Below are 57,671 nucleotides of genomic sequence, written 5' to 3'. Positions count from 1 at the left end.
CGATATTCCATTAAACTATTCAACATAGATACTTCTTCTAATAATTCTTCTCCAACATTTGTTTCTAACACTTTTTTTCTTTCTAGCTCTTTATCTACCAATCTTTTAATTGATAATACATCTGTACCATTTTTTATAACTTCTTCTTTTGAATTAAAGTGTTGGTGTGCGACAAGTTGCATCCCGTAGGAATTATACAATAACGTGTATCCAGCAATACCTGTTTTTGATTGATATGCCTTAGAAAAGCCTCCATCAATCACAATTAGTTTTCCATTTGCCTTAATCGGATTTTCGCCGTCAATTTCTTTTACCGGCGTATGGCCATTTATAATATGACCTTGGTCTGGATTAAGACCAAAATCTTCAAGGATTTTGCGGCAAGTTTCTTCATTTTCACGTAAATGGTAGTACAGGTTCTTTCTTTCTACATGCGCTTCTTTTTCCTTTATGAAATACCTTTCAAAAGTAGTCATTTCTCTTTTGCCAAAAAGGGAGGAATATTCTCCTGACCATAAGTACCAGACCATATCCGTCGAAAGATCATCTGTACGTTCTGGATGGACAAAGGCATCACGTAAATGATGTTCAAAAAAGTCAAGTAGATTACGACCTGAATAGGTTTTATCTTCAATTATCATTTCTTCCATATAACCATTTTCATCAAGAGGAATACAACCATGAATTAGCAAGTTGCCGTTATATTTCAAATAAAGACTACCCTTTTTCATAAGAAACTTCATATGTCTCGCTAACTTTTCTGATTTCTGAACAGAAAAGAGCAATTTATCCATCACTTGCTCTTCCTCTTCTAATAATTGATCAGGATTTTCTGGATTAACCGTTGCAAAGCAACTATTTTCTAAGTCATATGTTTTCCCATAAATAGTGATTTGTTTTTTATCATAATCAATTTTCTCTAGCAAAAGCCTTTCTGACATATTAAAATATGGACGTCTCTTTATGATTGGCCCTTCTAATTTGAACTGTATCATAGCAATGGCTTGATGAATTTTCGTAATCTGCAATTCTTCTTCGTCAGATAGCGTATCATCCGGATCTTTCTTTGGTCTAAAGGCTGGATTATCCTCATAGTATTTTTCAGCAAGATTAAGAAGTGGTCTAAGATTTATCCCGTACACATCTTCAATTATATCCAAGTTATTGTACCTGGCACTGATACGAATTATATTAGCAAGACAAACCTTAGAACCAGAAAAAGCACCTATCCATAAAACATCGTGATTTCCCCACTGAATATCAACAGAATGATAGTTGATTAGTGTATCCATTATTTTATCCGGTTCGGGTCCACGATCATAAATATCCCCAACTACATGAAGATGATCAACCACCAATTTTTGCGTCGTATAAGCAAGACCAATAATAAGTTTATCCGCTTGACCGAGGGAAATAATTTGCTGGATTATTTTTGTATAATATTGTTTCTTATTTGTTAATTCATCTGTTTTATATAATAACTCTTCTATAATATACACAAATTGATTAGGTAAAGTTTTCCTTAATTTTGAGCGTGTGTATTTAGATGATGCATATGAAACAAGCATAATCATATGCTCAATGATTTCTATATAACATTTATGTAATTCTTCCTCATTGCCAATATTATTTTTCATTAACCTTAATTTTTCTTCTGGATAATAAACTAGTGTGGCAAATTCATTAATTTCGTTTTCTGACAATTTTTCTTTAAAAAGGTCTCTTATTTTCTCTTTCACCCTGCCTGAACCATTTCTTAACACATGTTGAAAAGCTTGATACTCTCCGTGTAAATCACTTACGAAATGCTCTGTACCTTTTGGCAGGTTAAGAATGGCTTTAAGGTTTATAATTTCGGTAACCACTTTTTCTTCACTATCATATCTTTCAGCAAGTAAATCTAGGAATTTTGTGTTCAAAATTGCGTCCCCTTTCAAGTCTCCTCATTGTTTTATATCTAATATATTGCCATAAGGTTAAATATCTAGCATTCTACCTTTTTCTAGTGTATACCACATTTTATCATAGAGTAAGAAGTTAGTTGTACTCAAGTGTTCGGAAAATTCAAATTTATTTAATGAGATTATGGCCAATTACAAGTACAACCTGACATAGCTTTTAACAATGAAAGACCAAGAGTGTATGAATAATTGATAGACTGTTTACCACTACATAACTTTTGGATGATAAATATAATACTTGACTTAAGATTATTTAACGAAGTTTCGTCTTCCATAAATAGCTTTTTTTGAACAAACCTTAGTAAGAGAGTTAGATTTATATTTTATAAATTTTGAAACTTATTTTTGGTAAGAGCGTAAGCATTAATGACTAAACTACAAATCAGTAAATAAATTAAGTATTTCCAAAGGAGTGGATATTTTGGCAAAAGAATTTTTTTTATTAATGATTGTAATTATTACTTTCATTATAGGTAAAAGAAAGAAGAACTAATCGGCTAATTACAGTTGTGCTTTTCTAGACTAGCAACTGAAATTTAATCTTCATCCTCTTCTAGACCACGTCACAATTGCGGAAAACCATAACCCTATCTCCCGGTTGGAAATAAGTGGAATTTAGCTTTTTTATCTCTCCTAACACTGAATTTCATCAATCTGAACTTTCCTGATTTCACCCATTGTGGTATACATTAACAATATGCGATAAATCTAATGGCAATTGCTGCTTTTACAAAACATAACCTATTATAAAACCCTAATTAATTGAAATTATCACATAATGGTACTCATAAAACTGTTAAAATAGCACATACTACAACTTGTACAAAATATTGTTAGCTGAAAAGGGAGTTTTATAAAATGGATATGAATCAGCTTCAAGAGTGTATTACAGAATGTGAAAGTGCATTGGGTCACTTAAATAATGCGATGGGTAAAGCTCATGACACCGCAAAACAAAAAATGCAACATGCTGCTAAAGATTTGGAAGAATGTCTTGCCGAATGCCGTAGCATGCTGTAAGTTCCCTATCTACTAAGAAAAGCCTAAACCGCTAAGCGATTTAGGCTTTTCTTTGTTGTCAGGAATATATAAATTTGCTAGATAGGTAACATACAGAATCAGCCACATCTTGCTCTAGAGCCTTAGTTCTGCTTTTTTGTTTGTTATAATCTTATCCCCAAACCTCTTCTGTTACTTCTTTAATTAGACGAAGTTTATTCCATTGCTGCTCTTCCGTTAAAATATTCCCTTCTTCCGTTGATGCAAAACCACATTGAGGGCTGATACAAAGTCGGTTGATATCGATGTATTTGGCCGCTTCGTTAATACGAGCTTTGATCTCCTCTTTATCTTCTAATTCACCCGTTTTTGATGAGAACAGTCCTAGGACAACGAGTTTATCTTCACTCACATGTTGTAATGGTGAAAAATCTCCCGCGCGGTCCGTGTCATATTCTAAATAAAAGGCAGAAACATTTTCTTTCGCAAATAAAATATCCGCTATTGGATCATATCCACCTGAAGAAGCCCAAGTAGAATTATAGTTTCCACGACAAACATGTGTTGTCACTATTAAATCCTCAGGAAGATCTTGAAGTGCCAAATTATTTGTTAATAAAAATGACTCCCCGACATCCTTGATATTGGCACCCATTTGACGTGCAATAGAAGAATGGGTATCACAGCATATTCCCCATGTACAATCATCTATTTGAACACTTCTACAACCAGCATTATATAAATCAAGAATAACCGTTCGATATGCTTTGGCAATATCAGCAAGAAGTTCTTCTTGATCCGGATAAATGTTGTTAGTACTTTCGATATTTTCAGGACGTTGTAATTCTGCAAAAAATTGAGCAGGTGCCGGTAATGTGGCTCTTGCTATTACTCCGTCTGTTGCATAAGCTTGAATAAATTTAAAGTCATCTATAAATGGGTGGTTCTCCCCACTGATTTCCCCTGTTAAACGAGCTGTTTCTGCACGTGTTTCTTCTCCGTGAAAAACATACCCTTTTTCAGTATCTTCTTTTGTTACTCCGTTCAATCCCCACATGAAATCTAAATGCCACCAAGAACGGCGAAATTCTCCATCGGTAATTGCTTGAAGACCTACATCCTTTTGCTTTTGGATTACATCAATAATGGATTCATCTTCAACCTTCTTAAGTTCACTTTCAGAAATATTTCCTGCAGCAAAAGAAGCACGTGCTTCTTTTAATTTTTCAGGACGTAAAAAGCTCCCAACATTATCAAATCTAAATGGTGTTACTAATCTTTTTCCTGCTTTACTTTCTACTGTCATCTAATTCTCTCCCCTTTGTATATTTATCTTAAGGTAAGTGTAGCATGAGAAAATTAATATAACATAAGACCTATAACCTATCCCTTGCTATAGTTTTAAACTATAGCAAGACTTGTTCTTCTGCGATGGTTTCTTTTAAATACTGAATATAAATATTCGCTAGAGGGCTATTTGTTACGTTTTTATGGGTAATGTAGCCAACAGTAATTCGTTCGTCCACCTTCAAAGGTACCGCAACGATATCATCATCGTTTAATTCATAACTAATTACACCCGTTGAAATCGTATAGCCATTAAGGCCAATAAGTAAGTTGAATAAAGTGGCTCGATCACTAACCCTTATATTTTTTGGTCGAGAAATCGTACTAAGGATTTCCTCAGAAAAATAAAAGGAGTTATAATCACCTTGTTCAAAAGATAAATATGGATAGGGATGTAAATCCGATAAAGTCACATATTCCTGTTTTACAAGAGGATTTTTTGAACTAATAAAAACATGTGGTCTTGCTTCAAACAGCTCATGAAACATTAGATTCCCTTCCCGAAGAAACTTATGAATAACCTTATTATTAAACTCATTCACATATAAAATCCCAATCTCACTCCGCAAGTTTTTCACATCATCTATAATTTCATATGTTTTCGTTTCCCTTAAAGCAAATTCATATTCCTCACGATTATAGTCCTTTAGTAGACGCACAAACGCACTTACTGCAAAAGCATAATGTTGGGCCGATACAGAAAAATGATGTTGCGGTGATTGTGTACTGGAATAACGATTTTCAAGCAACTCTGTCTGTTCAGCGACTTGCCTTGCATACCCTAAAAACTCAGAGCCCTCAGGAGTGATCATTATTCCCTTATTAGTTCGCATAAAAATAGTGATTCCCATTTCCTGCTCTAACTCTTTTAATGCGTTTGAAAGGCTTGGCTGACTAATAAATAAATTTTGCGCAGCTTTGCTAATCGAACGACTTCTCGCAACCTCAATCACATATTTTAATTGTTGTAATGTCATCCTAAGTCCCTACTTTTTCTGTCATTTACTAGTTTAAATTATAATACTACTAAGAACGCTTCTAAAATACGCAGTATTTTTACCAGATTATTGTAAATAAAGCGCCCCTATATTTGTTACTTCCAATTCTATCACTGTCTTTCAAACTTTTCTATTTGTTAAAAATAAAAATAGAAGCAGAAAACATATCTCTTGCTTCTTTAATCAGGTGAAGGTGCCCACTTAAATGTTGCGGCACTGTTAGACGGCATCGAATAGCTAAAGGACTTTTTATCCCAGTTCACTTGGAAAGATTTTTCAGTTTGACTTGTATTTGCTCCGATTAATACAATGGAATCATCGGGATTTTTGAAAGCAACTGTTTCCATATTGCCTTTATCATTTGACGAAGCAATACGCACTGCTCCGGAATCTACAAATTTACTAGCATGGCCAAGTACATAATACTCTACATTTTTTGTAACCGAACCGTTCTCTGTATTGATGGTTACCACACCTCTGCAGTTTATACATCCGCCGTTCGTTGGTCCGCCATCTTCGTCAAGCGCCATATTCCATAATAATACAGTTTTTGCCCAATTTCGTGATGCACCTATTATTAAGTTTGACATAAACCAACTCAAATTTTGACCAAAATTGGTGCTCCACTCTCCTCCGCTACATTCTGTAAAATAAATGTTTTTGTTAGGAAAAGCCTCGTGAACTTCAGACATCGTTGCAGGACTTCCCTCATAACAATGATAGGCTGTTCCATCAGTATAAGCATTTGCTTTACTATCTCCAAGCACTGTTCTAGCATAATCCATTCCTTTATTCCAGTTATGATCATAAGAAATTATTTTAGTAGATATATCGTTATTAGCAAAAGCTGGTCCTAAATAATCCCTAATAAACATTGCTTGCTCATTAGCATTCATACTCATGCTTGGATATGATTGCGAAGTATGTTCAGGTTCATTTTGTATCGTCATTCCATATATTGGAATACCTAATCGCTTATATTCCTCAATATATTTAACAAAGTAATCTGCATAAGCTTCATATACCCGTTGATCTTTATAGTTTAAATACCAACCATTTAATTGTTGTTGGCCAAATTTCATCCAACCTGGAGCTGTCCATGGCGTTCCAAGGACTTTAAGCGTGTCATTCAAGGTATATATATGTTTGATAAGTTGAATAACTCCCGCATCTTTTCCCACTGAAAATTGACTTAGTTCAAAGTCGGTTCCACTTTCAATGTCATTGTAGGTATAGCTTGCAGCATCCCCATTTTCATCAACTGAAAAATCAGAGGAACCAATGGTATGACGAATAAACTTCAAATGAATACCTTCACTTGTAAATAGATCATCCAATAGAACTTCACGCTGTTGTGCTTTTATTTTGTTATTAATTAGGTATGCGGAAGACCCTGTAATCGCTGCTCCGAAACCATCCATGGTTTGAAATTCAACATTTGGATCTACTTGTATGGTTGGTAATGTTGCACCATCACTTCCGTCAAACACTAAAGAATGCTGCTGGGTTAATAAATTCTTTTGATCTGATGTAGTCAACCATACATCAACTTTTTCTCCTCCGTTAGAATCCTTGCAGGAGGTTAATAAGATGACGCTCAGTATCATTACTATTGCCAGTAAACTTATCTTAAAGTGAATAATATAAATCCCTCCTTTTTCTCTGAATTATAAAAAAGAAGGGGTATTTATAACCCCAACTTTTTGTCTATCAACTTATTTATACTTCTAGTTCTTTTTCTTCGCTTCTTTATCTGCCTTTTGTTCCTCTTTGTCGGCTGCTATATTTACACTTGTTGTTAACTGAATATTATCTGAAGAACTTCCAACATAAATTGGTACTTCACCAGAAGGCATTATCCACTCATCAATTCCCTCATCCCAGTAAGAAAATGCTGTCGAATCAAGTTCGATTTTTACATGTTCTTGCTTACCAGGATCAAGGTCAACCTTGGCAAAACCTGCAAGTTGTTTAGAAGGTGTATCAATGTTTGTTGGTAATTCTCCAACATAGACCTGAACCACTTCTGAACCAGCTACATCACCAGTATTACGTAAATTTAATGCAACACTGATTTCTGTGTCCTTATCCTTACCTTTAGTTTTTGCTTTAGCTTTTACATTTTTATAATCAAACGTCGTATAAGATAGTCCATGACCAAAGGCATAAGCTGGCTTGATTCCTGCTGCCTCATAACCTTTGTATCCTACGAATACACCTTCTGTATATTTAGACACTCCATCCACTCCTGGAAACTGGATATCCTCAGATACAGGTGTACTGTCTTCGTCAACTGGGAATGTAATTGGCAGTTTACCTGATGGATTAACATCTCCAAATAAAACATTCGCAATCGCATTTCCTTGTTCTTGTCCAGCAAACCAAGCTTGTACGATTGCTGGTACATTATCTTGCCATTCGTTCATTTGAACTGCTCTTCCGCTCATTTGTACTACAATGGTATTCGGGTTTGCTGCAGTAACTTCCTTAATCAGTTGCGCTTGGTTGTTTGGCAGATCAAGATTTGAACTATCTACATAACCTTCACTATCGTACGTATGCGTTACGACTACCGCAACATCTGAGTCTTTTGCAAGATTAATAGCTTCTTGCATTTTTGAATCAACAGCATCTGTTGGTGGCTCCTAGCCGAAACGTATCATAGCACCAAAGTCTTGAGCATCTCCTGATTCACCTGTGCTGTACTCGATTCGCACTTCGTGTTTCTCACCTTCAACTAATGATATTTCTTTCTTATTAGTGACTAAATCCTTACTATTATTATCAATTAAAAGCTCGTCATCAAGGTATAATTTACCTGTACCAAGACTAGATAATGAAAGAACATATTCTCCTGTCTTTGGTGCATTAATCGACCCTGTCCAGCGTGCTGACATCTCTCTATTAAAGTCAGTAGGCATTTTTTCAAGCTTAGGTGATTGTCCATTAAGACCCTCATAATTATAGAATCCAAGATTCATATTCACCTGATTTTCCGTACGTACTAATGTTGGGTCACCTTCCCAGTTGATATTGGTCCAATATTCACCAGTCAAACCAGTTTCGTTATCTTTTGCATCTACAGGACTTAATAACGATGATGGAATGGCAGATGGTCCTGGTAAAATATCTCCAGTACTTATCGGATCTGTACCTGCTGAATAGTTTACTTCAACATCGTCACCTACTTGATTTTTTATACCTTCCAAAGGACTTACCGTATAAGTTGGGATAACTAATGAACTTCCCCCACCCGCAGCAGAAGCATTATCCGCATCTGGGCCGATTACAGCAATAGAATCTAATTCATCTTGATTTAAAGGCAATGCTTTATTTTCATTTTTCATAAGAACCATACTCTGTTCAGCGATCTCACGAGCAACCTCTCCATGTTTCGCTGCAGGGATTTGGTTATTTTGAACGGGTTGGTCGAATAGCCCTTTACTAAACATTTCTGTTAACATACGGCTTACCATGTCATCTATTCTATCTTCTGATACTTTTCCATCTTTTACTGCTTCTAGTAATTTATCTTCCCAATGTCCCATTGGTGTTCCTGGAGTCTCCAAATCTAGACCAGCATTTGCAGACTCAACTGTACTAAGGTTAGCACCATAGTCACTCATAACAAATCCATCAAAGTCTAATTGATCTTTAAGTAGCGTAGTAAGTATTGTTTCGTTTTCACATGCACTTACCCCGTTCACTTGGTTAAAAGAACACATTACGGAACTTATATCAGCGTTTTCGATTACTTCGCTAAAGGGACGTGCATAAACCTCTTGAATTGCTCGCTCACTTGCTTGCGAGTCAATCGTAAAACGGTCTGTTTCTTGATTGTTCAATAGATAGTGTTTCGCTGTTGCCATGACTGGGTAAGTTTGAATTCCGTTAACATATGGAATTGCTAACTCAGACTGTAAGAATGGATCCTCACCTAATGATTCAAAGTTACGTTCCCCCCAAGGGAAACGTGCTATATCAAGCCCTGGTCCTAAAACCACGTTATGTGTTGTATTATAAGCCTCGTTCCCTAAAAGCTCCCCGTAAGTTTTTGCCGCCTGGGTATCCCATGTTGCAGCTAAAGCGATTGGTGCAGGAAGTGCGGTTGACTTCTTATCTTGAACTTCTGGATTGGCAATACGAATACCAGCTGGTCCATCAGCCATTGTTAAGGCTGGGATTCCTAAGTCTTCCATACCTGCATTATAGAAACCATAATAGTTATTTAAATTTCCTGTAACAAAAGTAACCTTTTCTTCTAACGTCATCTTCTCCAATAATAATTCTGTACGGTCTTCAGCAGAAAGAGAGCTCTCCATCCACGGCTGATTTGTTTGAGCCGCTACAGAATTAAAAGGTGTAATCAATAGAGAAATAACTAATGTTAAAATAGCTAGTTGAAATTTCATCGATGTGTTTGTTTTCATATTTTCTTCTCCCTTTATCTCATTTGTGATGCACTAAAAGTTGGTCTGAATCCTAACTTCATGTAAATATTGTCAAAAAACTATATCTCGGAAAATGAAGATTACTATCCACTAAAAACATACTAGTTTAAATACTACTCTTTTTCCTATATTCATCTCTCAATTATGTAAATAGGATTTTACAAATGAATTACTATATAGTCTTAAACCTAAAATGCCTACCCCCCTTTCAAGTGAATTGATAAATGAACCTTTTTCAATCTAACGTTAGACTTAAAGCGCGTCAATGGTTGCTATTTAAGTATCCAATGCGGGGGAAATATGCCCAATCCCCCTGCTATGAAAACTTTAGAATACGTTTACTTAAATTTGTAAACGATATATTATCTTTTTAAAATACATTCGAAATTACTATACTTTGAATAATTATTACAACCATACAGTCAGATAAGACTACTATTTGTCACAAATGCATCTGAATTGAAACTTTTGTTACAAATAGGATATTTAATATAATTAAATATCCCTAAATGATAATCTATATGTATAATAAAAGTGAAAATTTGGAAGCGCAGGAACGGTTCCATGCTTTCAAAACCTTACAGAAGAGAATTAAAAAGGGCCTAATTCTCCGTATGGATAGTTTATCCATACGGAAAATCAGGCCCTTAAAATTAATATATATTCGTTCAAGTGCACTTTAATTATTTGTTACTGAAAATAAGCTCTTCTAACCCAAGCCAGAATATGACGTCAATACAAACTATGCTTAGATTTCATACAACAAACTTAGTTTTTCACCCAATATTCCGTACAGTCTTTACTACGATTCATAAAACCATACTCAATGAGATATCTTCTGATTGTCGCAAAGTCACTATATATTGGTTTTAATATCTCGTTTATTTCTTTTTCACCATACTTTTTATTACGATCAAAACGTTTTACGATACTTTGTAATACAATCAGCTTTCTTTTTTCCTTACTTGGAAAGGTATCTAATTTACCATCTGTACCTTGTTTAAAATAGGTTGATAGAACCTTTTGCTTTTCTTCTTCTGTGATTGCATAGCGTTCATCCACCATCTTCGCCCCCTTATGAAAACTAACAAAATTATCTTCTGTTTTCTTATCTGCTTTTTTATTCAAAAGGTTCATTAAAGCAAGAAAAACCTTCGCTTGCTTTTCTTTCTCTTTAAGCTTAAATCGATGGTTTCTGATCGTAGATGGACTACCCCCATTTAGCTCCTTGACGATTTCTTTATCACTTAACCCCTTGCTAAAATAATGAAGTAATTCGTTTTGATGGTCTGACAATCCAGTATATTTTTTGTCCAAGTCAAGAAAAAAATGAAGCACGGATGTATGAATTTCCTCTATGTGTCTGGCAATTGCTTTTTTGGCTTCGTATAAGGTTCCATCCATCGGATATATAATTCCATCTTCAAACCGTTCACTACAAAGAAGACATACATATTCATCCCCTGATTGGATATATCCATCGGAAAGTTCATCAATAGTTGCATTCCAAAATGGTTCTTGATTCCCCATATGCAAACACACCCCCTTTTCGTTTATCAATATATAAACATTTTACATTTTAGTTTACAATAATTCAACAAACAAATAAAAAAAGCTTATTCTTCTCCGCAAATTCGAATAAATTATTTTCTATTCCATCATTGCAAAGGCACTATCAGGAGCTATATTTACAGTTTTTTCTATATTATTGTTTTTAAATAGTTCTTTACACGCTTCAAAATGTTTACTTAATTACTGGAAAATCATTACATTAAATTTGTGATACTGGCTGGGAAACAATTATGGGAGGGGAGAGGAGTATAATCATTCTTTTAGTGCACATTAACATGATTGGTTCTTGTACAAGCCATCTTATGGTTAACTCAATAGTGCTATCTTCTTTATAAACCGCAGGATACTCCATATCTTTTGGCATATGTACTGTGGGACCAGATACATCTCAAAATTATTTCTTCTACTATTTTGTCTTCTTGGAACAGTTGGAAATATTCTATCTAATATAAACATACCGTATGTTACTTTAATTTTTTCATCTACTACTTCACTTGTATATCCTTTATAAGTTAACGTCAGTGTATCGATTTGATTCACTTCAATTTCGTTTTGGCCTTCTAGCTCAGGATGAACTGATAAGCTAACGTAACAATATCTTTTGCAGGGACTTGTTGATTCCAACTATATCCTTCTGCAACATCTAGTTTTACTAGCTCTATTGACGTGGCAATCCATATAAAAACAGAAACTATAGCTACTATGGCAATAAACTCTGCAGACATATTGTTGTATAAATTTCACACTTTATTTCGTCAACGATTGTTGATTCTGCAGCGATAAATAAATTAGACATAAGAAAATACAAGAATAATAATAAACAAAATTAAATACGGAGATCCGAATGCTGCAACAATTAATCCTACATTTCTATCTTCTCGTTCTTCACTCGGGTTTGTATGAACATTAAACTCTTTTCCTCCAATTAAAGTTTTCAAAAATAAGGCTGAAATTATCACAGTACCAATTGCTATAAAAGCTGTTACTTTTACAAATAACTCAACACTATATATTGAAATTAATGCTAATAAACCTAATATAACTATTCCCGACAAAAATGATTTTTTCAAGCTTTCACCCCTTCCTTTTGGTAACTTCATAGATATCTATTAGGAACCTTTCTAAGAAGGTTTCTTCAATTATATTGTCATTTGTTTTTTATGTTCTTTATTTCCATTTTTAAACTTTCAACCCTATTCTTTAAATCCTAAGTCACTGCCTCTATATCTCTCTTTTTAGACTTGCTTTTCAAAATAATTACAACTATTCCTACTACTAGAGTAACAACAATTATCAAGAAAACAAATAAAACTATGATTATAGGCATAAGTTCTGCAAGTAACATACTTTCACCCTTACTAAAATTCAACGTACACGAAGGAGACAGTTTACCTGAATAGCCTTTCTAATTCAAAATACTCCACTAATGGTTTCCTTCTTCCTTCGTTATGCCAATGATGGTATTCTTTAAAAATTTGTTTAACGTTATGATTAGCTCTGTCTTCAATCAAGTATTTGACAGCAAGAAAACTTCGCCAATAATCGAACATAATACTCGTTAGACTTCCTTGGTAACTAGCATTGCCAAAATCATCTAAAGAATGGTTGCCATATTTACTCTTGAACATTTCAAGCAATTCTGACTCTACCTTTGTAATTTCACTAAATTCTTTTTCATTTAAAATAAATTTCCTTGATAGATAGTCACACATACCTTCTTCAAACCAAATACCTCCTTCCCTTTCATCATCAAATTCATCAACAAATAGATCTGAGTGATGTGTTAATTCATGTCCTACTATGGTTAATAATTGGTTTTCAGACATATTTTCATAAAAGTCTTCTATTTTTTGGTTTCTTTGGCCTTCTAATTGTTTTATAAATAACCTTTTCCATTTCGATAATTCAGGTGAAATATAAATATTATCTTTATTTGTAAATGCTGGTATTGGCAGCTCAGAAAAAACAGTTGTTGCTAATTCTTCTGATGTCCAAATTATCGATTTTGGCAAATCCTTTAAAGCATAGTTTTTCTCCAATTCAGCCTGATAATCTTTTAGTTTTTTATTGAATCTATCAATCAAGTCTTGGTATTTTTCATAGTCTTCTTTGGCTTCAAAAGCAAATATTTGTTTCACTACTAAGTCTCCTTCATCCCTTTTTCCAATAATCGCAACTGATTCATTAAGTCTTTTTTTCTAGAATCTATATTTCATTCAAACTATCGTCTTTTTGAGACAATCATATTAAATACAATTTCTACAAGAGACGCTATTTAAGTTTTTAAAAGATATTTATTAAGAAGTACTTCATTAAATATCCTATAAATTTCTGAAATAATGTTATTTCTGGAACCCAATCAATCACACCAATGGCTTGGTCTTTCTAGATAACTTGGTATTTTAGTAAAAACATCTCCAACTGCCGAATTGATTTGTGACTGTGTTAGAAAGAGAACATCAGTCAAATTAGCACCACTTAAATTTGCGTCTCTAAAGTCAGCACCAATGAAATCAGCTCTGCTCAAATCACTATGGCTTAAATTAGCTGCTATCATTAGTTTCCCACGAAAATCTTCGCCTTGTAGATTTAATCCCTTTAAATTAGCTCCTAAATAGTCTGATTTTTTCTTTAATCCGTTCTTTCTACCTTTTTTATTATTGTAGTTTCTATAGATTTTACTTGACTCTATCAATAAAGCGCTGACCTTGCTTCTATGTGCCACTATATCTATCTTTAAAATCTCTTTTGGCTTTTTTAAGGTGAGTTCAAACGTATCTTCGTAAATCTTTTGCAGACTATTCTTTAACGATTCTGTTTCCTTTAAAGTAAGAGTTTGTTGGAGATACAAGAGCATTTCGTGCAGTTGTTGAACAATAGGGAATACAGTAAACATTTCCTCGACTTGTTCTTTATCTTCACGCCAATCTTTTCCATTGTAGATAGATTGTGAAACATGCTGACCAGCACCAAAACACTCATAAGAAACACAACCACGAAACCCTTTCTCCCTTAATTGATCGTGTATAGCACACAAGTTATTTGAACATAAATTCCTGCAAGGATCCCCTCCATCTTTGTTAAAAGGAAAATCAGCTGATTTTCCATAAGGTAACGCGACACAACATAGTCCAAAGCAATTTGTGCAATCCGATTTTAAATCAATAAACATTCTTAACACTTCCTATACTCTAAATAGTGAACAGTTTAAAGTTTGATGAAAATTTAATTAATTTGTTGGCTTCAGAAAAATTTAGATAACTTAATCCTTATCATCATCAAACACAATTTCTAGAACGACAAATAGCAATGCAATAACAATCTCTGTTTTAATTGAAAGTGTAATACCTTTAATAAACTCATCTACTACAAAAAGAACTAGCCAGTTTGATAATGCTTCAACAATGAATCGGATCGAGATAACATTTAATCTTCCGTTTACATTCTGGACGGACAACTTAAAAATGGCTTTAGAAAACAACTCGACACTTATTCCTAGAATGAAGTAACTGACAACAAAAAGAACCAAAGACCAGATTGAGTTATATTGAACGCCAAGCAGTCTAAAGATGCCCGCGAGTCCAAAGAAATAAAGCCCCAATACAAAGCTCGCCACCAATACAATGAGAAGTGCTATACTGACAACCGTGGCCATCTTTTCTTTTGTATTCCTATCACGAAATGAATTACTTTTATTTTCTGACATAGATCTAGTTCCCCTTATGTAAGCATCCCGCTTCACTAAAGTAGTTCCACGGTTCACCTAAGCAGTATTCAATTTTCTTACTTCAATCTATTGCCTTTTTATTTCAGTTTCATAATGGTAGAAAGAAAACATAACAGCCATAGTTCCGTTACTGTAGAGAATAAGGATAGATTTTAAAAATCATCTATCATCTTTCTAAATACAAACTCCATTACGAAGATAGTTAGTTATATTGGCTTAATTCATCTAAAATCAAAGGTATTTGCTCCAAATCCTCCACGACGAACTCCGCTTGAACATCGTCCCATTGATAATCTCTTTTCCATACACCTATCATGCCAACATGTTGAGCAGCCTTTATATCATTTTCTGGATGGTCACCAACAAATATACTTTCAGAAGGTAGAACGTTAAGTTTGTTTAAAGCGGTCTGAAAAATTTGAGATTCAGGTTTTTTTATACCTTCCCATTCAGATATGAGTATTGTATTAAAGTATTTTTCAATACCCAAAGCCTTTATATTATCCATTTGGAACTGCCCTTTTCCATTAGTTATCATTCCTAGCAATATATTATTATTCTTTAATTTTTCTAACGTATGAATGAGGTTAGAGAATGGAACACAACTGTGTTTAAATTGACTGATATAGTCTTCAAGTAAATCTTCCCTCGTCAAACCTGTAATATCGAATCCATCTACTAGTTGTTGGTAGACTTTATCCTTCCAAACATAACCCCTATTATCAAGTTCAATAAACCTTGTTATGTATTTATCCTTTGGTATATGATTCAAGCATTTATTTAGTCGTTGGTATTGATTTTCAATAAAAAGCTTTACTGACGCATCTCGGTTTAACAACGTACCATCTAAGTCAAATACAACAGCTTTTATCATAATTATTCATTCCCCCAAATATTAAGATGGTAAAAACTAACTCTTGCAATGCAATTACATTTTATTTTAACATAAAATTCCAATTATACTTTTAAACAAACAAAAAAAGATCGTCGCAATTAACAATCTTCTTCTTAAAACCTCGCATCCTCTAACTAAGAGATTTGCTTTATTCATATCGATTCCCTATTTGGATTAATTTTAAAAATTTTTTATTTTCATTATATTTTGAGTAATAATACTTAAAATATCAGATATAGGTAATAATCCATCCACTATTAAATCAGCATTTGGTTTAGTCGTTCTTAACATAGCAAGATAACCCCTTCTCCCTTTATCCATGTAATTTTCCAAATCTAATAAAATAGCTTCTGCAGAACCCTTTTTAAAATCTCTTATTATTCTCCGAGCCATTGCAATATCCAATGGCGTATTAATAAATATTGTAAAATCTATAAATTCACTTGCTTTACTATGTGAATAGCCAAATGGGAAATCCAACATTATGTAATCTATAGGTTCACTAAGCAACTTTTTTATATCTTCAATAAGTCGCGATAGATTCCATTCATTGGGATTACCCCCATTATCAATCCATTCAAGAATGTCATCTGGACCATCAAAATCGTAGTCATCAAAAAATAGCGCTTTACTATTTTGCAACTTTTTTATTAAGTTAGATGTTATCGTTGTTTTTCCCCCACCTGAAACCGCAGCAATCGCAAATACAACCGGCAACTTGCTTTTCATAAACTCCTCCTATTATTCAACTGTTCATTTCACTGAATTTTCAGTTACTTGATAAGATTGTAATTCCTTTTTGAAGGAAACATCACATATTATATTGAATATTCATATAGGATATTCAATTAAGCAACAATCTCGAAATTCTCCTTCGTGCATCTCACGTTTTGGAAGAAGTTTAACTTTCCTAAAACCACATTTTTCATAACATCTTAAAGTCCTCTTATTGATGATTTGAGGGTTCATAACTACTCGGTCGTAGAAATTCAACTATAGATGTAATAAGTAATAATCCAATACCTTTATTCCAATACTCTACCTCACCAATGAATTGATTCATAGCCTAATTTTCATCAGAATATCCATAGAATTTGATAGTTCTTTAACGTCAAATTCTATCATACATTTCACTGTATCATCCATGGAATCATAAAAAACTTCACTTACTTTCTCTAAGTCGAAAGGATTTATCTCTACCTTCATAAAATTCAATAATTGACGGATCTGAAAGCCATTTAGATAATACATACCTATCTTTTTTTCTAGTGTATAAACCATCATTATAAAAACATACTATTCCCACTCTCAATTCGATTTAATACACTATTCGTTATTTACACAATAATGGTTAAATCCTTAATCAAGGTAAGCGATTTATTTTCTTTTAATGTACCTTAACGTAGACTGATCCGTGTAATCTATCGTCAACAAAAGCGTCCAACTTCCACATACCACTCTTAGGTAAGGACATCAAAGAAGGCGTAGATGCATCTGCACCGTTAAGTTCCATAACAATTAATGGTAAATCCTCTAGAACGTTAATTTCAATTTCTGATTCATTATGGGTGCCAACAACTTTCAGGTCGCCTTCCAAATCTTCTTCACTACCCCAAAAATGCCACATATACTTGTTTACTTTATTTGGATAAAATTTAGTTATTTCCCCACCGTCATAAATAAAACCTAATTGACCTTCTTCCCCAAGCATCTTAAAGGAGCCAGATACAAAAATATCACTTTCAGTCCACTCATCCTCAGAACACCCCGACAATAATACAGTTAAAATAGTCAGTAGAATAAACAATTGAATAGAAAATTTACTCACAAAAACCCTCCTTAAAATTTTATTAATTCTAGGAATATTTTATAGATACCCCTTCAACCTCTAAGACCAACTGCTTCCATTCCAACTTTACGAAAACACTTAATGGGAGCAGTATTTGATGGTGAAGCTCTTAAGTGATATTTGCTATTGCTGACTTACTTTATCTACATATGTCTAATTAATTTTAACATAAAATTCCAATTTGTTTTAAAAAACAAAAAAGATTGCCACGATTGACAATCCTTTATCTTCAACTTTTAGACAGTTTAATTAAATAATTCACTCTCGAAAATGTACACACCACCCATAAATAAGATAAAAACTAAAATAGGTATTCCTAAAGACTTGAAAGCATTTTTCCATTTACCGATATTTTTATGACTTAATATATAATCAGTCGTAAAAAACAAAAAAGACGCTAATAAACTGTACCAAAGTAAAATCAATCCAAAAAGCAAATGTAAAACTATCGAAATATAAATTTCTAATTTCTTGCTTGTATAGTTTGAAATCAAACGACCTATATACTCACTTATCATTGAAGTTAAAATGCCATATACAAAAATAACAGGAATACTATACAGAAGATATATAGGAGTTGATAATATAAACCCATGAAAGTATTCCCAAATAGAGTTAATTTCCTCGCCAAAAGGATTAGGTACAATCAGACCCAACAACACTGCAAATAAGGTTCCTGATATTGCAGCAGACATTACTTTCCTTGACAATTTATCGTTAATCTCATCTTTAAAACTCAAAGCACATTCCCCCCTTAAACTCCTCTTTACTTAAATGAATATCTCCAATAGTCCCAAGTCTGTTTAACAAATACGATTCTCTTTAGAGTCGCTCAAGATTATTGAAAATGATGGATACTCACCTTGCTAGCTTACAAATAAAAGAGTAAGCATAATGAATCCACCATAGTAAAAGCATTGCCAGTACAAGATAAACAGATGTATAAATCCAAAAAGGTATCTCAATGATCAATACACCTAATGCATACAATGGTAAATCAACGCCATAAACCAAAACAGGAGCAAGAATCCGCCAATAAAGTTTTTTAAAGAAAATAATTGCCACAGCAAAGATGAAACCTTTAAAAATGCCCATACACCCTGAAATAAAAATATCATCACGGTAAACATTTTCAAAAAAACCATATTCATAATGACGAATTCCAATAACAGACATTATGTACATTACAGTAACTGCACCACTCCACCCTTGCATCCACAACGATAGAAATCGTGACCAACTAGTCCCTAACTGAAGAGTGCGCACCCAGAATTTAGTGAACGGAAAGAATATGATTAGGGCAAAAAACGTAAATTCCTTCCTCCACCAATATGTATGATAAATCGCTATCGACTCAAATACCCATTCGACCCCTACCAAAATAACTGCGAAAAGTACTATCCAGCGAAATCTAAGTTGATACACTGAAGTTACTACACATAAGGTAGGGATAACGAATAAATTTGACACAAATGCACCGAGCATATGATCGTAGTATCCTATAGTGAGCACTTCAGGTAAATAATAGTAGCAGTTTCCAATGATCATTACAAAAAGTTCTGCAACATATACCATCCCGGCAAAACAGAAAAAAAGTACAGTAATGCCAAATTGTCTTTTATGAACAATTGTTACCGTCAATATTGTAATACTAATAATTGTAAGGAGTAAATAAGGGATATAATTAGGCATTTAGTTAGACTCCCTTTTTCCCTTTATCATATCCAACAGAGCCTACATGCTATTCGTAAAGAACATAGCAAATTCTTTGAACATGGTTTGCACAATAAAGAAGCTGAAAACAGTGTTTTTGCATCTGTTAAATGATTGATTTAGCAAATTCTCGCTTTTATAATAATTCATCTGTTACCTCAGCTAACAGGATGTTTATCATTATTGAATCAAAATCACATTATTTGTAGCCCTTGTAATGGCTGTATAAAGCCACTTGGCATCGTTTTTATAATTGAGTACTTCGTTATAGATTAAAACATTTTCGTATTGACTACCTTGGCTTTTATGCGTGGTGATCGCATACCCAAAATCAAATTTGTCATACAAGTTCACTTCTTCTCTATACAGAATCTCTCTTTTATTTTCGAAATCTGAATGAAGCAAAAGTATATTTTCAAAGGCTTTATCTAGAAAATCCGGTTTGAATTTCATACGCAAACAAACTTTTTGTATCATTTTATCCTTTTTTACATGATAATCAATATTCTGCGCGAGACCAGTCATTCCATTTACCAACGATGTTCCATCGATTGATTGGTTCCAATTGTTTCGTAAACAGATTAACTTTTCTCCATCTACTGGAAGATGATCTTCTATTCCTAAATTCCTTCTGATCGATTGATTTAAAAAATTTCTAGTGTCATTTTTTCCACAAAGAACCTGGCTAGCTCTAGCAGCTAGGTTAATAAATATTTCACTTTTCAAATCAATTTGTTTTTTGTCGAATACCACTGCATTTTCACCATATTTGCCTGGCTTGATCTTTTCACCCGCCCTAATTCGTCCACTTAAATAAATGATTGGATTATCTTTAGCCTGCCTGTGAATTTCGGTTAATTCCACATCTGGATTTTCTAAAATATCATTCCTATCACCGACAGGATCTAATTGACCACGGTCTCCAAGAAAAAGAACTTTCACATCAAAACTAAGCAAATCATGTAATACTTCTTTACTAATCATAGAAGCTTCATCACAAATGATTAGATCATAGGATGCTAATTCTGCTTTTTCTTTTAAAATAAAACCAACATATTCGTCCACTTTATAGATTAATTTGTGTATGGTAGTTCCTTGATATTTCCCTCCTGAATTTTCAGTTAAAACGAGGCTAGCTTTGCCTGTAGGTGAAACAAATGCTACTCTTTGATAGTTTATATTTAAATAATCTAATAGATAATGTACACATGTTGTTTTCCCTGTACCAGCATATCCCGCAAAGACAAATACTTGATTAGCAGGCGTTTTATACCATTTTTCCACTTTATGTACAGCTTGTTTTTGCGAATCTGTTAGGCTAATAGAACTGCTACTCATATACTTCTCCTTTTATAGAAAACTTCTATAACTTCATTCTACACATTTACCAGTAAACCTTTTTTTATCAAACATTTCTTCCTATATAAGTTTTTAGGATTAGTTAAAAATACTTTTAAAAATAACATGAATATAATTTTAAAGCATGCTACATTCGATATGTATCATCCAAATCGAAACGAAGAAAGGGAGTAAGAAGTGATGAAATGTAACATCGAAACAATTCCAAACGACCGTATCGCTTATGTGCGACGAGTGGGTCCTTATGGTCCTGCTAATATCGAAGTAATGGAACGGTTAAAAAGATGGGCAAAGGAAAAAAATCTTCTTCATTCTGCAACGTTATTTGCAATTCCACAAGATAACCCTGAAACAACACTTCCAGAGAAATGTAGATTTGATGCTTGTATCGTAATTTCCAACGACGAACAAGTGGATGATTCCATTCATACAACTTACCTTGTCGGTGGTAAATACCTTGTTTTTAAAGTTAGACATACAGCCGAAGCTATTCAACAAGCATATGCTGAAATTTTCCCGTCACTTGAAAGCAATGGCTATCAAATGGATCACAAACCCATTATGGAAAGATACACTAGTGACATGACTAAAAGGTTTAACACTCCTATATGGAATGTTAAACCTAGTTCATTTAAGGTTGTGAATAGTTCTTTTCACAGCTAAGAAAATTCTCCATTTCTTGTTTGTTGACAGGTGGACTAAACAAATAACCTTGGAGTTCGACAGGTCCAATTTCTTCTAAAGTAGCTTTTTCACGTTCCGTTTCGACGCCTTCTGCAACCACGTTGAGATTAAGTCCATCTGCAATATTAAAAATTGAATTTACCAATAATGCTTTTTTTTGATTGCCGTCAATACCTTCAATGAACATCCGATCAATTTTCACTTCATCAATTGGGAGCTCTAACAAATGATTTAGCGATGAATAACCTTTACCAAAGTCATCAATCGAAATATGAACACCTAAGCTTTTTAGTTTTTGAATCACTGATGAAACGTGTTGTGGATTTCTTATGAAAACACTCTCTGTGATTTCAAGTTTTAGATACTTTGGATCCATTCCGGATTCATTTAACACATTGTCAATTAATGTTACTAATAAATCCTGTTGAAAGTGTTTAGCAGAAATGTTCACCGCAACTGGTACTTTTAATAAACCCTGATCTTGCCACTTTTTATTTTGTTTACATGCTTGCCTTAGTGACCATTCATCTATTTGTAGGATTAATCCATTTTCTTCCGCAATGGGAATGAACGTTGCCGGTGAAACGGTTCCCAATTCTGGGTGATACCAACGAATTAGTGCTTCCATACTACTAACATTCGAAAATTTCGTCTTTGGTTGATAAAAAAGCTCAAAACCACAACCATTGTCAACAACTTGGCGTAGTGCATTTTCAATAATCAGTTGCTTCTGAAATCTATTTTTCATCGACTCGTTAAAAAATTGAGCTACATTACCACCCTTATCCTTTGAAATATACATAGCTGTATCTGCACATTTTACAAGTGTATCTAGATCCTCTCCGTCTTGCGGATACATACTAACACCTACACTTGGTACAATAAAAAGTGTTTGTTCTTCCAATACGAACGGATCGACAAACTCTTGAAAAATAGTATCTAAGGAACAACTCACTTCCCTCTGATTTCGTACGGTATCGACAATAACAAATTCATCACCACCAAGTCGAAATACTTCGCGTTGTTGATCTATATGTAATTCACTCAATTTATTGGCAATTAGTTGTAATAGTTTATCTCCAGCATCGTGACCAAACGTGTCATTGATTTGTTTGAATCGATTTAAATCAATAAAAATAACAGCAAAACATGGACTTGAATCTAGCTTAATCAGATTTTTAACATAGTCTTGGAAATGAAGTCTGTTTGGAAGTTGTGTTAACACATCATAATAAGCCAATTCATGTAGGGTATCTTCTGATTTCTTTAGTTTTTTTGTCTGATTAGTTAACTTTATATTCATTCTTTTACTCTCATGAAACAAATCTTTAATCTTATCAGCCATCATCATCAAATTCTGTGTTAAAATACGTAGCTCTGATATATAAATTTGCGGCCATTGAACTTTTTCAAGATTATGAAGTTTTTGTGGAAGACCTGTAGTTGCAATGGTTAACTGACGCAAATTATTCATAAAAATACGACTGACAACTGTTACTAGTATGACCAAACACAAGACAAAAACAAGCGAGTATTTTAATTGATTGAGAAAGTTACTATAGATTAGCGTTTGAAATTGAGCAATAGGAAATTGAAATACTAGTTTGATAGGTAGAGAATCTATTGATTGTTCATAAATATATTGTCCATTGTTCCATCTTTGTATTGGAGGTAAACCATCTTTTGCGTCAGGTAAAGCAGCTATAACTTCAGATGTAAGTTCATTGATTCGATACTCCTGATGGCTATTTTTCATCTGTGATAATGTGAAAACTTCCTCGCTTGAAACCAATAAGTCATGTTCACCATCCGTAATATAAACGTCAAACTCATTTGTTTGATGTCGTTTAATAAGCTCTTGCATTTGTTCCAGTTGTTGACCTTTATAAGCTAGGGCTTTTGTTATATCAGTTGAATCCCAAAGGGAAAGCTCATTTTCCATCTGATTCACGCTAGTTTCAGCTACATTTACAAGATACGTAGAAATAAATTTATTTAACTGTATCGTATTCATTGTAACGCTTAAGAGAAATGGTACCAGAATGGAAATCAAAGTTATATGCGTTAAAAATTGATGAATGGAGACATTATTCTTATTCAGCCTATTTTTAATCATTTTATAAAAAGGAAAATATGCCAACAACATATCAGCAATTAATACATTAAATAAGCCGTTAATGATATCAATGCAAATTTGAAAATATAATGAATTACCTGATAAGTAAGTCTTATGTAGAAATAATATTGTTATAAAACCAACCGTTCCCCAAAATAATGCATCAACAAAAAACATCTTTGCTGCTTTGCCTTTGGTGAAAAAAAGTCCAACAAAGATTATTTCTGTTATTAAAATGATATGGATAGCAATAGGAACTATATCTTGAGGAACAAAGATGAGTCCAAGAATACCCGCTAAAATTGCCCATCGAAGGCCGAATAATCTTAAGACAAGAAATAAAAAAATACTTGCAAGATTAATAGTTAATCCATACATAAAGTTAATATGAAATCGTACAGATAAAAAAAGAAGCGTCATTAGGGTAATAAAAAGAAACAGCTCCCTATAACGTGGAACTAACTTATTGAACACGTTCATATGTACCATCCTAATCAAATACACCTAGGGTTCACAGCGTATGTGTAGTATTAAATTTTTTAAAAGCTAAGTATATTTAACTTCATTTCAATATATTGTCAATATTTTTAATATTATCATAAGCTTTAAACTTTATATATATTTTTATATTAAAAGTTTAATATGTGTGCACTGTGAATGGTATAAATGTTATCTTGAAAGATTTTCTGCAAACATAGCTTTATTTATACTGCTCTTTTCAATAGGTTCAATGAAAGTTCAATATTGATACTATCTCCTTATTAATCTAGGTCTTCCGTTAGTTTAAAACAGCTTACAATGTTGAACCACACCAAGGACAATAAACAATCTCTATACTTGAAGTACCACCATCATGAATTATTACCCCGTAGTCATTGTCCTTTTCGTCAAAAATAATTATTTTATCAGGACATTCAAAGGGGTTGTTATGGATGTCACATTTATAATTCGCATGATAATTCATATCCTCACAACAATGTTTTTTCATTAACCATTTCTCCTTATTTCGTAATCGTCAACCCTTTAGTTGAAAAGTTTAACCTGAACAATCGGGAAATTTATTAAGTTGGAGAACCCATCTGGGACATTAATAAGCCAAAAACGAAAAATGCCCCACTTCCAAATGAGATGATTATTGCTAAAGTTGCAATGGAGTTTTTTTCCGTATCTTTAGAAATAGCTATAAAGCCAAAAATCAAAGAGAGAATGATGGACAACGAAACAAGAAAAAAACCGAAATAAGGATGGATTCTTATTAGTCCATATATCAGTGCAAAGAAAAATGGCATAGAAAATACACCTAAAAGAAATGACCCATAGCTTAACCAAGAAAATTTTTTCAATTTAATCACCCCTCAGATATTGAACTATTCTGTTAGTTTATTTTAATAAGAAACCGTGTTTATATCGTGAATCTAGATAGCCTAAGTGTATCATACGTTTCCATATTTTGTATTAAATTCCCTTTAATAATTAAGTCATTCAAACAGGATTTCTTTTATGTTGAATGGATTTTATTACTTGGAACCAAGCAAGGTGATTGTTGAGATATTTAGTTGCAACTCCATTAAATCGTTATATCGCCCCTTTTAGCCTTGGGTGATTATTGTTGACTTTTTGGATGTGATAAAATTATTTTGTGCGAATCTTTTCGTTAGACTTGAATTTGAATGAATATTCATACACTTTTCAGTAGCATATGTTCAACGATACCTCCTGAAATTGATATTTGTTTCAATGATGATAAGAGTTTGTGTCTCCAGTAGAATAAGGTGACGTGATGCATTATCGACTAATTTAGCAGATTTTCGACTGATCCTTTCAATAAGAAAATGAGAGGATTATGTATATAAAAATAAAACTAAGGGGATACACATTCCCCTTAGTTTCTTTCACCTGTTAACGCTTAATGCATCCCTTTTTGAGGAGCTTTTGTATAAGACTGGAGCATAATATTCATATCTTGTTCTTTTAATTGTGGAACTTGATAATAACCTTTTTTATTTTGATATAGGAATAACTCATAACTCATTTCAATCATGTTTGGTACACTGTCTGCGATGACACGACGCAATACTGGATTATTCATCTCAGCTGCTGCCATTGCAAATGTGGAGCAAGCCGCTTTTGTTTGACCAAGCATAAAGGAAGAATAACAATCATCTGTAAACTCACTAACAGACTGTTTTGGTTTTTTTGGTTGCCCTGCCTTCACTCCATAAGTGACTTCATTGCTTTGCTCCATCTTATACTGTTGTGTAGGCACTGTTGGATCTTGACCTGTACTGAAACTTTCTACAATCGTATTATACAATTGCGTCATGAATGAAGATTGACGTTGTAAGATCCCCTTAAGATCTTGATCTTGAATATTTTGATCGTACAGCTGATATTGTTCCATCACACCGATTAAACAACCGATTAATTCATGTGAGTCAAGAATCTCATGAGCACCATGATTATACTTCATTGCTTGGTTTCCCATATTGTTAGTCATTTGCGTTCCACTTTGCATTTGGTTTTGGTTTTGCAAAATAAAGACCTCCTTGTTTTTTTGATTCAACTTTATAATCTCCTCTGAGAGAGCAATTATGCTTCAGCCAAAATGAAATAATCATGTTTATAAGGAAACCTTACCTCTGTCTTTTAGACCACTAACTCTAGGTGGATTTCACCAATCACTAATTTTTTCCATACAAAAAAGCACCCTACAGAACAGATGCATTATACAAAGCCTACTCTACAGGGTACTATTCGCTAGCCAATTATTATTTAATATACAATACCTTTAAATTGGATTTCTATCTGAGATGATGTTTCTCTCATTGTTTTTGATAATAGTTCTTTTGCTTGATTGAATGCATCTAACATTCCTGTTGCTTCAATCATAACTTCTTTTGGACCAACTGGTTCTCTTAAAAGAAAGATGTATTGATTCATGATGTGTTTGCTCCTTTAATTGATTTATTATTTTATTATAATACATAAAGTAACCGCTTTCAACAAAAATAAAAAATTGTTGAAAGCTATTCAGCCTTTATAGAGAAAGTTCAAAAAAAGAACTAACTCACGTTATTTTGTTGTTCATAACGGAAGTCAGTCCCTTTAAACTCAAAAGTTAAGAAAGCCAATTTAAATGGAAAAGGATAAAATTAAAATCAAGATAATTGGTACTATCATAACAAAATACCCTATTGGATTTGCAAAGTTAAGTGTCCAACCAATACCAAATCGTTTCTCTACAAATATAGACGGATCTTTTCGGTTAAAATAAAACAATCCACCTTTCCAATAGTTATCATCATCTACTCCTTCTACTTTACTTGGCTCATCCGTTATTAACTTTCCTTCTAAGTCTGAATCCACTCGACCTACTTTAATTGCTAAAGCTAGTGCACCAACTAATGTGAAAACTAAAAATCCAAATGGTAAGAAAATAAGTAACGACTCACTAAATAAGTTTTCATATAATAAGTTGAGTTGTAAAATAGAAAATAGCATCGTCATCGCTATATTTGTAATAAATAAAAACCAACTCGAATATTTTCGCAATCTTAATTGGCGCATTTTAGATGACGTAACGTTACCTGGATTAATTTTAATACCTGATTTCTTTGTGAATAGGTTCGTTCCAAAAAACATCGATTGTAAAATAATTAAAACAATTGGCAGATTAAGCACGGAAAGCCAACTTTTTTCACTAAAAGCATCCGCCACACCATCTGGTCCCCAATGTACTGGAATTTGGCCAGGTAATTGGTCATATAAATTTACAGATAAAACAATGATCGTGACTGTAATTATTGATGGGATAAAATGCACATAGGAAGCAAGCATTTCATCCTGTGATCGCACTGCCAAATCTGCATAACGCACTTGTTTAATCTTTTCGAACCATCTTTTAGACTTTTTCAGCTTCGTCATTTTATAATGGAAATAAAAATATAGAGTTAGTCCGGTTAATAAAATGACAAATGGGATAAGGGTTCCTGTTAGGACAAGCATTGTTTCATCCATCGGAGTAACTTGGTTCCATATGATAAAACCTATGGAACTTGCTAAAGCAATAACAGTAGTTAAAATCGCATATAACTTTTTATAATGAATAACCTTTACATGCTTTGCTTGTTCATATGGAATAGTAACCCCAAATACCACTGTACGCTTAACTAAAAATGGTATGGCGATTTGAATGCAACTCACAAATAGGATTGTTATAAATAAAGTAATAAATTCCATGTTTTATTCCTCCCTTACTTCACTAATTACCCCGGTGATTAACTCATGTATTTCTTCTTTATTCATCCCGTTAATTAGCCCTTCAACCACTAGTGGTCTTAACTCTTTACTTAAAGCGTCTAGACGCTTTTTTGAGATTTTTTTATCTTTATTCGCAGTAATAACCGCTCCTTTTTTAGGAACAATTTCAATGATTCCTTTCGACTCAAGTTCATGATAGCTTTTGTTTACCGTATGCATGTTGATTCCTAAATCTCCGGCTAGTCCCCTTACAGATGGCAAGGTGTCGCCAGTAGATAGATCGCCTCGGACAATACTTTCCATGATTTGAGTTCTAAGTTGTACATATATAGGAATATCCGATTCGGCATCTATAATAATCAACTATATCTCCTCCAATTCGGCTTCTTGTTCTATATACACTATAACAAATCTGTTCTACTTTGTATATAACAAATTCGAGTGTGTTTTTTTGTTTTCTCAACTTTATAATTAAAAATTAGATATAAAAATAGAACTTCCATAAAACAGGCGGAAGTTCTGCATTATAATTTTTGTAAGCCACTGTTTGGTTAAAACGACTTACAAATTTTCTCGGATAGTGCCTTTATTAATAAAGCTTTAGTTTTAAGATGAATTTCTATTTAATCTTCCTTTTTTTCCTTGGATTTCATTTTTGCAATTTTTTCAATTAAATTTAATGATATCATCACAAACACTACAATAAATGGTACATATGCTGGTAACTCAATCTCTTCTATAAAAACATGATACATTAAAACACTCAGAATTAAAATTGCAATAAAGATATTCACTTTCATAAATATGCTCAAGTTCTCATCCCCTTTTTGTGTTAAGCTATCCGATAAATTTGTTGGATTATTTGAATTGTCGCTTAAATGAATAATACAATCTACTCATCAATGCCTATCACTTTATATGGTTTAACCAATGCCTCGTTTACTTGTCTTCTTAGTTATTGTTCGGATATTTCAAAAGGAATTTCCTGTACTGTTTCAGAAACTAATTTCTAGCCCTACTTCTTCCATGGTGTCGGTCGGTTAAAGAAACTAAAAGAAAAACTATTGTTATATCGTGAATTAGATAATCTCAGTGTATTACACATTTCCAAACTTTGCATTTATTTCCCTATTATATTATAAAAAAGAGGCAAGAGAACTTTTTCCCTTGCCTCTTAAAGCAGACTTTCTTCCAGTGTTTTCATTTGGTAGAAGTATCCCTCTAATTCCATCAGTTCTTGATAGGAACCTGATTCGATGATTTCACCGTGATTCATGACAATAATCTGATCCATCTGTTCTAAGCCCTGCAAGCGGTGACTGACCAAAAGTAATGTATCTTGATCTGCTTGGTTGAAGATTTGTTGATAAATACTTTGTTCCGTTTGTGCATCTAGCGATGATGTCGGCTCATCTAACAGCCAAAGATGACCTTTTTTCAACAAGGCTCTTGCAATCGCTAATCGTTGCTTCTCACCACCAGACAGATTTTCTCCATTTTCTGAAACACGCGTATCCAGTGAAAAATTCTCAAGTTGCACGCTTGCAAGTACTGCATTCATTTGGTCATCCTGTAGTCCAGGATCTGCAAGTAGCAAGTTGTCTCGGATAGTGCCATAGAAGAAATGATTTTCCTGTAAAACCACTTTAGTTTGTTCCCAGATTGCGGACCCAGACACAGTCAAGGTGTCGTGTTGATCCCAATAAACTTGTCCAGCTTCTACTTGTTGCATTTTTAAAATAAGCTGTAGCAAGGTTGATTTACCTGATCCACTAGCTCCTACAATTGCCGTTTTTGATCCGGCCGGTAACAGAAGCGAAAGGTTAGGAATCGTTGTCCGCCACTCCCCTTTGTAGGTAAAACGGATGTCGCTAAATGCAAGTCCTGGTGGAACGTCAGGTAAATGATTGATAGAAATATTGGTTTCGCTCGGTTGAATATCCGGTTCGTCTACGACGTCATATAACCGGTTTGACGCATCACGACTTTCCTGGATATAAATTGGAAAGACTGCCATTGGTGCTGCTGGTTCGAAGACAGTTAATGAAATCATCACAAGCATCGCTAAAAAGATTCCTTCTAACGTTCCATTTACAACCAAATAAGCACCTATAGCTAACACGAACCAACTGACAATAAACGTAATGAATCCGTTAAACGATTGACTATACACTTTATTAATGTTTTCTTGTTTTTGTTCATTAATGTAGGTTTCTGATTGGCTTAAAAGCTGATTTTGTTTCGTATCTAATTGTTGAAACAACTTCAAATCACGAAATCCGTACATCACTTCAGTAATTTCTGTCGATAGGTCCCCGCGTTCCTGTCTTACTCTTCCATTAATTTTTACTTGTCTTAAAGAAAACAGGGCTGGAATTACAATTGTCGTTAGTAAAAAACCGAGTAACAAAATCACTGCAATCGCCAACGAATAGAAACTGACGAAGAAAATCGTACTCACAAAAACAAGTAATAAGACGATTGGTGGATAAAAAACACGTAGAAAGAAGTTTTGTAAACTTTCTACATCACCAACGACACGACCAAGCAAGTCACCACTTCGATACTTATGAAAAACATGTGGAACGAGTGGTTCCAATTTTTCAAAAAACGTTACACGTAAATTGCTTAAAATTGTAAACGTTGCACGGTGTGAATAAAGACGCTCCCCATATTTGGCACCAGCTTTAACAAAACCGAGTAATTTCACCGTTGAAGTTAACACAATCAATGCATAAAAAGGAGGTATTAAAGCTGCTTTTGAAATAAGGTATCCACTAGCAGCAAACAAACCAACACTACTAATTCCAGCGATAAAGCCTAAACAAATGGCTATAACGATATCCTTTTTTTCAATCAGCATAAGTTTGATTACCTTTTGAAGCGCGCTCATGCTTGTTTACCCCCTCGTTGAATCGTTACCATTTCCCGATATGCTGGTAAAGTATCAAATAATGTTGAATGTGTACCAACTGCTTGCAACTGACCATTCTCCAAAAATAGAATCTGATCTGCAGTTTTAATCGTATGCAATCGATGTGCCACTGTTATCACAGTTGCTGTCTCGTTTAGCTGCTCAATCGATTGTTGCAATATTTTCTCTGTAGCAAGATCCAGGCCACGGGTAGGTTCATCAAGCAAAACAATCGTTGGTTTTTTCAAGAAGGCGCGCGCAATGGAAACACGTTGTTTTTCACCACTGGATAAACCTCGTCCCGCTTCACCTATTTTCGTTTGATATTGGTTTTCTAATGATTCAATTAGCGGAGCGATTCCAGCTTTTTCTGCAGCCTCTCTAATGGCTTTTTCATCAACAGCAGCCGTTGTTCCCATGGCAATGTTTTCACCAATCGTCCCAGAAAAAATATAAGGATGTTGCGAAATATAGGAAAGCTGATTCAACCATGACGCTTCTGTAAAGGTAACAAGGTCTTGTTGCTGCACGTTAATAGCTCCTTCATCGGGCGTGATCATCCCTGCTAACAAATGAAGTAGCGTTGTTTTTCCTGAACCACTCGCACCAACAATGGCAATTTTTTGCTTTGGTAAAAAAGTAGCATCCATATTGTGTAACTTAAAATCACTCGTTGGATAGGTAAAGCTAAGATGGTTTAACTGGATGGTTGGTGGAACTTCTTCTTGAGCCATTTCATTCTTTCCCCATTGAATCGAATCGTCTTGTTCATCAAACTCCTGTAACACTTTTTTAGCCGCTCCCATACTACTTCTACCATTATGAAAGGTAGTACCGAGTTCTTTTAAAGAAGTAAAAAATTCTGGAACCAAAATAAGAATGACGAAAGCTGTAAAAAACGAAATACTTTCGTAGATAATTAACTGAATCGCAAGCTCTAACGCGACAATTCCAATACTAATCATCGATATGAGTTCAAGTGCAAACGATTGGGTAAAAGCAACCTTCAAAATATCCATCGTTGTATCACGAAAGCCTAAACTACTTTGTTCTAATTCGTCTTTTTGCTTTTTTGTTCTTCCAAATAATTTTAATGTTACGAGTCCTTGTAATGTGTCTAAAAAAGCACCAGAAAAAGAAGCTAGTTTTTCTAGCTTTTCTTCTGACTTTTTCTGGGTTTGTATTCCGATAACAATCATAAAAATCGGAATAAATGGAGCAGAAACAAGCAATATAATGCCTGAATTTATATGTTGAGTGAAAATAACAATCATCACTAACAACGGTACAAACGTACTTTGCATTACTTGTGGGATAAACTGGCTATAGAAACTATCCATTTCATCAACACCATCTAGAAGCATACTTACCTTTTTACCTGTTTGTCCTTTTTCTGCGAGCTGAACAGGCTGCTGCGCATATTTAGTTAATAAATCTTTACGAACATCACGTTTAACATCACTCGCAATAGAAACACCTATTCGTTTACTCATATAATCGGTTAAAGCGCGAATCAACAAAATAATAAACAATGCGAGGATTGGTGATGTAACTGCTGAAAAGGATAAGTTTTTCAAAAAGACACCATCTACAATACGTGTCATAAGGAAGGCCTGTACAATAATTGCCAGACCGAGCAGTAAAGTTAGACCTACTAAAAAGTAGATTCTTCTTTTATGCCTCCATACTGTTTTCTTTATATTTTGCATGAAGATCTCATTCCTCTACTACAAATTTTCGTCCACAATCTACTTTTTCCCTTTAGCATAATCTGCATTAAATAAAAACAAACGCATCAGTAATATCAGGGAAGGAATTAACATGAGTAATCCTCCAATAAAGACGATGATTAAGGCGAGTCCCATGGATTCATTCGTAACGCTAGATTCAATGTGAATATATGGGTCAAGTAAATATGGATATTGTGCAGCACCGTATCCAAAAAATGCAAAGAAAAATTGGAGCATGATAGCGATAAACGCTGTTCCATAATTTCTACCGATGTATAACAGCCCCATGGCAATTAAAAAGAAGCCCATCGATAAGCCGAATACCCACCATAAATCCAACATATTATCAAAATGACGTTGATTGTGCTGACCCAAAAATATCATCGTTGTGAGTGCCATAATAATCGTGGGTGTCGCCCAAAAAAGCGACCATCTCCTTACTAAATTTAGAGCAGGTTTATCATTGGCTCTTGACGCATAGTAAGTTAAAAAGCTTGCACTAATGAATAAAATCGCAGTAATTGCCAATCCAACGATACTCCAAGCTAATGGACTTGTGAATAATTCTAAATATTTCAGTGATACTACACCATTCTCTTCCTTAATAAATCCACCTTCTGAAACAGTTAATGCGACAGAAAGTGACGCAGGGATTAATAACCCTGTTGCGCCGTACAGAAACATATAGACATTACTCTGTTTAGATCCGTAATTTTCAAACGCATAAAAGGATCCCCGGATCGCTAACAAAATGATTGCAAAGCTTGCCGGTACAAGTAAAGCGGATCCATAGTAATAAGCTGTTGATGGAAAGAAACCAACAATTCCAACAAAAAAGAACACTAAAAATACATTGGTCACTTCCCATACAGGGGATAGATATCTAGAAATAATTTGATTTATGATGTGATCTCTTTTGGTAACTTTTGCATAATAAGCGAAAAACCCTGCCCCGAAATCAATCGAAGCAACGATAACATAGCCATACAAAAATAGCCATAATACTGTGATTCCTACTATTTCATAACTCATTTTTTATCCCCCTTTTCTAGTTCAGGGTAGTGTTTCTCTAATTCTAGTTCAACTGGATTATCTTTAAACAATTTTCTTAACGTAATCACAAATAATGTTCCAAGTACAATATACAAAGCTAAAAACAAGAAAAACATATGCAAGATATATGGAGAAGACGTCGCAGCTTCACTTACAGTCATATATCCTCTTACGATCCAAGGTTGTCTTCCGAGTTCTGCAAATATCCAACCAAACTCGACCGCTAACATGGCTAGTGGACCACTTAAAGCAAGCATCCATAGCATGAACTTATTATGAACATTCCAGCGTTTAAATTTACTTAATACAAGATATAAGAAAGAAATACCAATCAAGAAAAAGCCAATCGACACCATCAAATCAAATAAATAGTGAATAACTAAAGGTGGTCGCTCATCTTCCGGTGTTACTTCCAAACCAGTTACTTCACTCATAAAATCTCCATGAGCTAAAAAGCTTAGAAAACCAGGTATTCGGAGTTCACCAACTACCTCGTTATTTTCATTTAGCCAGCCAAAAAGAATTAAATCGGCATTCTCTTCAGTTTCAAAAAGCCATTCCGCTGCAGCTAACTTTTCCGTCTGATGTTCTGCAAGATATTTTGCTGATGTATCTCCTGCAACCGCAGTTAAAATAGAGAAAACAAGCATCGATATAACTGTCATTTTTAACGCTTTTTTATGATAATCCGCAGCGCCTTTCTTACGTAATAATGCAATGGCTGCAATCGTTGCTAAAATGGCTGCCACCGTTAGATACGATCCACCTAATACGTGCGCAATTCTAGTTGGTGACGATGGATTTAGCATTGCTTCTATCGGATTAACCGCGACAAATTCACCGTTTGTTATCGTAAATCCATCAGGTGAATTCATAAACGAATTCACTGTAGTAATAAAAACAGCAGACATACCTGCCCCAATAACAACTGGTAAGGATATGAGCCAGTGTGTATATTTACCTTTAAAACGGTCCCATGTATATAAATAAATCCCTAAGAAAATAGCTTCAAAGAAAAATGCAAAAACTTCCATAAATAGTGGCAAGGCAATCACATTACCAGCCATTTGCATAAAGTTAGGCCAAACTAAAGATAACTGTAAGCCAATTGCCGTACCAGTTACGACACCAATGGCCACTGTTATAACAAAACCTCTCGCCCACCGCTTAGCAAGTAATTCATAATGCTTGTCTTTCTTTTTAATTCCAATAAACTCAGCCAATGAAATAAATAATGGCACACCAACACCCAATGTAGCAAAGATGATATGAAAGGTTAAGGTCATTGCTGTGATTAATCTACTAATAGTGACTGTATCAAACTCCATTTTTATACCCTCCTTGTACATTGTTAAGATTTAGTGAAACAATACACATACTAATTTTCATTTTAACATGTTTTTAATATTAACAGTTACCCTTTCACATTTTAAACTAAACTGTTTAATAAGTTGTGAATTTCAGATGACATTTATGTGTCCCTTCTGTGTCTGCAGAGCCTTTCTTCATATAATTTATGGAACAAAGGGAACAGAAGCATCGTCCTAGCCAGACTATAAAAGAAGGTCAGGGATCTACATTGGTAGATTCCTGACCTTCTTTCAATTCATCAAACTGTTTTTTCTTCTGCGCTGTTTACTAAGTACTGATATACTGCCTTACTAAAAGCATGATAGCCTTCTGCAGTTAAATGAATGCCGTCTTCACTGATTAGATTTACTAAGTCACCGGCTTTTTTTATTGCAGATCTAACATCTATTTTTGGAATTGTCAGCTCATCTGCTAATTTATTTAAATGATAATTATACATTCCATGCCAGTGTTCGATACCACCCAATTTACTAACCCAATTACCTACAGAAGGGTTATACTGGTTGGAAATCGTTTGATAATATCTCACCGGGTCGAGCGGTGGTAAGGTAGCAATGATTGGTTTAACTCCACTCTCTTGCAATTTTGTTACAATTTCTTTGATGTTTGCTAAATAACGATCTAAAGAAACGATTGCTTGATGGTCTTCTTCTGGTTTTTCTACGATCTCATTCCATTTAAAATTACAATCATTTCCCCCAACCTCAACAATCGCAAAGTCAGGGTGTTCTTCAATTACATCTTTTTCTAACCTTGACAACATTAATTCAGAGTTGTCGTTAAAAACACCTTTATTAATAACTGTCACATCGTTCGTTTCTTTTTGACTAAACAAGTCTTGTAATGATGCAGGGTAATTTTCTTTTAGTATTCTCAGTCTTCCTTTTACTACAGAAACCCCACGTGTTAAACTATCGCCAAAACAAATAATTTTCATCTAAATCACCATTCTTCAAGCTAATTTTTCTAATTAATATAACACCTCTATAAGAAAAATAACATTGACATTTGTCACTTTTTTCATAAAAAATTGTGGAAGCAGGGGACGGTTCTTTGCTTCCTGTTTTCTATTTAGCTTCTGTCATTAATATAAATAATGAAAAAGATTGATTAAATAGCCCAGGGCTTTTTTACTACCTTTCGCATAACCTATGTTGTGGACTAAAGGGAGGAATAGTTATGAACTATATGGATCGGAATAATATGCCTCAACAGTTGATGGGCTATATGGATGGGACACAAACTTTACCTGTCATGGTGGTGGAGCCCTATGTATATAAAGCAGCTAGTAGTTTAATTGGAAAGTTTGTTGTTGTTGAAACAACACGGGGTTCAATTAGTGGGACACTTATCGACGCCAAACCAGACCATATCTTATTACAACAACGTGAATCTTCATTTTTTGTTCGTCTATGCGAAATAGTCTGGATCATGCCGGATAAATAAAAACCATAAACCAAACGATGTGTATTTGGCACATCGTTTGGTTTTCGTTTAGGTTTCAAATATAGTTGATTTATAAGTTTAATGATAATCGACAATTACATTCACCCATTGCAACAAAAAAACCAAGTAAAAAAGATCCCTACACTCGTATTTGTTGAAATAATTACCTATACTTTTTAAGTCAATACTTCTCCATTTTACTTCGCCTATTTTTATATTACCTCTTGAAATATGAATTTCTATTTATACAATCAAAGTATAGAAAAGTTTCAACCATAAAAGAAAAACCCTCTCCAACTTTAACACTTTACTATAGTAGCGTGATAAACTTTTTTAGTTTATACTATATGATAGAAATATAGTATTTAGTATGGGGGCAAAACAACAAGATGAAGAAGATTGCGATTATAGGTAGCAGCGGAGGAAATCTATATAACTTAGGTGGAAAAGATCCAAACAAACTTTTAAACGAAATACATAACCAAACAAAGAATACGGAACTAGAGGTAGCATCTATCCAGTTCATCGCTGCTAATGAATCGATGGATGTTGTTAAAGCTTCAACGAAAGCATCTTTATGGACAATAGATTCATCAGGTGCATTTAGTAAAAACACCGAAGCAACTTTAGAGAAAGTTAATCAACAAGCGCAACTACTAGACAATGAGATTGCTGAGCAGATTCTTGCGGGTGTGATTGATGGGTTAATTGTCATGAGTGGCGATCCTAACGGAGCCAACCAGCAAGCATTGAAAGCCGCTGCTGAGAAAAGAATTCCTATCGTTGGCACTGGTGGAACATCGATGGCATTGATCAGTTCAATGGGAGCAAAAGTAATTGCTACTTCAGGTACAACAGGAACAACAAATCGAACTAGAGCCGTTTCCTTTGTTACCTCGTTAACGAAGCATTTTGGCATCTCTTATCGCCCACTCCTCGGAAAAAATGATAGTAATGTGGAAGAGTCAAGTGGTCTAGGACTTAAAAATATAAACATTCGTGGAATCATGATGTCTGCTTTGCCAGGTTTTATTGCAATGGCACTTATCCTCGCTTTGAGTAAAATACCTGGTTTAGAACCACTAGGTAATGTCTTTGACGTTTTAATTGGTGCCTTACCAGTCATCATTGCTGTTATAGCTGCCAAACAAGTGTCAGAATTAGATGAAGTATCGATTGTTGCTGGTGTCGTTGCAGGGGTACTTTCTGTGGACGGTGGTATTATCGGTGGAATGATTGGTGGTATCCTTGCCGGTTTGCTTGTAAGAATCTTGTTCCAAAAATTTGTTGAGTGGCGCTTCCCGATGACAACAGTTAATATTGCGGCAGGTGGATTTGCTGGTTTAATTGCTGGGCTACTAGTCTATTATTTCATCGGACCGGTCGCTTTAGCTCTTGGAGATTTAATTAAAGAATTGATAGAAGTAACTGTAGCATTTAACCCAATTATTGCCGGATTAATTGCAGGCGTCCTAATTTGGCCAGCGATTCTTGGTGGTGTTTACCATGCCGCAATTTTACCAATTGTATTACTTGAAATGGAGAGAACAGGAAATAGCTTTCTAGGTGCAGTTGATATGGTAGGGTTAGTTATGGTTGCTGCCGGAATAAACCTAGCTAATATTATTAGCCCCCATGATAAAGGAGAAGCAGCAGTTGCTACACCAGGCTTTGTGATTAATATGGGCTTCGGTACATTTGTTGAATCCGCCTATCCATTTATGTTTTCTAGCAAGTGGGTGTTTGCCGGAGCGCTAGTCTCTGGTGGGGTTGGTGGTGCATTAGTTGGTTTGTTTGATGTTCGCGGAACAGCCTATGTACCAACCTTTACGGCCCCTCTACTCGCCAATAATCCGATTGGATTCATTATCGCTATGCTGGTACCATTTACACTTGCCTTCACCATTACATTTATAGCAAACAGATGGCCAGCCAAAAAGATCGAACAGAATGTAGAACAAGTTGAAAAACTTTCTGTCTAAATTTTATATATAGTTCAGATACTTTTGTATGTTAATTACAGTTTAATCAACTTACTAAAACACTATAATTTTACATCCATAAAAAACAGTACAACTGAGCGTTGTACTGTTTTTTGTCTTATTAAACCGAAGCATGACATCAAACCACTGAAGGAATCTCACTTTTCTTACTTATCATCTCCATAAAATCTGTGCACCCGTCGATTCATTAAGTAAGTTTATTTTTTTAACTCAAAAACCATGAAGTCAGCACATCTAAAATCTTCTTCAAATGAAGGATACTTTTTTAGTATCTCTTCAGATGGCTTAGGTTCTACCAAGCTTTTTAATACAAAACCAGTGTGAATCAGAGTATTTATATAACTCGTTAATGTTCTATGGAAGATTAACATCTTTTGTTTATCACCTAAACCTTGTTCATACGCACCTTCATAAAAGTATTTATCTACGTTCCAGTGCAACTTTTCACCACTATCGTTTCTCTCCCAACCACATTCTGGTGTAATGAAACAAGGATGCAATATCGAAAAAATAAAACTACCTCCATTTACAAGCAACCGATACATTTCTTGAAAAGCTTTTTCATAATTCGTTAGGTCCTGAATAACCATATTGGACACGATTAAATCATAACTTTTATCTTTAAAATTATTTAAGTCCTCACAATTACTTTGTCTATAATCGATTAATAGCTCTTTTGGAGTTCTTTCTTTAGCAATTTCAATCATTCTTGGAGAGTAATCCACTGCTGTCACTCTAGCACCAGACTTGGACAAAATTCTGCTTAAATATCCTTCACCACATCCTGCATCTAAGATTTTTTTATTTCTCACATTTCCTAAAAGTGAAAGTATAGTGGGGTTTAAAAAAACTTCTTTATGAAGATCCCCTTGTTCACTATGATTTTTTGAATATGTATCTGCAAAGGTATCCCACCTCTTTATAGCTTCTTCAGTACCTACATTTTGTAACATTTTTAATTCCCCCAATAACGTCTTTTCTTTATTACATTCTGTTCAGCACAAATGGCGACTGTTCTTATTGGACAGTCGCATTCGGACGTGCATCAAGTTAGCTTAGTTTTTAGTTTCAGCATATATAAATGTTTTTCTTACCAAAAATATAGCTAATACTGGAATAAATATATAAATCCCTATATGAACAACGGTAGCATGTGCTATTGTAAATCCTATTATTATTATAAGTATTGAAACTAGAAATAAAGTACTAATAACCTGTTTGGATACATTTTTGAACCCTTTTTCTTTCTTTTCTAAATACCCTAGCGCCAATCCTAAAACTATCCCTGCCACAAAGAGAAATAAATAAGTTAAAGACACCAAATCCCTCCATAAATAGTAAATTTCTTACTTACTAATTAACAATCATCAATTGATCAAAAATCGTTACTGGCAATTAGTAAAGAGCGATTATCTTCATACACAAATCGCATCTATTAAACAACAAATTTTATTTATGTTTATTTTAAACATTCAATTCTTCTATTTTCTTAAATACTAAAGCATACGTAGCTTTTACATGTTCATCTGTCTTTTCATCATTATATAACCCAAAACTGAAACGATTTATTTCCTTTTCAACTTTTGTGCTATCTACCCCATTTATATAGGTTAAACCAGGTACCCATTCCCAAGAGTCGTTACACTCTATTACTTCCCTGGATGTAAAAGGAATATGGCTTTTATAGGTAATAAAAAAGTATAATATATGCTAAATATAATTTCATACATATGATTAGTTGGTCCCAGTTACATTCCATAAAAGAGCTATTACTAATTTATTTATCTTATAATTCTAGCTTTACTTTAATCCCGTTCTAATAGATTTCCATAACTAGCTTTATATAACTTTTCAAAAATCTCAATGCCTTGAAAAAAACTATGATTATAGCTCTCGTCATCAACAGTCCAAGCAGTAGCGAGTACAGTATGACAATATCCCCAGAGCAAAAGTCGCTCCTTATCTAAACTAAGTTCTTTTGTAAAAATAGCTACTCTTTTTTCAATCACTTGATTTGCTCCCTGCTCTGGTAATTTATTCAGTAAGTATTGAATCAAGTCATATTCGATTTCGCCTATTAAGCCTTTAGGGTCAATAGCCGTCCATGTGTTGTTTCCGGATTCAATTATATTATAGTGATGAAAGTCTCCATGAAGTAGCCATCGTTGTTTGGGTGTGTTATGAAGGTATGTAAATAGGCTTAACGCCTTCTCTAGCATTGTTTTCGAAATTGGCCCAATCCCATTTGGGTGTGTATCCATTATATTCCGAAGACTTTTCTCCCTTGCTTTGGTAGTTTGAATTATGGTTTCATCTGGTGCAGGTACAACTAATTGCCTAATCACATTTGCTGCAAACCGACAAGCATCAGCATCGTCCTTTACCTCTGCTAGTGTATGACCAGGTGAAATTTTTTCTAGTAACAAGATCCGGTTTTCTCTATCAAAATCAATAAGCCTCGCAATTCCTTTTCCATTAAATAATTTTAAAGTCTCTAATTCATCCAAAAACTCTTGTTCCGAAATACACATTTTCACAACTACTTGTGTTCCATCATCTTTAAATGCTGGTGCCACGTAGTTTATTGAAAGTGAATAAGGCTCTAGGATATTTAACGCCCAACGTTGCTTAGAGTAATCAGTCACATTTGGTAATTTTTTCAACCAATCTTCACCTTGGTCTTTAAAATACAAACGTACATTTGATATGAATTTTTTTTGTAGTTCCATCGTTTTCTCCCTTCTAACTTGTGCCAACTATATTAGCAAAAAATGGTCCTATGTTTAGCATACTTCAAGAAGGGAATTTGTTGAATAAATTTTAATAAAGGAGTTGAATATAATGAAAAAGACATATTTTATTTCGATAGATGCTGGACGAATAGATAAAGCTAAACTTGATAAAAATCATACGTATTTTGAAGTGAAAGTAGAAGAAAATGAACTATACGATTTGGAATTCCTTTTAAGAGAAGTGTTATCTATTGATAAAGATGCGAAACCGGTATTTTCACAACCTCTCTCGGAAAACGATGTAGATAATGAACGCAATGACTTTCAGACGAAAATAGAAAAATTGTATCGCAAAATATATGAAGTAGGTACGGAGCAAACAAAGTCAGATATTAGCTCATTAGGAATACTTGAGAGCCAGAAATAATATGATTTATTTCCATTTTTAAATGAAGAATATGACAGGCACCCCATATGGACAAGTGTTCACATGGGCTGCCTGCCATTTAATTTGATTAAAACTCTTCATAAAAAGCAGGATCTTGATTGTTAATCCTACCATCCGATTGTGTTAATCCTGAAATGAGATTCATTTCTGTATCATCTAAAGAAAAATCAAAAATTGTTATATTATCTCGTTGTCTTTTAGCCGATGAAGATTTAGGAATGGCAATTGTCCCCAGTTGATAATGCCAACGCAATATAACTTGTGTTATCGACTTGTTGTGATTTTTGGCAATTTGTTGAAGCATTGTATTATCTAATATTTCTTTGGCTTTTGCTAACGGACTCCAAGATTGTGTCTGGATATTATTTTCCATATGCCACTTTATTTGTTGTTCTTGGTTAAAAAATGGATGTAATTCAATTTGGTTAATACTTGGCTTCACACCAGTTTCTTTATTTAAACGTTCCAAATGTTCAGGTAAGAAATTGCAAACACCGATAGAACGAATAAGACCCTGTTTTTTCGCATCAATTAATGCTTGCCAAGCTTCCACATAGTTATCTTGTTTAGGGTTAGGCCAATGAATCAAGTATAAATCATAATAATCAAGGTTGGCACGGTAAAGAGATTCCTCAACGGTGGTAATTGCTTGGTCATACGCTTGATAACGTCCCGGCAATTTGGAGGCAATCCGTAATTGTTCTCTTGGAACTGAACTACGTTTAACAGCTTCACCTACAGTACCTTCATTCTCATAATTATAAGCAGAATCAATAAGACGATAACCACTATCCTCAATTGCTGTTTGTATAGATTTTACACCTTGATTCCCCTTCAATTTGTATGTACCTAAACCTATAACCGGTAATGTAAGGCCGTCATTAAGTGTTACTTCTGGAATTGTTTTCCCCATCTTAAAGCCCTCCTTCTCTTCATACTTTCAGATTATCATAGTTTTATAAGGATTTCATAATAATGAACTTAGCAATATCCTAGAGTTAGAAAGCAAATAATCCGAGAAACACGAACATAGTAAGTTTTAAAAGTTGTATAACGGTATAATAATGTTAATTGATGACTATCGTATTTAGTATTAGTTGAGGATAAGTAAATTTCGACTTTTATTTAATAATATCTAAGAATCAATAATGCATCAGCCTAATTCCAATATTATTGTTCACATAGTATGACTAGCCATTTTCATGTATAGTAAGAGGGGAATAATACATTACGTACAATAACAAATTCGCTAATAAAAGGGGTTGTATAATGAGAAAAATTATATTATCAACAGAGAGTGGAGCCGATGTACCTGATGATTTAGCAAAAAAACATGAAGTGCAGGTCGTCCCAATGCACATCGTCATGGATAGTAAGGATTACTTAGATGGTTCTTTACCAGTCACAGACATTTATAATTATTATGAACGCACAAAAAAAATACCCTTCACCACGTCTACAAACCCAAATGAATATCAAGAATTCTTTACAAAGATACGAGAAGATTATCCGGATTGCATTATTGTTCATATTGGCTATACGTCAAAAGCATCTTCGTCCTTCCAACATGCAGTGATTGCATCAGAAGATTTTGATGATCTTTTTCTCATTGATGCACTTAACGTTACGGGCGGTTTGGCTGCTGTTGTACTTTATGCTGTTACCTTATTAGAAAAAGAACCGACAATAAAACCTGAACAGTTAGTGAAAAAAATTGAAGCAATCGTTCCTAAATCAAAACTTGCTTTCGTTCCTGGTAGCTTAGAATTCCTAAGAGCAGGTGGACGTGTAAGTAATGTAGCTTATCTTGGTGGTGCTTTGTTGAAAATTAAACCATTAATTGAGTTAATTGATGGAAAACTTGTTTCAACTAAAAAATATCGTGGAAAAATGAGCGGAATAACTGAAAGACTCATGCGAGACTATTTAAACAAATACGATATCAACCGTAACCAATTGTATTTCATATACTCAATCGGGTTAGATGAAACAATCAAGCAACAAATGGATGAGATCGCAAAAGAAAATGGCTTCGAAAATGTACGATGGATTCAAGCAGGCGCTATGATTTCGACCCATGCTGGTCCCGGAGGTCTCGGTATTGCAGGATTAGAAGTTTAAAAGTGGCTCTATTTCTTATTCTTAATACGTGAAATGACAGGGACAGGCTCACTGTCCCCATATCCCTAAAACGGGTTTGTTGCCCATTGTAGTGATTGTTTGATGAATATACGCGGATTAAGTTTAAGTTGTGACACCATATATTCGGCTAAGTCTTCTGGTTGCATGAACTTGTCTTGATTTTTTTCTTCTAATTGATCCCCAAAGGCTAATTCTGTAGCTACTAGACTCGGGTTCAGTGTGAAAACACGTACATTGTTGCGGCGTACTTCTTGCATAAGTGCCTCAGTCATTCCTTGGATAGCAAATTTCGAACCACTATACGCCGTAGATCCAGCTGTTCCCTTCAAGCCATTACTAGAAGAAATGTTGATGATATCCCCTTGATCTTTGGTAATCATTTGCGGTAGGACGGCTCTTGTAACATGGTACGTACCAAAAACATTTACCTCAAATGTACGCTTCCAGTCTTTTGGATCAGTTTCTAAGAATGAGCCATGCATCCCTATCCCAGCATTATTTATAAGTATATCCGCTGGACCTAGATTGGCTTGTAAGCTTGCTACTGCTTCATCTACTTCCTCCATCTGTGCTATATTTGCTACTGCTATACTCACTCTAACACCATGACTCTCTGCTTCTTTTGCTACTTCTTGTAGCTTTTTTTCTGTTCGAGCAATCAAACCTACGTGGACACCTTCTTTAGCCAATTCAAGTACTGTTGACCGGCCTATACCACTACTTGCACCTGTAATATATGCAATCTTACCTTTTAAATTTTGTCCCATCATCCTCATCCTTTCTATTCATTCTTCACATTAATATTATAGGTTAGTTAAAAAAGAAACCAGAATTTATCCCTATTGGTGCGAATTTTAAAATAAATAGATTAATTTATGTTACTATATATTGGTTCTTTAAATATGGCTGTTATCTTAAATTGTTATGATAGATAATATATAAAGTCGCACTAACAGCTATGTTGATTTTCGCTCCGGGCAGTCGCACACCTTAGGGCACCGCTTCAGCGTTTTTTGCGAGCGAGGAGACTGAAGCGTTCCCCACGGATCCAAAGCGGCGTAATTACCAATGAACTAGAAATAATACAAAAAGTTAAGAATACTTAGTACAAACTTCACATCAAGTTCGAGGGCTTTATAGCAATAATATTTGCGAAAAGAGCCTTAAATATAAACTTTCATTTGAACTAGAAAGGTGTTTAGATTTATGTTACATAATCCAACAGGAAAAGAGCGTTTAGGATTAGCATTTTTACTTGCTATGCTTGGTATATTAGGACCACTTAATATTGACATGTATTTACCTAGTTTCCCTGGTATTGCCGAAGATTTAAACGCTCGTGCCTCGTTAGTACAACTTAGTTTAACAGCATGTTTAATTGGCCTTGCCATTGGTCAGATCTTTGTAGGTCCAATTAGTGATGCTCAAGGAAGAAGAAAGCCTTTATTAATATCGATTTCCTTGTTTGCCATAGCCTCCCTGCTTTGTGCCCTTGCGCCTAACATTACTACATTAGTAGTAGCGCGATTTTTACAAGGTTTTACTGCTTCAGCTGGAATTGTTCTTTCTCGCGCAGTTGTCCGAGATGTATTTAGTGGAAGAGAGCTTACCAAATTCTTTGCACTTTTAATGGTAATTAATGCAACGGCACCGATGATTGCACCAATGGCTGGTGGAGCAATCTTATTGTTGCCAAATGCTAGCTGGCATACGATATTCTTTTTCTTAAGTTTACTGGGACTTATCATTGTCGTAACAGTTGCACTGAAGTTAGAAGAAACGTTGTCAAAAGAAAGACGTATCCCAAGCTCTTTCGGGCATTCCATTCGTACGATAGGAAATCTAATGAAAGACCGTTCCTTTATTGGTTACGCATTAGTCGTAGGCTTTATCCATGGTGGAAGTTTTGCTTATGTATCAGGGACACCATTTGTCTATCAAAATATATATGGTGTGTCACCTCAAACATTTAGTATTCTATTCGGTATTAATGGTCTGGCTATTATTTTGGGGAGTTTTCTTATTGGACGTCTAGGCGCATTTATTCACGAAAGAAAATTGCTTCGAACCGCCGTTATGATTTCAGTTAGTGCAACTTTACTTCTTTTGATCATGACAATTATAGAAGGGCCATTAGCAATGCTTGTCCTATCGATATTCATTTACATGATTACTATAGGTATGATTCTTACAAGTACGTTTACCTTAGCGATGGAAAAGCAAGGACAACGTGCAGGTAGTGCAAGTGCAGTTTTAGGTATGCTTCCCTTATTACTCGGGTCGATGGTCTCTCCTCTCGTTGGCATTAATGAAGAAACAGCAATACCAATGGGGACCATTTTATTTGTTACATCCTTCATTGGTTCCATAGCCTTCTTTAAATTAACAAGGTCAAATGAAACAGATATAATACAGACCGAGGAATAAAACCCTCCGTCTGTATTATTTCACATAAGTTTGACTAAAAATAAGAATGGAATCATTTACATCCATAGCTTTTCAAACTCCGCAATCCGGACTGGTTTACTAAACAAGTAACCTTGGAGTTCATCACATTCAAGTTTCTTTAAAACTGCCAACTGTTCCTTCCGTTCTACTCCTTCTGCAACAATATTAATGTTTAGCTTTTTTCCGAGTGCAATCATGAAGCTAGCAATAGCAGCACTTTCTTCGTTTGTATCAATATCACTGATAAACGAGCGATCAAGCTTAATTGTATTAAAGCCATATTTTCTTAAATAATCTAATGATGAATAACCTTTCCCAAAATCATCCAATGCGATTTGAATACCAATTTTTTTAAGTTCTATTACTTTGTTTAATAACTCTTGATCGCTATGTACAAGGATGCTTTCTGTAATTTCAATTTCAATCCACTTTCCTTCGATATCATTTTCTTCAAGAAAGCTTGCAACACGTTTCACCAAGTCTTTTTGTAAAAATTGTAGTGTAGAAAAATTAACAGATATTTTAATCTGCTCTTTTCCAGCTTCTTTCCATCGTCTTAGTTGACGACATGCCTCTTGGTAAACCCAATCACCAATCGGAACAATCATCCCTGACTCTTCTGCCAAATGGATAAAATCATTTGGTGGAATCATCCCAAGATTCGGGTGGTTCCAACGTATTAACGCTTCTGCCCCACAGATTTGACCATCTTTGGCACTAATTTTCGGCTGATAATACAATTCAAATTCATTATTTACAAGTGCCCGGTTAAGATCTCTTTGTAAAGAAAACGTTTCATTAGCTTTTTCCATCATCTCTTGTGTGAAAATCTGGAAGTCGTTTTTTCCTTGTTCTTTCGTTAGATACATCGCCAGATCAGCTGTCTTCAACAGGGACTGCTTATCCTGACCCGACTCCGGAAAAACACTTATGCCAATGCTACCTGTTATTACAAATTCATATTGGTTATGGGTAAATGTGTCGTTTAGATTGTGTTTAATTTGATTAGCTACCTCTGATATCTCGGTTACCTCTGCAATATTCGGAATCATGATAAAGAATTCATCGCCACCCCACCTAGAGACCATTGCCTTTTTAGGAACACTTCTTTCTAACGTTTGTGCAACTGTTTTCAACAATATGTCGCCACTATCATGCCCAAGCGTATCATTAATCGACTTAAAGTTGTCTAAATCAACGAACAAAACCGCTAATTTAGTCTGTTCTTCTTTTGACAAAATTAATTGATCTTCTAAACTCTTTTCAAAAAATCTACGGTTGGGCAAACCTGTTAAGTAATCATGGTAAGCGATATATTGGATTTCATTTTGTGCGCTTTTAAGATCGGTTATATCTCGGTAGTTTATCACGATCCCTTTTACATCCGGATCATCTACAAGGTTTGTAGCAATAACTTGGATGTCTAACCAATTGCCATTTTTATGTTTTAATCGCAATTCAATTTTCACCGTTTGATCAGGTCTTTTGCTAAGTACTTCTTGCAACGCTAAACGAGCTCTATCCATATCATCTGGGTGCATGATTTGGTATAAATCTCCCGTCATTTCCTCCACTTTAAAACCTAAGACTGTTTCTAGGGAATCACTGAAATAAACGATTTCTCCATTTTTATTAATAATACTAATTATATCTGAAGAATTTTTTATTAAAGATTGAAATTTATTATTCTGTTGTTTTATTTCTTCTAACCATCCTGTTATATCTTTTCCAATTACAAAAAGACCCAAAATATCTCCATCAACTTTTATAGGGACGGCATCTATAGAAACTGTTTTGACTTCTCCACTTTTATGAACAATTCTAAAATTTCTCCTTTTTCCCTTCCCGTCCATCGCTTCATTAAAAAAGCTACCCACCTTTGAAATATCCTCTGGATAGAGCATCGATTGGTAACTTTTCCCCATTAATTCTTCACTATAATATCCAGTAAGTTCAATTAACCCTTGATTATAATCAATTAATACTCCATGTTCATCCAAAATATAGATGGCATCCGAATGTATTTCTATAAATTTATCATAAGAAAATCGATTAGATTTCAAATAAGCTTTTAATCTGGTTTGGTTATTCATAAGCCACCTTCTTTCTATTTATTAACTTCTTATTTATTATTACCCTATTTAAGCTCAAGGCAAGCGGTAAAATATTAACAATTTCAACCAATTTTATATGAATTACAGAACCAGAAAACCAATAAACTCCTCAAACTAATTAAACTATTTGCTTTAAAAATCGCAAAATGTGATAATAATCACACTGCCCAACCTAAATAAATTATTGATGTTGAGAATCGTTATCATTATAATAAATATGTTAAGTTGGATTATCATTATTCGACAAAAACATACTCATAGAAAAAGGAGCTGAATAAGCATTGACAAAAACAAATCATTCTGAGGACGAACAATCAAAGAATAATATCGAGGTTTGGGAAGATCTTGTTAATATAAAAGATTTAGTTTTATCTTTATTCATTTGTAGTTTTACTACTTTGACAGCTTATTTTATCGCCCCAAACGAGCCGCCTCAACCATTGTTCTATGGATTAATAGGAGCTCTCATCGGCTTTGGAATTTGTAGTTATTTTATTAAACCAAAAAGATCAATGCGTGAAGCGGAAAGTGAGGAATAAAGATGGATGCAGTATTAATTATGCAAATGATTATGGCTGCTGTTTTAGCTGCAGTCATTTATTCAATTATAGGAATAGCTCCAGGTACAGATGAAACGGCCGTATTAGCACCGGTTACCTTAGTACTCGTTTTAACTGGAATGGAACCAATCATTATTTTGTCGTTTTTCATTTCTGCGATTGTTGCAAAAAAATTAACCGATTCTGTTCCAGTTGCTGTAGCAGGAATTCCAGGTGGTGTGATGTCAACGCCGATGGTCGAACATGCACTCGTGCTGAAAAAGCATGGACTAACTGACTTAAGTATTCGCAAAATGGCTTCTGGTTCCGTTATTGGTACTACCGTTGCTGTTCCTGTTAGCTTAATTCTAGCCAATGCTCTGATCCCTGTTTCTGATGTAATCAAAGACTATGCTAATCCGTTGTTTTTCTTTGGTGCCGTTTTTTTAGCACTAATGACGAAGAATAAGATACTTGCCCTTGCTTCGATTATTCCTTTTGCCTTATTAATTCAAGGACTAAGACATTTATACTGGGGTGTTGGAGTAGTACCTGAAGGGACAAATGTTTTCATCTCCTTTTTCTTGGGTATAACAATCGGACCAGTGATTTTAACTTTATTTGAACTGTTAAACAAAGACAAAAGAAATTCTCTACAACGTTTTGGTAAAAAAGATATTACATACAATAAAAAGAATCGCTATAAAGGAATCCCAAATCCTTTTAAAATTTTAACAGGAAAGGAATTATTGTCCAGTTCCTTTACTTCTTTAATCGGATCACTTACTTTTATTATGAGCCCTGTAGGAATCACGATATTCTTGGGGGAATTATTTACTAGCAGAATCAAAGACCCTGTCAAAAAAGCGTCACGTGCTATCTCATCCATGGATGGGTTAACAAATGCTGCTTATATTTCAGGAACGTTGATTCCTTTAATTGCATTAGGTATTCCATTATCACCAATGGCCATTGGTCCAGCCAATGCTTTATTTAACGCGCCACCTGTGTTTACATTAGAACATAATATGCACCATGTTCTTTCCAATGCAGATTTTATTTGGGCAACATTGATAGGTGCGATTGTTGCAATAGTAATTACTTATTTTATAATTGTTAAGTTTTCCAATCAGATATGCGCGTTTATTTTCACAAGAATTCCACATGAAGCAATGTTAGGTTTGTTTTTTGCTTTAGTCTTATTGCTTGCATTTATGGATGCGGGATGGATAAATATAGGTGGCGTGCTTTTAATTGGTATGGTGGCGGGAGTTCTGCACCGCTGGGGAATCAACTATGGTGTGCAGTTCATGATTCTGTATTCAGCTCCATGGATTATTTCTAAATTAGTAGGCTAAGTAGAGGTTCGATTGAATTCCTGTAAGGCCAGAAGTGAGGTATCCTAATGATTAATCTTTCTAAAAACACAGTAGTCGGTAGCTCACATGGTAAGCTAATTTTAGTTGGCGAACATTCTGTTGTTTATGGTAAACCAGCAATTGCCCTTCCCCTTCCACTTGTTGAAGTAAAAGCGAGTGTTCAGTCGGTTTTAAATGATACGCTAATCATTGATTCCATGTATTACGTCGGACCACTTCCAGACTTACCGGAAAAAATGCATGGCATTGCTGCTTGTATAAAAGAAACACTAAAATATTTGGAAAAGCCTGCGGAGGGTTTAATTATAAAGTTAGAATCCACCATACCACTAGGTCGGGGACTAGGTTCTAGTGCTGCGGTCGCAATTGCAGTAGTAAGAAGTTTGTATGCTTATTATGGTAGGAAACTATCAAAGGGAGAATTATTAGAGCTTGCTCATCTTGCTGAAACCTATGCGCATGGTAATCCAAGTGGTATTGACACTGCTGCCGCTTCTAGTGATCAGCCAATATGGTTTCAAAAGGGTCATCAAATTGAATCTGTACAGATAGGACGACCCTTCTATTTAGTTGTAGCTGATACTGGACGCGTAGGTGATACCCATGCAGCAGTTGCATCTATCAAGAATAAATCTACAATTAACCCTATAGATACACAACATTCGATTGACCAGCTTGGAGAAATAAGTGAACAAGCACGTGTTGCATTGGCACATGGAAACGTGAAGTTATTAGGGAACTTACTAAATGCGGCCCAAGATAAACTTACTACATTGGGTGTTAGTGATCAAGGCTTAAATCAGTTAGTAAACGTAGCTCGAGACGCTGGTGCTATTGGAGCGAAGCTTACGGGTGGTGGCCGCGGTGGTTGTATCGTGGCCCTTGCACATAACATGAACGAAGCAAAATCAATTGCCATTGCTTTAGAAAAAGCGAACGCGCGAAAAACATGGTATTTTACATTAACAGAATAATCAACTTCGCTGTCGTTAACTATTAGGAGGAATTTACGTGGAGGCCATTGCTAAAGCACATACGAATATTGCACTTATTAAATATTGGGGAAAGCGCGACGAAACATTATTTTTACCAATGAATAGTAGCCTTTCCATCACGTTAGATCGATTTTATACAACAACGGCTGTTCAGTTTTGTTCCTGTTTAAATAAGGATGTATTTTTGTTAAATGGGCAAATTGCAAGTGAGGCTGAAACAATGAAGATTGTTGCTTTTTTAGATCACGTAAGAAATATCGCTGGCAAAAATATGTATGCCATTGTAAACTCGGTTAATAAAGTACCAACAGCAGCAGGTTTTGCATCTTCTGCCTCCGGTTTTGCAGCGCTCGCAGCAGCTGCAACTAAGGCAATTGGTATGGATACCGATAATAAGACACTATCTCAAATTGCTCGCCAAGGTTCTGGTTCAGCCTGTAGATCAATCTACGGTGGTTATGTAGAATGGCAAAAAGGGGAGGAAGTCGATGGCTCGGATTCCTTTGCTAAGCCAATTAGTGATAAACAAGACTGGAACCTAAGCGTTCTCTCTTGTCTAGTTGCCTCAAACGAAAAGAAAGTACTTAGTCGAGAAGGAATGAAGCGAACCGTTGAAACGTCTCCATTTTATAAAGGTTGGCTGGATACAGTAGAAAAAGATCTAGTTCAAGCAAAAAGAGCAATCGCTGAACGTGATTTCGAGATGCTCGGTACGGTTGTTGAAGCTAACGCATTAAAAATGCATGCTACAACCTTAGGTGCTAATCCTCCTTTTATGTATTGGCAAAGTGCTACCCTTGAAGTTATGGAACATGTACAACAACTACGCACATCAGGTATTGAGGCTTATTTCACGATTGATGCAGGTCCAAATGTGAAAGTGATTTGCCACCAAAAAGATGAACAAGCAGTCCTTGAACACCTGGCCACTTTACCGTCAGTGCAAAATGTCTATCTTTGTCATCCAGGACCGGGTATTAGCTACCTGCCTGATACTGCTACCGAAAATGGAAGTAAGCTATTCTATAAAACATACCATCAAAGTAATTGTGAAAACAAGACTAGTCACACGTAAAGGGGTGAAACAGAATTGCCCAATTCTAACTATAAAGTGAAAGTACCCGGAAAACTATTTATTGCTGGAGAATACGCTGTACTTGAGCCAGGACAAGAGGCTATCGTAATAGCTATTAACCGTTATATTACATTTACAATTGAAACAAGTAACAAAAATCAACTTTCCCTACCTCAACTTTCCCTAGAAAAAGTTTCTTGGACAGGATCTGGTAACAAGGCACACTATAATGTTTTTGATAAACGTTTGCGGTTTATTCAGAACACGATTAGTTTAGTTGATGATTTTTTACATGAAAATTTAATTGCGTTGAAACCTATTCACTTGACCGTATCAAGTGAATTAGATGATGAAGTTTCAGGACGAAAATATGGTTTAGGATCAAGTGCTGCCATAGTCGTTGGCATTGTAACTGCCATGCTAAATTATTATAAGCAAGAAACTATCAAGCTTTCTCCTGACTTAATTTTTAAATTGGCAGCAATTGCTCATTTCAAGACACAGGGTAGTGGCTCTGGGGCAGATATTGCAGCTTCCACTTTTGGAGGCTGGATTCGTTACTCTAGTTTTCAGCCAGATTGGATAGAAAAGCAACTTGAGCAAGGTGTTGCCATTAGTGAATTAGTAAAAAAAACTTGGCCTAAGCTAGTCATTGATAAAATCACTCCCCCTCCTCTTCTAGAGCTTTGTGTAGGATGGACAGGGTCTGAAGCTGCAACAGCGCCAATGATTAACAAAATCCAAGCATTACGTGACTTGAATCCAAGCCTATATGCACAATTTTTGCAGGAAAGTTCGACTGCAGTTGCTGGCCTCGTCAACGCCTTTGAACAAGTGGATTGTTTAACCGCTATTAATAGCCTAAAGAAAAATCGTCAAGCACTACTCCAGTTAAGTAATCATGCAAATGGGACAATCGAAACCCCCATGTTAACTAACTTAGTAATCATAGCAGAGAGATATGGAAGTGGTAAGTCTTCCGGTGCTGGTGGCGGTGATTGTGGAATTGCATTCGTTGCAGGAGAAAATAAAAAGCAAGCATTACATTCTGAATGGAAGTCATCTAATATTTCACCATTAGATTTAAGTGTTTCTGAAAAAGGAGCATCTCTGGTTTAGCAATAATCCAATTGTTGATTGATGTAGTTTAATGTAAAATAAGATGAAGCATACTATTTTGTTCTATCCATCATATATAGGATGATAGATTTTATTAAGGAGTTTTTTTATGGTTGATTCAATTGATAAACGAAAATCACAACATATCGACATTGTATTAAACGAAACGGTTACTGGTCTAAACACCTCAACAGGCTTTGAATCGTTTAAATTCATACATAATGCATTGCCTGAAATTGATTTTAATGAAATTGATTTATCAAGCGACTTTTTAGGTAAACGTTATAAGACCCCATTTTTGGTAAGTTCCATGACTGGTGGTGCAGCATTAGCAGAGACGATTAATCGCAATATTGCTGAGGCTTCCGAAGAAAAAGGATGGGCCATTGGATTAGGATCTACTCGTGCATTAATCGAAAACGAAAAATACCGTTCTTCGTTTCAAGTAAGAGAATATGCACCAAGTGTTCCAATTATAGCTAATCTAGGAGCTGTCCAGCTTAACTACGGTTTTGATTTAGAGAAATGTCAAAAGATCATTGAAATTACAGAAGCAGATGCATTAGTGCTTCACTTAAACAGTATCCAAGAGGTTATTCAACAAGGTGGAGATACGAATTTTAAAGACTTACTTATTAAAATTGAAAAACTTTGCCGAGAACTAGATGTTCCCGTCGGAGTTAAAGAAGTTGGCTGGGGTATTGATGGAACAGTTGCTAAAAAACTATGTGATGTAGGTGTATCTTTTATTGACGTTGCTGGTGCTGGCGGTACCTCATGGAGCCAAGTTGAAAAGTATCGTTCCAAAGAACCAATCAAGAAACAGGCTGCTGAAGCATTTAGCGAATGGGGCATTCCTACTGTTGAATGTATTACATCCGTTCGCAAACAAATTGGAAACCAAACCGTCATAGCTAGTGGTGGAATAAAAACCGGTGTCGATGGAGCAAAAGCTATCGCCCTTGGTGCAGATATGGTCGGTTTTGGTCGCTCTGTCTTGCAAGCAGCAACCGAATCTGTTGACCAGATGTTAGAAGTAATGGCCACTAAAGAATTAGAATTACAAATGGCCATGTTTGCCATAGGTGTTAAATCGTTAGATGAATTAAAAGTCACTGACAGGTTAGTACAACGTTAATGTTTTTTAGTAAGTTTCAATTTAAGTAGTCATGATACCGTGGAAAAAATGGCACTAAAAAACTATATATTTAGCACATGACAACGCTTGGAGTTCAATCCCAAGCGTTGTTTCATAAATTGTTTAGCAAAAGACAGCCCTTAACACGATAACAACGGACTTCTAATAGAACTTAATAATGTTTAATAAGCCGAAGATTAAAATTACAAGCGTTTTCGCAACATATATGTAGCTTTTCTTTACAAATAAATGATTAGAAAATATTACCGAAATGAAGATTAATAGATATTATCTATTAATCTTGGAAACGGATCAAAAAAATTGGTCCATTGTTATCTTTAAAACTGGCCATTTTACAAAGTAGGAAATGTTACTTCAACATGGAATGGGAGCCACTGATTTGGCAACTCCTCGTTTAATATTCCCCGGTTATTTCACCCAACCATAATATACAAAAGATAAAAGGTTTCCATTCATAATAAATTCTGTTTCCCTTGTTTCTATGTATGTAAATTCGTTTTTTTCCAATACTTTTTGTGACTCTATATTATCAGCCGTCGTTTTCGCTAAAACCCGTTTTATCCCTAATTGGTCCGTGTTTTCTAGTAAGAGATTCATAGCTTTGTTAGCGACTCCTTTACCAGTATGTGATTCCCCGACTCTATAACCGATATGACCAGTACCTTGCGACTGTTCAATATCCATTAAGTTAATCCTTCCAAGAATTAAGTCATCTTTATCCTTAATTAAATAAAAATAAGATAACCCTTGAGCTTGTTCATATAGCAGTGCTAAATTCTTTTTTTTAAATGACTCAAAATTATAGTAATGATCCCCTCGACTTGGTACCATTTCTTCAAAATAAGCTCTGTTTTCAATTTCAAATTCAAATAACTTCTCAAAATCCGCACTGTTTAAGTTTTCTATTTTAATATCTAACATACAACATACATACCACCTATTCTAAAATATATAATGCTTCTTCAACTAAACTCAGTAAGAAATTCATCACAAACTTAACGTTTATTTTAGCACAAAATTACCATTTCCTTTCTGATTTTTTAAAATCAACATACCAAGTAGACGTAGGCTCACCGCTGTTATTAGCCTGGTTTTCTATGAATTTTCTATTCAAATTCAAATGTTTATCTTCAATACTCGCTAATATATATGAAAAAAAGACCAAATCATATGTAATTTGGTCTTTTCATAGTATCCCTATTGTGTATGTTTCTCTACCGAAACAATCCATTTGAATTTATATGGGTTCCTGTTAAATTCTTAGATAAAGGCTTAACCGTTTTTAGAGGTTTAGATTAGAAATTTAGACATTAACAAGATTAGCTAGCTGCTTGTTTCTCTCTATTCGTTCATCAGTTGATATAAGGTCGTATTTCTTCAATAAGTGAAACAGATCATTAAGTATCTCTTGTGTTAATTCCTTTTGTAAAAAGTCATCTATTTCATTTTTTAAATCTTCGGGCAAGTATTTCCTTTGTGCTTTTAACTTTAGTATAACATCTTCATGTGAATGATTGATTGTACATTTCCCCATTATAAATCTCCTCTCATAAATCCCAATATATAAAGGTTACCAAATACTATTTGGTAACCTGAGCAACAATCTCTTCTACTTCATTTCTAGATATTTTTTCTCGACCATTTTTCAATGCCTTCAGTGTTTTATTTGCAAGTGCCAAAGGAATTTTACAAAACAATTTAATGTTTCGGTTTTTAATATCCTTCATGTATTCATCTGCAAGTTTCAAATTATTTGTAGCGTATTGAAACATGTCGTCTCGATTCCAATTTTCAGGCATGAAACTCACACCTCTTTCATAATCTTCCTGTTGATTACGCAAAATATTTACAGATTGCAAACCTCTACCAAAAGCAATAGCTAAATCTTGGTCAGTCTCGGTATTATCATACCACTTCCAAATATCTGAGAGCATAACACCAACAAGTCCCGCGACATAATACGTATAGTCGTCCAATTCTTCTACGGTTTTAATCAACCAATCTTTTTCTACCCAATCAGCCATCCCAGCTGCCATGATACTAGTTGATTCTTTAACTTTGTCAACTATCCCTTCCGGACATACGTTTATCCAATCATCAAGACGCAGAGTTACCTCTGGTAAGATAGATTCATAAGGTTGTATCAATTTGCGGTATTCCACAACATCAAATTCCTTTTTCAAGAGTAGACTGGTAGAATTTAATAAATGTTGTTTCTCTTCAGGTTCGATCATTTCATGATCTTCAATTTCATCAATCGCTCTCATACATAAATAAGCAGAAGCTACAGTTTTTTTCAATGTAGGTTCCAAGAGACTAATTGGTATGTAAAACGTCCGACTTGTAAGTTTTAGTACGTGCATTGCTTCTTTGTGTAACTTTTTCACTTCACTCAACTTTTTCCCTCCTTTTATAAAAACTTAAGGTGAAATAGGTTAATCCCCTTGATTAGTTTCGAATCAACTTCAATGGGGAAGCTCTACTTTCTTATTACTTCTATTGTATCACGAAGCTTTTGTGCCTGTCACAACTCGACAAAAGACTGTTAACAAAAAAGTGTCAATATCTCAGTGTTCTTCCTTGTTTTTACTATAATCCAAGCATAAAATACATAAAATTACCAGTTATAAATGATAGCTTACAGTTCTAAAACTATAAAATAACTATTTATGTCAAACATACGGACACTTCTTATCGATTCTCTTTTATAAAGACTCATTTCATAAACATTGGACTTTCCATCCTTCAAACTTGATATAAAGTCCGCAATAACTTTATCGTAACCTCTTTGCATTCTTTTTAAGATGAGTGGTTAATCTAGCGCTACGGAAAAACACTCCCTTTCCGGGGGGCAGCACCTTAGCCTCCTCGGTCACACACAACGTTTCCTTGAAAAAGAACAACACTTTTTCTGCGTGCGATGTCATTTCACTGGAGTTTTCCTTACCCTGTGGGGTCTTCGGAAGCTGCTCTTCCCAAGGAGTGTCGCATTTTTCCTTCGCTCAGTGAATTTTTCTTTCGAGTGAAAATAGTCCAATAAATATAAATAACATCTATCTCTAGATTAAGAGAA

At 34.7% G+C, this 57,671-nt stretch carries 54 protein-coding genes and 2 pseudogenes (1 of these 56 running past the window's edge); 13 read left to right on the top strand and 43 right to left on the bottom strand.

The features are described from left to right. Positions 1 to 1,919, bottom strand: partial view of a fructose-1,6-bisphosphatase gene (locus tag QQS35_RS07130; protein ID WP_285931243.1) — the 5' portion only. 13 nt of this gene lie to the left of the window's left edge; only the first 1,919 of its 1,932 coding nucleotides appear in the window; the start codon lies at positions 1,917 to 1,919; the stop codon falls past the left edge of the window. A gap of 900 nt (positions 1,920 to 2,819) precedes the next feature. Between QQS35_RS07130 and QQS35_RS07125 the strand changes: the two genes are divergently transcribed. Further along, positions 2,820 to 2,981 carry a hypothetical protein gene (locus QQS35_RS07125; RefSeq protein ID WP_285931242.1) on the top strand — a complete coding sequence of 54 codons (162 nt, stop codon included), beginning with the start codon at positions 2,820 to 2,822 and terminating at the stop codon, positions 2,979 to 2,981. A gap of 151 nt (positions 2,982 to 3,132) precedes the next feature. Here QQS35_RS07125 and QQS35_RS07120 read toward each other — a convergent pair whose 3' ends face one another. The 18 genes from QQS35_RS07120 to QQS35_RS07035 form a co-directional block, all read right to left on the bottom strand. Continuing rightward, a complete protein-coding gene (locus QQS35_RS07120; RefSeq protein ID WP_285931241.1) occupies positions 3,133 to 4,266 on the bottom strand; it encodes a 5-methyltetrahydropteroyltriglutamate--homocysteine S-methyltransferase in 1,134 nt (377 codons plus the stop codon). Positions 4,267 to 4,366: 100 nt separating this feature from the next. Continuing rightward, entirely contained in the window at positions 4,367 to 5,284 is a 918-nt protein-coding gene (locus tag QQS35_RS07115; protein ID WP_285931239.1) for a LysR family transcriptional regulator, read from the bottom strand. Between the two features lie 200 nt (positions 5,285 to 5,484). Continuing rightward, positions 5,485 to 6,843 carry a glycoside hydrolase family 30 protein gene (locus tag QQS35_RS07110; protein WP_285931238.1) on the bottom strand — a complete coding sequence of 453 codons (1,359 nt, stop codon included), beginning with the start codon at positions 6,841 to 6,843 and terminating at the stop codon, positions 5,485 to 5,487. A 189-nt stretch (positions 6,844 to 7,032) separates the two neighbouring features. Then, complete coding sequence (locus QQS35_RS07105; RefSeq protein ID WP_285931236.1) at positions 7,033 to 7,920, bottom strand: glycoside hydrolase family 3 C-terminal domain-containing protein; 888 nt, start codon at positions 7,918 to 7,920, stop codon at positions 7,033 to 7,035. Positions 7,921 to 7,950: 30 nt separating this feature from the next. Continuing rightward, on the bottom strand, positions 7,951 to 9,735 hold the full coding sequence (locus QQS35_RS07100; RefSeq protein WP_285931234.1) for a glycoside hydrolase family 3 N-terminal domain-containing protein: 1,785 nt from the start codon (positions 9,733 to 9,735) through the stop codon (positions 7,951 to 7,953). 789 nt (positions 9,736 to 10,524) lie between these two features. Then, positions 10,525 to 11,286, bottom strand: a complete 762-nt coding sequence (locus QQS35_RS07095) for a DUF2087 domain-containing protein (RefSeq protein WP_285931233.1) — start codon at positions 11,284 to 11,286, stop codon at positions 10,525 to 10,527. Between the two features lie 348 nt (positions 11,287 to 11,634). After that, on the bottom strand, positions 11,635 to 11,952 hold the full coding sequence (locus QQS35_RS07090; protein WP_285931232.1) for a hypothetical protein: 318 nt from the start codon (positions 11,950 to 11,952) through the stop codon (positions 11,635 to 11,637). A gap of 164 nt (positions 11,953 to 12,116) precedes the next feature. After that, positions 12,117 to 12,398 carry a hypothetical protein gene (locus QQS35_RS07085; RefSeq protein WP_285931231.1) on the bottom strand — a complete coding sequence of 94 codons (282 nt, stop codon included), beginning with the start codon at positions 12,396 to 12,398 and terminating at the stop codon, positions 12,117 to 12,119. Positions 12,399 to 12,716: 318 nt separating this feature from the next. Continuing rightward, the gene (locus tag QQS35_RS07080) at positions 12,717 to 13,466 is read right to left on the bottom strand and encodes a hypothetical protein (protein ID WP_285931230.1); all 750 of its coding nucleotides are present in this window, start codon (positions 13,464 to 13,466) and stop codon (positions 12,717 to 12,719) included. A 221-nt stretch (positions 13,467 to 13,687) separates the two neighbouring features. Further along, positions 13,688 to 14,500 carry a pentapeptide repeat-containing protein gene (locus tag QQS35_RS07075; RefSeq protein WP_285931229.1) on the bottom strand — a complete coding sequence of 271 codons (813 nt, stop codon included), beginning with the start codon at positions 14,498 to 14,500 and terminating at the stop codon, positions 13,688 to 13,690. A 90-nt stretch (positions 14,501 to 14,590) separates the two neighbouring features. Further along, positions 14,591 to 15,034, bottom strand: a complete 444-nt coding sequence (locus tag QQS35_RS07070) for a regulatory YrvL family protein (RefSeq protein WP_285931228.1) — start codon at positions 15,032 to 15,034, stop codon at positions 14,591 to 14,593. A 223-nt stretch (positions 15,035 to 15,257) separates the two neighbouring features. Continuing rightward, positions 15,258 to 15,929: an HAD family hydrolase gene (locus QQS35_RS07065; protein ID WP_285931226.1), complete on the bottom strand. Its 672-nt coding sequence runs from the start codon at positions 15,927 to 15,929 to the stop codon at positions 15,258 to 15,260. Positions 15,930 to 16,130: 201 nt separating this feature from the next. Then, the gene (locus tag QQS35_RS07060) at positions 16,131 to 16,679 is read right to left on the bottom strand and encodes a nucleoside/nucleotide kinase family protein (RefSeq protein ID WP_285931225.1); all 549 of its coding nucleotides are present in this window, start codon (positions 16,677 to 16,679) and stop codon (positions 16,131 to 16,133) included. 330 nt (positions 16,680 to 17,009) lie between these two features. After that, entirely contained in the window at positions 17,010 to 17,234 is a 225-nt protein-coding gene (locus tag QQS35_RS22810) for a hypothetical protein (protein ID WP_331490701.1), read from the bottom strand. A 103-nt stretch (positions 17,235 to 17,337) separates the two neighbouring features. Beyond that, positions 17,338 to 17,778 carry a hypothetical protein gene (locus QQS35_RS07050; protein WP_285931224.1) on the bottom strand — a complete coding sequence of 147 codons (441 nt, stop codon included), beginning with the start codon at positions 17,776 to 17,778 and terminating at the stop codon, positions 17,338 to 17,340. 266 nt (positions 17,779 to 18,044) lie between these two features. After that, positions 18,045 to 18,539 carry a hypothetical protein gene (locus QQS35_RS07045; protein WP_285931222.1) on the bottom strand — a complete coding sequence of 165 codons (495 nt, stop codon included), beginning with the start codon at positions 18,537 to 18,539 and terminating at the stop codon, positions 18,045 to 18,047. Between the two features lie 118 nt (positions 18,540 to 18,657). Then, on the bottom strand, positions 18,658 to 19,491 hold the full coding sequence (locus QQS35_RS07040; RefSeq protein ID WP_285931221.1) for a hypothetical protein: 834 nt from the start codon (positions 19,489 to 19,491) through the stop codon (positions 18,658 to 18,660). A 201-nt stretch (positions 19,492 to 19,692) separates the two neighbouring features. Further along, the gene (locus QQS35_RS07035; RefSeq protein WP_285931220.1) at positions 19,693 to 20,850 is read right to left on the bottom strand and encodes an ATP-dependent DNA helicase; all 1,158 of its coding nucleotides are present in this window, start codon (positions 20,848 to 20,850) and stop codon (positions 19,693 to 19,695) included. Between the two features lie 201 nt (positions 20,851 to 21,051). Here QQS35_RS07035 and QQS35_RS07030 point away from each other — a divergent pair, with 201 nt between their 5' ends. Then, positions 21,052 to 21,534 (top strand): AraC family transcriptional regulator, encoded by a 483-nt coding sequence (locus QQS35_RS07030; RefSeq protein ID WP_285931219.1) that lies wholly within the window; start codon positions 21,052 to 21,054, stop codon positions 21,532 to 21,534. Here the strand turns inward: QQS35_RS07030 and QQS35_RS07025 are convergent. The 15 genes and pseudogenes from QQS35_RS07025 to QQS35_RS06960 form a co-directional block, all read right to left on the bottom strand. Further along, entirely contained in the window at positions 21,503 to 24,151 is a 2,649-nt protein-coding gene (locus tag QQS35_RS07025) for an EAL domain-containing protein (protein WP_285931217.1), read from the bottom strand. The two genes, QQS35_RS07030 and QQS35_RS07025, sit on opposite strands and share 32 nt — an antisense overlap. A gap of 313 nt (positions 24,152 to 24,464) precedes the next feature. Beyond that, positions 24,465 to 24,659, bottom strand: coding sequence for a DUF6980 family protein (locus QQS35_RS07020; RefSeq protein WP_285931216.1), 195 nt, complete (start codon positions 24,657 to 24,659; stop codon positions 24,465 to 24,467). A 73-nt stretch (positions 24,660 to 24,732) separates the two neighbouring features. Next, complete coding sequence (locus QQS35_RS07015; protein WP_285931215.1) at positions 24,733 to 25,014, bottom strand: hypothetical protein; 282 nt, start codon at positions 25,012 to 25,014, stop codon at positions 24,733 to 24,735. Positions 25,015 to 25,073: 59 nt separating this feature from the next. After that, a pseudogene (locus QQS35_RS07010) lies at positions 25,074 to 25,374 on the bottom strand (IS1595 family transposase); the annotation flags it as partial. After that, a pseudogene (locus QQS35_RS22900) lies at positions 25,374 to 25,482 on the bottom strand (IS1595 family transposase); the annotation flags it as partial. The pseudogenes QQS35_RS07010 and QQS35_RS22900, both read right to left, overlap by 1 nt. Positions 25,483 to 25,577: 95 nt before the next feature. Then, on the bottom strand, positions 25,578 to 26,204 hold the full coding sequence (locus QQS35_RS07005; protein ID WP_407933949.1) for a spore coat protein: 627 nt from the start codon (positions 26,202 to 26,204) through the stop codon (positions 25,578 to 25,580). Between the two features lie 239 nt (positions 26,205 to 26,443). Beyond that, complete coding sequence (locus QQS35_RS07000) at positions 26,444 to 26,611, bottom strand: hypothetical protein (protein WP_285931213.1); 168 nt, start codon at positions 26,609 to 26,611, stop codon at positions 26,444 to 26,446. A gap of 192 nt (positions 26,612 to 26,803) precedes the next feature. After that, positions 26,804 to 27,910: a DUF1648 domain-containing protein gene (locus QQS35_RS06995; protein ID WP_285931211.1), complete on the bottom strand. Its 1,107-nt coding sequence runs from the start codon at positions 27,908 to 27,910 to the stop codon at positions 26,804 to 26,806. A 3-nt stretch (positions 27,911 to 27,913) separates the two neighbouring features. Then, the gene (locus QQS35_RS06990; protein ID WP_285931210.1) at positions 27,914 to 28,294 is read right to left on the bottom strand and encodes a GntR family transcriptional regulator; all 381 of its coding nucleotides are present in this window, start codon (positions 28,292 to 28,294) and stop codon (positions 27,914 to 27,916) included. 260 nt (positions 28,295 to 28,554) lie between these two features. Then, positions 28,555 to 28,743: a hypothetical protein gene (locus QQS35_RS06985; RefSeq protein ID WP_285931209.1), complete on the bottom strand. Its 189-nt coding sequence runs from the start codon at positions 28,741 to 28,743 to the stop codon at positions 28,555 to 28,557. A gap of 362 nt (positions 28,744 to 29,105) precedes the next feature. Further along, positions 29,106 to 30,824 (bottom strand): thiol reductant ABC exporter subunit CydC, encoded by a 1,719-nt coding sequence (gene cydC, locus QQS35_RS06980; protein WP_285931208.1) that lies wholly within the window; start codon positions 30,822 to 30,824, stop codon positions 29,106 to 29,108. Beyond that, the gene (gene cydD, locus QQS35_RS06975) at positions 30,821 to 32,554 is read right to left on the bottom strand and encodes a thiol reductant ABC exporter subunit CydD (protein ID WP_285931207.1); all 1,734 of its coding nucleotides are present in this window, start codon (positions 32,552 to 32,554) and stop codon (positions 30,821 to 30,823) included. The genes cydC and cydD overlap by 4 nt, the downstream gene beginning before the upstream one ends. 39 nt (positions 32,555 to 32,593) lie before the next feature. After that, entirely contained in the window at positions 32,594 to 33,607 is a 1,014-nt protein-coding gene (locus QQS35_RS06970) for a cytochrome d ubiquinol oxidase subunit II (protein ID WP_285931206.1), read from the bottom strand. Next, on the bottom strand, positions 33,604 to 34,956 hold the full coding sequence (locus QQS35_RS06965) for a cytochrome ubiquinol oxidase subunit I (RefSeq protein WP_285931205.1): 1,353 nt from the start codon (positions 34,954 to 34,956) through the stop codon (positions 33,604 to 33,606). Before QQS35_RS06965 ends, QQS35_RS06970 begins: the two co-directional genes overlap by 4 nt. A 281-nt stretch (positions 34,957 to 35,237) precedes the next feature. Further along, the gene (locus QQS35_RS06960; protein ID WP_285931204.1) at positions 35,238 to 35,936 is read right to left on the bottom strand and encodes an SGNH/GDSL hydrolase family protein; all 699 of its coding nucleotides are present in this window, start codon (positions 35,934 to 35,936) and stop codon (positions 35,238 to 35,240) included. 242 nt (positions 35,937 to 36,178) lie between these two features. Here QQS35_RS06960 and QQS35_RS06955 point away from each other — a divergent pair, with 242 nt between their 5' ends. After that, positions 36,179 to 36,445 (top strand): YuzF family protein, encoded by a 267-nt coding sequence (locus QQS35_RS06955; RefSeq protein WP_285931203.1) that lies wholly within the window; start codon positions 36,179 to 36,181, stop codon positions 36,443 to 36,445. A gap of 389 nt (positions 36,446 to 36,834) precedes the next feature. Further along, entirely contained in the window at positions 36,835 to 38,427 is a 1,593-nt protein-coding gene (locus QQS35_RS06950) for a PTS sugar transporter (RefSeq protein WP_285931202.1), read from the top strand. Positions 38,428 to 38,645: 218 nt separating this feature from the next. Here the strand turns inward: QQS35_RS06950 and QQS35_RS06945 are convergent, their stop codons facing one another. From QQS35_RS06945 to QQS35_RS06935, 3 genes are all read right to left on the bottom strand, one after another. After that, positions 38,646 to 39,401, bottom strand: a complete 756-nt coding sequence (locus tag QQS35_RS06945) for a class I SAM-dependent methyltransferase (RefSeq protein ID WP_285931201.1) — start codon at positions 39,399 to 39,401, stop codon at positions 38,646 to 38,648. A 102-nt stretch (positions 39,402 to 39,503) separates the two neighbouring features. Further along, entirely contained in the window at positions 39,504 to 39,767 is a 264-nt protein-coding gene (locus QQS35_RS06940) for a hypothetical protein (protein WP_285931200.1), read from the bottom strand. A 486-nt stretch (positions 39,768 to 40,253) separates the two neighbouring features. Beyond that, complete coding sequence (locus QQS35_RS06935; RefSeq protein ID WP_285931199.1) at positions 40,254 to 41,177, bottom strand: aminoglycoside phosphotransferase family protein; 924 nt, start codon at positions 41,175 to 41,177, stop codon at positions 40,254 to 40,256. Positions 41,178 to 41,289: 112 nt separating this feature from the next. Here QQS35_RS06935 and QQS35_RS06930 point away from each other — a divergent pair, with 112 nt between their 5' ends. Beyond that, positions 41,290 to 41,607 carry a hypothetical protein gene (locus QQS35_RS06930; protein WP_285931198.1) on the top strand — a complete coding sequence of 106 codons (318 nt, stop codon included), beginning with the start codon at positions 41,290 to 41,292 and terminating at the stop codon, positions 41,605 to 41,607. 88 nt (positions 41,608 to 41,695) lie between these two features. Here the strand turns inward: QQS35_RS06930 and QQS35_RS06925 are convergent, their stop codons facing one another. Further along, entirely contained in the window at positions 41,696 to 42,541 is an 846-nt protein-coding gene (locus tag QQS35_RS06925; RefSeq protein WP_285931197.1) for an aldo/keto reductase, read from the bottom strand. 356 nt (positions 42,542 to 42,897) lie between these two features. Between QQS35_RS06925 and QQS35_RS06920 the strand changes: the two genes are divergently transcribed. Further along, positions 42,898 to 43,749: a DegV family protein gene (locus QQS35_RS06920; RefSeq protein WP_285931195.1), complete on the top strand. Its 852-nt coding sequence runs from the start codon at positions 42,898 to 42,900 to the stop codon at positions 43,747 to 43,749. Between the two features lie 65 nt (positions 43,750 to 43,814). Here the strand turns inward: QQS35_RS06920 and QQS35_RS06915 are convergent, their stop codons facing one another. After that, entirely contained in the window at positions 43,815 to 44,537 is a 723-nt protein-coding gene (locus QQS35_RS06915) for a 3-ketoacyl-ACP reductase (RefSeq protein ID WP_285931194.1), read from the bottom strand. 439 nt (positions 44,538 to 44,976) lie between these two features. Here QQS35_RS06915 and QQS35_RS06910 point away from each other — a divergent pair, with 439 nt between their 5' ends. Then, complete coding sequence (locus QQS35_RS06910; RefSeq protein ID WP_285931193.1) at positions 44,977 to 46,197, top strand: Bcr/CflA family efflux MFS transporter; 1,221 nt, start codon at positions 44,977 to 44,979, stop codon at positions 46,195 to 46,197. 56 nt (positions 46,198 to 46,253) lie between these two features. Here the strand turns inward: QQS35_RS06910 and QQS35_RS06905 are convergent, their stop codons facing one another. Next, positions 46,254 to 48,311 carry a bifunctional diguanylate cyclase/phosphodiesterase gene (locus QQS35_RS06905; protein ID WP_285931192.1) on the bottom strand — a complete coding sequence of 686 codons (2,058 nt, stop codon included), beginning with the start codon at positions 48,309 to 48,311 and terminating at the stop codon, positions 46,254 to 46,256. A gap of 302 nt (positions 48,312 to 48,613) precedes the next feature. On the opposite strand from QQS35_RS06905, the gene QQS35_RS06900 reads away from it, so the two are divergent. The 6 genes from QQS35_RS06900 (at position 48,614) to fni (ending at position 54,577) form a co-directional block, all read left to right on the top strand. After that, positions 48,614 to 48,871 (top strand): hypothetical protein, encoded by a 258-nt coding sequence (locus tag QQS35_RS06900; RefSeq protein ID WP_285931191.1) that lies wholly within the window; start codon positions 48,614 to 48,616, stop codon positions 48,869 to 48,871. A gap of 2 nt (positions 48,872 to 48,873) precedes the next feature. Then, complete coding sequence (locus QQS35_RS06895) at positions 48,874 to 50,229, top strand: tripartite tricarboxylate transporter permease (RefSeq protein ID WP_285931189.1); 1,356 nt, start codon at positions 48,874 to 48,876, stop codon at positions 50,227 to 50,229. 47 nt (positions 50,230 to 50,276) lie between these two features. Continuing rightward, entirely contained in the window at positions 50,277 to 51,224 is a 948-nt protein-coding gene (gene mvk / locus QQS35_RS06890) for a mevalonate kinase (protein ID WP_285931188.1), read from the top strand. 37 nt (positions 51,225 to 51,261) lie between these two features. Next, a complete protein-coding gene (gene mvaD / locus QQS35_RS06885; protein ID WP_285931187.1) occupies positions 51,262 to 52,320 on the top strand; it encodes a diphosphomevalonate decarboxylase in 1,059 nt (352 codons plus the stop codon). Between the two features lie 15 nt (positions 52,321 to 52,335). Continuing rightward, positions 52,336 to 53,439 (top strand): phosphomevalonate kinase, encoded by a 1,104-nt coding sequence (locus QQS35_RS06880; RefSeq protein WP_285931186.1) that lies wholly within the window; start codon positions 52,336 to 52,338, stop codon positions 53,437 to 53,439. 109 nt (positions 53,440 to 53,548) lie between these two features. Continuing rightward, a complete protein-coding gene (gene fni / locus QQS35_RS06875) occupies positions 53,549 to 54,577 on the top strand; it encodes a type 2 isopentenyl-diphosphate Delta-isomerase (protein ID WP_285931185.1) in 1,029 nt (342 codons plus the stop codon). Positions 54,578 to 55,006: 429 nt separating this feature from the next. On the opposite strand, the gene QQS35_RS06870 is transcribed toward fni, so the two are convergent. From QQS35_RS06870 to QQS35_RS06860, 3 genes are all read right to left on the bottom strand, one after another. Further along, positions 55,007 to 55,519 (bottom strand): GNAT family N-acetyltransferase, encoded by a 513-nt coding sequence (locus tag QQS35_RS06870; RefSeq protein ID WP_285931184.1) that lies wholly within the window; start codon positions 55,517 to 55,519, stop codon positions 55,007 to 55,009. Between the two features lie 382 nt (positions 55,520 to 55,901). Continuing rightward, entirely contained in the window at positions 55,902 to 56,132 is a 231-nt protein-coding gene (locus QQS35_RS06865) for a hypothetical protein (RefSeq protein ID WP_285931183.1), read from the bottom strand. Between the two features lie 46 nt (positions 56,133 to 56,178). After that, a complete protein-coding gene (locus QQS35_RS06860; protein ID WP_285931182.1) occupies positions 56,179 to 56,994 on the bottom strand; it encodes a phytoene/squalene synthase family protein in 816 nt (271 codons plus the stop codon). Positions 56,995 to 57,671: the final 677 nt, after the last annotated feature.

The sequence above is a fragment of the Aquibacillus rhizosphaerae genome (assembly GCF_030282825.1).
Classification (GTDB): Bacteria; Bacillota; Bacilli; order Bacillales; family Amphibacillaceae; genus Aquibacillus_C; species Aquibacillus_C rhizosphaerae.
The sequence above is the reverse complement of the archived record's forward strand: the minus strand, read 5'-3'. Positions and strand labels throughout refer to the sequence as shown.

Excerpts from the sequence above, each read along its gene's own strand:
- QQS35_RS07125 (WP_285931242.1), top strand. The coding sequence starts at position 2,820 with ATGGATATGAATCAGCTTCAAGAGTGTATTACAGAATGTGAAAGTGCA.
- QQS35_RS06970 (WP_285931206.1), bottom strand. The coding sequence starts at position 33,607 with ATGAGTTATGAAATAGTAGGAATCACAGTATTATGGCTATTTTTGTAT.
- QQS35_RS06965 (WP_285931205.1), bottom strand. The coding sequence starts at position 34,956 with ATGGAGTTTGATACAGTCACTATTAGTAGATTAATCACAGCAATGACC.
- QQS35_RS06865 (WP_285931183.1), bottom strand. The coding sequence starts at position 56,132 with ATGGGGAAATGTACAATCAATCATTCACATGAAGATGTTATACTAAAG.
- QQS35_RS06925 (WP_285931197.1), bottom strand. The coding sequence starts at position 42,541 with ATGGGGAAAACAATTCCAGAAGTAACACTTAATGACGGCCTTACATTA.
- QQS35_RS06895 (WP_285931189.1), top strand. The coding sequence starts at position 48,874 with ATGGATGCAGTATTAATTATGCAAATGATTATGGCTGCTGTTTTAGCT.
- QQS35_RS06930 (WP_285931198.1), top strand. The coding sequence starts at position 41,290 with ATGAAAAAGACATATTTTATTTCGATAGATGCTGGACGAATAGATAAA.
- QQS35_RS07030 (WP_285931219.1), top strand. The coding sequence starts at position 21,052 with ATGAAATGTAACATCGAAACAATTCCAAACGACCGTATCGCTTATGTG.
- QQS35_RS06955 (WP_285931203.1), top strand. The coding sequence starts at position 36,179 with ATGAACTATATGGATCGGAATAATATGCCTCAACAGTTGATGGGCTAT.
- QQS35_RS06960 (WP_285931204.1), bottom strand. The coding sequence starts at position 35,936 with ATGAAAATTATTTGTTTTGGCGATAGTTTAACACGTGGGGTTTCTGTA.
- QQS35_RS06920 (WP_285931195.1), top strand. The coding sequence starts at position 42,898 with ATGAGAAAAATTATATTATCAACAGAGAGTGGAGCCGATGTACCTGAT.
- QQS35_RS07070 (WP_285931228.1), bottom strand. The coding sequence starts at position 15,034 with ATGTCAGAAAATAAAAGTAATTCATTTCGTGATAGGAATACAAAAGAA.
- QQS35_RS07020 (WP_285931216.1), bottom strand. The coding sequence starts at position 24,659 with ATGAAAAAACATTGTTGTGAGGATATGAATTATCATGCGAATTATAAA.
- QQS35_RS07065 (WP_285931226.1), bottom strand. The coding sequence starts at position 15,929 with ATGATAAAAGCTGTTGTATTTGACTTAGATGGTACGTTGTTAAACCGA.
- QQS35_RS07025 (WP_285931217.1), bottom strand. The coding sequence starts at position 24,151 with ATGAACGTGTTCAATAAGTTAGTTCCACGTTATAGGGAGCTGTTTCTT.
- QQS35_RS07095 (WP_285931233.1), bottom strand. The coding sequence starts at position 11,286 with ATGGGGAATCAAGAACCATTTTGGAATGCAACTATTGATGAACTTTCC.
- QQS35_RS06935 (WP_285931199.1), bottom strand. The coding sequence starts at position 41,177 with ATGGAACTACAAAAAAAATTCATATCAAATGTACGTTTGTATTTTAAA.
- QQS35_RS06905 (WP_285931192.1), bottom strand. The coding sequence starts at position 48,311 with ATGAATAACCAAACCAGATTAAAAGCTTATTTGAAATCTAATCGATTT.
- QQS35_RS06915 (WP_285931194.1), bottom strand. The coding sequence starts at position 44,537 with ATGGGACAAAATTTAAAAGGTAAGATTGCATATATTACAGGTGCAAGT.
- QQS35_RS07115 (WP_285931239.1), bottom strand. The coding sequence starts at position 5,284 with ATGACATTACAACAATTAAAATATGTGATTGAGGTTGCGAGAAGTCGT.
- QQS35_RS07105 (WP_285931236.1), bottom strand. The coding sequence starts at position 7,920 with ATGCAAGAAGCTATTAATCTTGCAAAAGACTCAGATGTTGCGGTAGTC.
- QQS35_RS07075 (WP_285931229.1), bottom strand. The coding sequence starts at position 14,500 with ATGTTTATTGATTTAAAATCGGATTGCACAAATTGCTTTGGACTATGT.
- QQS35_RS06870 (WP_285931184.1), bottom strand. The coding sequence starts at position 55,519 with ATGTTAGATATTAAAATAGAAAACTTAAACAGTGCGGATTTTGAGAAG.
- QQS35_RS22810 (WP_331490701.1), bottom strand. The coding sequence starts at position 17,234 with ATGATGGTTTATACACTAGAAAAAAAGATAGGTATGTATTATCTAAAT.
- QQS35_RS06910 (WP_285931193.1), top strand. The coding sequence starts at position 44,977 with ATGTTACATAATCCAACAGGAAAAGAGCGTTTAGGATTAGCATTTTTA.
- cydD (WP_285931207.1), bottom strand. The coding sequence starts at position 32,554 with ATGCAAAATATAAAGAAAACAGTATGGAGGCATAAAAGAAGAATCTAC.
- QQS35_RS07000 (WP_285931213.1), bottom strand. The coding sequence starts at position 26,611 with ATGAATCAATACATCTTTCTTTTAAGAGAACCAGTTGGTCCAAAAGAA.
- QQS35_RS07035 (WP_285931220.1), bottom strand. The coding sequence starts at position 20,850 with ATGAGTAGCAGTTCTATTAGCCTAACAGATTCGCAAAAACAAGCTGTA.
- cydC (WP_285931208.1), bottom strand. The coding sequence starts at position 30,824 with ATGAGCGCGCTTCAAAAGGTAATCAAACTTATGCTGATTGAAAAAAAG.
- QQS35_RS06945 (WP_285931201.1), bottom strand. The coding sequence starts at position 39,401 with ATGTTACAAAATGTAGGTACTGAAGAAGCTATAAAGAGGTGGGATACC.
- QQS35_RS07100 (WP_285931234.1), bottom strand. The coding sequence starts at position 9,735 with ATGAAAACAAACACATCGATGAAATTTCAACTAGCTATTTTAACATTA.
- fni (WP_285931185.1), top strand. The coding sequence starts at position 53,549 with ATGGTTGATTCAATTGATAAACGAAAATCACAACATATCGACATTGTA.
- QQS35_RS07040 (WP_285931221.1), bottom strand. The coding sequence starts at position 19,491 with ATGCCTAATTATATCCCTTATTTACTCCTTACAATTATTAGTATTACA.
- QQS35_RS06950 (WP_285931202.1), top strand. The coding sequence starts at position 36,835 with ATGAAGAAGATTGCGATTATAGGTAGCAGCGGAGGAAATCTATATAAC.
- QQS35_RS06995 (WP_285931211.1), bottom strand. The coding sequence starts at position 27,910 with ATGGAATTTATTACTTTATTTATAACAATCCTATTTGTGAGTTGCATT.
- QQS35_RS07060 (WP_285931225.1), bottom strand. The coding sequence starts at position 16,679 with ATGAAAAGCAAGTTGCCGGTTGTATTTGCGATTGCTGCGGTTTCAGGT.
- mvk (WP_285931188.1), top strand. The coding sequence starts at position 50,277 with ATGATTAATCTTTCTAAAAACACAGTAGTCGGTAGCTCACATGGTAAG.
- QQS35_RS07120 (WP_285931241.1), bottom strand. The coding sequence starts at position 4,266 with ATGACAGTAGAAAGTAAAGCAGGAAAAAGATTAGTAACACCATTTAGA.